The organism is Wenjunlia vitaminophila DSM 41686, from assembly GCF_000380165.1.
GTDB classification, from domain to species: domain Bacteria; phylum Actinomycetota; class Actinomycetes; order Streptomycetales; family Streptomycetaceae; genus Wenjunlia; species Wenjunlia vitaminophila.
In genome coordinates this window covers 1-57,671 of the sequence record NZ_KB904661.1, presented here as the reverse complement: position 1 = coordinate 57,671, position 57,671 = coordinate 1, and the positions used below count along the sequence as shown (strand labels likewise).

The 57,671-nt window shown below is 70.5% G+C and carries 38 protein-coding genes and 1 tRNA gene (1 of these 39 running past the window's edge); 20 read left to right on the top strand and 19 right to left on the bottom strand.

Features of this window, described 5'->3' with window-relative positions:
- On the top strand, nucleotides 1-772 hold the 3' portion of the coding sequence (locus tag A3IG_RS0110605) for an MFS transporter (protein WP_018383541.1). Its footprint begins 458 nt before the window's first position; only the last 772 of its 1,230 coding nucleotides appear in the window; its start codon lies beyond the left edge, outside the window; its stop codon occupies nucleotides 770-772.
- Between the two features lie 162 nt (nucleotides 773-934).
- Here A3IG_RS0110605 and A3IG_RS0110600 read toward each other — a convergent pair whose 3' ends face one another.
- Complete coding sequence (locus A3IG_RS0110600) at nucleotides 935-1,411, bottom strand: nitroreductase family deazaflavin-dependent oxidoreductase (protein WP_018383540.1); 477 nt, start codon at nucleotides 1,409-1,411, stop codon at nucleotides 935-937.
- Between the two features lie 1,697 nt (nucleotides 1,412-3,108).
- Here A3IG_RS0110600 and A3IG_RS0110590 point away from each other — a divergent pair.
- Nucleotides 3,109-4,764, top strand: coding sequence for an HsdM family class I SAM-dependent methyltransferase (locus A3IG_RS0110590; protein WP_026220119.1), 1,656 nt, complete (start codon nucleotides 3,109-3,111; stop codon nucleotides 4,762-4,764).
- A gap of 70 nt (nucleotides 4,765-4,834) precedes the next feature.
- Here the strand turns inward: A3IG_RS0110590 and A3IG_RS0110585 are convergent, their stop codons facing one another.
- The 3 genes from A3IG_RS0110585 to A3IG_RS0110575 are packed head-to-tail and all read right to left on the bottom strand — an operon-like array spanning nucleotide 4,835 to nucleotide 10,089.
- The gene (locus tag A3IG_RS0110585; protein WP_018383537.1) at nucleotides 4,835-6,970 is read right to left on the bottom strand and encodes a UvrD-helicase domain-containing protein; all 2,136 of its coding nucleotides are present in this window, start codon (nucleotides 6,968-6,970) and stop codon (nucleotides 4,835-4,837) included.
- Nucleotides 6,971-7,006: 36 nt separating this feature from the next.
- On the bottom strand, nucleotides 7,007-8,266 hold the full coding sequence (locus tag A3IG_RS0110580; RefSeq protein WP_018383536.1) for an McrC family protein: 1,260 nt from the start codon (nucleotides 8,264-8,266) through the stop codon (nucleotides 7,007-7,009).
- Nucleotides 8,263-10,089, bottom strand: a complete 1,827-nt coding sequence (locus A3IG_RS0110575; RefSeq protein ID WP_018383535.1) for a DUF4357 domain-containing protein — start codon at nucleotides 10,087-10,089, stop codon at nucleotides 8,263-8,265. Before A3IG_RS0110575 ends, A3IG_RS0110580 begins: the two co-directional genes overlap by 4 nt.
- 564 nt (nucleotides 10,090-10,653) lie before the next feature.
- Between A3IG_RS0110575 and A3IG_RS29280 the strand changes: the two genes are divergently transcribed.
- The 4 genes from A3IG_RS29280 to A3IG_RS0110555 all read left to right on the top strand — a co-directional run bounded on the left by A3IG_RS29280 (nucleotide 10,654) and on the right by A3IG_RS0110555 (nucleotide 18,066).
- Nucleotides 10,654-11,841 carry a sigma-70 family RNA polymerase sigma factor gene (locus A3IG_RS29280; RefSeq protein ID WP_018383534.1) on the top strand — a complete coding sequence of 396 codons (1,188 nt, stop codon included), beginning with the start codon at nucleotides 10,654-10,656 and terminating at the stop codon, nucleotides 11,839-11,841.
- Between the two features lie 74 nt (nucleotides 11,842-11,915).
- A complete protein-coding gene (locus A3IG_RS0110565; protein ID WP_018383533.1) occupies nucleotides 11,916-15,068 on the top strand; it encodes a helicase-related protein in 3,153 nt (1,050 codons plus the stop codon).
- Nucleotides 15,065-16,948, top strand: a complete 1,884-nt coding sequence (gene drmB, locus A3IG_RS0110560) for a DUF1998 domain-containing protein (RefSeq protein WP_018383532.1) — start codon at nucleotides 15,065-15,067, stop codon at nucleotides 16,946-16,948. The genes A3IG_RS0110565 and drmB overlap by 4 nt, the downstream gene beginning before the upstream one ends.
- Complete coding sequence (locus A3IG_RS0110555) at nucleotides 16,945-18,066, top strand: AAA family ATPase (protein ID WP_236719064.1); 1,122 nt, start codon at nucleotides 16,945-16,947, stop codon at nucleotides 18,064-18,066. Before drmB ends, A3IG_RS0110555 begins: the two co-directional genes overlap by 4 nt.
- A gap of 94 nt (nucleotides 18,067-18,160) precedes the next feature.
- On the opposite strand, the gene A3IG_RS35120 is transcribed toward A3IG_RS0110555, so the two are convergent.
- Nucleotides 18,161-18,610 carry a DUF7848 domain-containing protein gene (locus A3IG_RS35120; RefSeq protein WP_018383530.1) on the bottom strand — a complete coding sequence of 150 codons (450 nt, stop codon included), beginning with the start codon at nucleotides 18,608-18,610 and terminating at the stop codon, nucleotides 18,161-18,163.
- Nucleotides 18,611-18,867: 257 nt separating this feature from the next.
- Between A3IG_RS35120 and A3IG_RS0110535 the strand changes: the two genes are divergently transcribed.
- Nucleotides 18,868-19,716, top strand: coding sequence for a helix-turn-helix domain-containing protein (locus tag A3IG_RS0110535; RefSeq protein ID WP_018383528.1), 849 nt, complete (start codon nucleotides 18,868-18,870; stop codon nucleotides 19,714-19,716).
- Nucleotides 19,691-19,903, top strand: a complete 213-nt coding sequence (locus A3IG_RS0110530; protein ID WP_018383527.1) for a DUF397 domain-containing protein — start codon at nucleotides 19,691-19,693, stop codon at nucleotides 19,901-19,903. Before A3IG_RS0110535 ends, A3IG_RS0110530 begins: the two co-directional genes overlap by 26 nt.
- Nucleotides 19,904-19,970: 67 nt before the next feature.
- On the opposite strand, the gene A3IG_RS35690 is transcribed toward A3IG_RS0110530, so the two are convergent.
- The 4 genes from A3IG_RS35690 to A3IG_RS0110510 all read right to left on the bottom strand — a co-directional run bounded on the left by A3IG_RS35690 (nucleotide 19,971) and on the right by A3IG_RS0110510 (nucleotide 34,593).
- Nucleotides 19,971-21,065 carry a PASTA domain-containing protein gene (locus A3IG_RS35690; RefSeq protein ID WP_018383526.1) on the bottom strand — a complete coding sequence of 365 codons (1,095 nt, stop codon included), beginning with the start codon at nucleotides 21,063-21,065 and terminating at the stop codon, nucleotides 19,971-19,973.
- Nucleotides 21,066-21,142: 77 nt separating this feature from the next.
- Nucleotides 21,143-25,264 (bottom strand): Eco57I restriction-modification methylase domain-containing protein, encoded by a 4,122-nt coding sequence (locus A3IG_RS0110520; protein WP_018383525.1) that lies wholly within the window; start codon nucleotides 25,262-25,264, stop codon nucleotides 21,143-21,145.
- Nucleotides 25,264-28,203 (bottom strand): DEAD/DEAH box helicase, encoded by a 2,940-nt coding sequence (locus tag A3IG_RS0110515; RefSeq protein WP_018383524.1) that lies wholly within the window; start codon nucleotides 28,201-28,203, stop codon nucleotides 25,264-25,266. Before A3IG_RS0110515 ends, A3IG_RS0110520 begins: the two co-directional genes overlap by 1 nt.
- A 42-nt stretch (nucleotides 28,204-28,245) precedes the next feature.
- Nucleotides 28,246-34,593, bottom strand: a complete 6,348-nt coding sequence (locus A3IG_RS0110510) for a protein kinase domain-containing protein (RefSeq protein ID WP_018383523.1) — start codon at nucleotides 34,591-34,593, stop codon at nucleotides 28,246-28,248.
- Between the two features lie 611 nt (nucleotides 34,594-35,204).
- On the opposite strand from A3IG_RS0110510, the gene A3IG_RS34790 reads away from it, so the two are divergent.
- A complete protein-coding gene (locus A3IG_RS34790; RefSeq protein ID WP_018383522.1) occupies nucleotides 35,205-35,498 on the top strand; it encodes a recombinase family protein in 294 nt (97 codons plus the stop codon).
- 158 nt (nucleotides 35,499-35,656) lie between these two features.
- Here A3IG_RS34790 and A3IG_RS0110500 read toward each other — a convergent pair.
- A tRNA-Leu gene (locus tag A3IG_RS0110500) sits at nucleotides 35,657-35,741 on the bottom strand.
- A gap of 254 nt (nucleotides 35,742-35,995) precedes the next feature.
- Between A3IG_RS0110500 and A3IG_RS0110495 the strand changes: the two genes are divergently transcribed.
- The 3 genes from A3IG_RS0110495 to A3IG_RS0110485 all read left to right on the top strand — a co-directional run bounded on the left by A3IG_RS0110495 (nucleotide 35,996) and on the right by A3IG_RS0110485 (nucleotide 38,833).
- Entirely contained in the window at nucleotides 35,996-37,321 is a 1,326-nt protein-coding gene (locus tag A3IG_RS0110495) for a M20/M25/M40 family metallo-hydrolase (RefSeq protein ID WP_018383521.1), read from the top strand.
- A 145-nt stretch (nucleotides 37,322-37,466) separates the two neighbouring features.
- A complete protein-coding gene (locus tag A3IG_RS0110490) occupies nucleotides 37,467-37,700 on the top strand; it encodes a chaplin (protein ID WP_018383520.1) in 234 nt (77 codons plus the stop codon).
- A 521-nt stretch (nucleotides 37,701-38,221) separates the two neighbouring features.
- Complete coding sequence (locus tag A3IG_RS0110485) at nucleotides 38,222-38,833, top strand: chaplin (RefSeq protein ID WP_018383519.1); 612 nt, start codon at nucleotides 38,222-38,224, stop codon at nucleotides 38,831-38,833.
- Nucleotides 38,834-38,947: 114 nt separating this feature from the next.
- Here A3IG_RS0110485 and A3IG_RS0110480 read toward each other — a convergent pair whose 3' ends face one another.
- Nucleotides 38,948-39,133: a DUF5703 family protein gene (locus A3IG_RS0110480; RefSeq protein ID WP_026220118.1), complete on the bottom strand. Its 186-nt coding sequence runs from the start codon at nucleotides 39,131-39,133 to the stop codon at nucleotides 38,948-38,950.
- Between the two features lie 47 nt (nucleotides 39,134-39,180).
- Here A3IG_RS0110480 and A3IG_RS0110475 point away from each other — a divergent pair, with 47 nt between their 5' ends.
- Nucleotides 39,181-39,807, top strand: coding sequence for a hypothetical protein (locus A3IG_RS0110475; protein WP_026220117.1), 627 nt, complete (start codon nucleotides 39,181-39,183; stop codon nucleotides 39,805-39,807).
- 70 nt (nucleotides 39,808-39,877) lie between these two features.
- Here the strand turns inward: A3IG_RS0110475 and A3IG_RS0110470 are convergent, their stop codons facing one another.
- Nucleotides 39,878-41,788, bottom strand: coding sequence for a helix-hairpin-helix domain-containing protein (locus tag A3IG_RS0110470; protein WP_018383516.1), 1,911 nt, complete (start codon nucleotides 41,786-41,788; stop codon nucleotides 39,878-39,880).
- Nucleotides 41,785-42,765 carry an aldo/keto reductase gene (locus A3IG_RS0110465; RefSeq protein WP_018383515.1) on the bottom strand — a complete coding sequence of 327 codons (981 nt, stop codon included), beginning with the start codon at nucleotides 42,763-42,765 and terminating at the stop codon, nucleotides 41,785-41,787. The genes A3IG_RS0110470 and A3IG_RS0110465 overlap by 4 nt, the downstream gene beginning before the upstream one ends.
- Nucleotides 42,766-42,967: 202 nt before the next feature.
- Here A3IG_RS0110465 and A3IG_RS0110460 point away from each other — a divergent pair, with 202 nt between their 5' ends.
- Nucleotides 42,968-44,041, top strand: a complete 1,074-nt coding sequence (locus tag A3IG_RS0110460; protein ID WP_018383514.1) for a Gfo/Idh/MocA family protein — start codon at nucleotides 42,968-42,970, stop codon at nucleotides 44,039-44,041.
- Nucleotides 44,042-44,123: 82 nt separating this feature from the next.
- Nucleotides 44,124-45,176, top strand: coding sequence for an LLM class F420-dependent oxidoreductase (locus A3IG_RS0110455; protein ID WP_018383513.1), 1,053 nt, complete (start codon nucleotides 44,124-44,126; stop codon nucleotides 45,174-45,176).
- Nucleotides 45,177-45,244: 68 nt separating this feature from the next.
- On the opposite strand, the gene A3IG_RS0110450 is transcribed toward A3IG_RS0110455, so the two are convergent.
- Entirely contained in the window at nucleotides 45,245-45,856 is a 612-nt protein-coding gene (locus A3IG_RS0110450; RefSeq protein WP_051087452.1) for a hypothetical protein, read from the bottom strand.
- A 489-nt stretch (nucleotides 45,857-46,345) separates the two neighbouring features.
- Between A3IG_RS0110450 and A3IG_RS0110445 the strand changes: the two genes are divergently transcribed.
- A complete protein-coding gene (locus A3IG_RS0110445) occupies nucleotides 46,346-47,131 on the top strand; it encodes a ferritin-like domain-containing protein (protein ID WP_018383511.1) in 786 nt (261 codons plus the stop codon).
- Nucleotides 47,132-47,145: 14 nt separating this feature from the next.
- On the opposite strand, the gene A3IG_RS0110440 is transcribed toward A3IG_RS0110445, so the two are convergent.
- On the bottom strand, nucleotides 47,146-48,141 hold the full coding sequence (locus tag A3IG_RS0110440; protein ID WP_086019926.1) for a magnesium and cobalt transport protein CorA: 996 nt from the start codon (nucleotides 48,139-48,141) through the stop codon (nucleotides 47,146-47,148).
- Between the two features lie 179 nt (nucleotides 48,142-48,320).
- Between A3IG_RS0110440 and A3IG_RS0110435 the strand changes: the two genes are divergently transcribed.
- The 4 genes from A3IG_RS0110435 to mshC all read left to right on the top strand — a co-directional run bounded on the left by A3IG_RS0110435 (nucleotide 48,321) and on the right by mshC (nucleotide 51,893).
- Nucleotides 48,321-49,028: a histidine phosphatase family protein gene (locus A3IG_RS0110435; RefSeq protein ID WP_026220115.1), complete on the top strand. Its 708-nt coding sequence runs from the start codon at nucleotides 48,321-48,323 to the stop codon at nucleotides 49,026-49,028.
- 140 nt (nucleotides 49,029-49,168) lie between these two features.
- The gene (locus A3IG_RS0110430; protein WP_078500275.1) at nucleotides 49,169-49,768 is read left to right on the top strand and encodes a DUF3090 domain-containing protein; all 600 of its coding nucleotides are present in this window, start codon (nucleotides 49,169-49,171) and stop codon (nucleotides 49,766-49,768) included.
- The gene (locus tag A3IG_RS0110425) at nucleotides 49,726-50,580 is read left to right on the top strand and encodes an SCO1664 family protein (RefSeq protein ID WP_018383507.1); all 855 of its coding nucleotides are present in this window, start codon (nucleotides 49,726-49,728) and stop codon (nucleotides 50,578-50,580) included. The genes A3IG_RS0110430 and A3IG_RS0110425 overlap by 43 nt, the downstream gene beginning before the upstream one ends.
- Before the next feature lie 83 nt (nucleotides 50,581-50,663).
- A complete protein-coding gene (gene mshC, locus A3IG_RS0110420) occupies nucleotides 50,664-51,893 on the top strand; it encodes a cysteine--1-D-myo-inosityl 2-amino-2-deoxy-alpha-D-glucopyranoside ligase (RefSeq protein WP_026220114.1) in 1,230 nt (409 codons plus the stop codon).
- Between the two features lie 156 nt (nucleotides 51,894-52,049).
- On the opposite strand, the gene A3IG_RS0110415 is transcribed toward mshC, so the two are convergent.
- From A3IG_RS0110415 to A3IG_RS0110400, 4 genes are all read right to left on the bottom strand, one after another.
- Nucleotides 52,050-53,033 carry a PAC2 family protein gene (locus A3IG_RS0110415; RefSeq protein WP_018383505.1) on the bottom strand — a complete coding sequence of 328 codons (984 nt, stop codon included), beginning with the start codon at nucleotides 53,031-53,033 and terminating at the stop codon, nucleotides 52,050-52,052.
- 276 nt (nucleotides 53,034-53,309) lie between these two features.
- The gene (locus A3IG_RS0110410; protein WP_018383504.1) at nucleotides 53,310-54,911 is read right to left on the bottom strand and encodes a glycerol-3-phosphate dehydrogenase/oxidase; all 1,602 of its coding nucleotides are present in this window, start codon (nucleotides 54,909-54,911) and stop codon (nucleotides 53,310-53,312) included.
- The gene (glpK, locus tag A3IG_RS0110405; protein WP_018383503.1) at nucleotides 54,908-56,455 is read right to left on the bottom strand and encodes a glycerol kinase GlpK; all 1,548 of its coding nucleotides are present in this window, start codon (nucleotides 56,453-56,455) and stop codon (nucleotides 54,908-54,910) included. The genes A3IG_RS0110410 and glpK overlap by 4 nt, the downstream gene beginning before the upstream one ends.
- A gap of 120 nt (nucleotides 56,456-56,575) precedes the next feature.
- Complete coding sequence (locus A3IG_RS0110400; protein ID WP_018383502.1) at nucleotides 56,576-57,370, bottom strand: MIP/aquaporin family protein; 795 nt, start codon at nucleotides 57,368-57,370, stop codon at nucleotides 56,576-56,578.
- Between the last annotated feature and the right edge of the window lie 301 nt (nucleotides 57,371-57,671).

Here is a 57,671-nt window from a genome sequence, read left to right as displayed (position 1 = left end):
AATCCTCGCGGGCAGAATCGTCGGCGGATGGCTTGCCGACGAGATCGGCTGGCGCGGCATGCTCCTGGTGTTCGCCGCCGCCTGCGCCGTCGTCGCGGTCTGCTCGTCGGCGGTGCTCCCCGCCGCCGTAGGCGCGGCCGAGCGTGGCTCCCTTGCGACGTTGCGGTCACTCCCCGGACTGTTCGTCCGACACGCAGCGCTCCGGCTCGCGGCAGTCTGCGGCGCCCTGTGGTTCTTCGCGTTCTGCGCGGTGTGGGCGGGCTTGGCGGCCGCCCTGTCCGAACCCCCGTATTCCTACTCGTCGGAGCGGATCGGCTTGTACGCGCTCGCCGGTCTGTCGGGAATCGTGGCGACCCAGGTCTCGGGAACCTGGACCGACCGTGTGGGTGCCAGGCGGGTCATCCTGGTGGGCCTCGCCCTGGCCGCCGTTTCGGCGGGCGTCCTCAGTTCCTCCCTCTCGAACACCCTCGTCACCGTCACCTGCCTCGTGCTCTTCGACGCCGGCCTCTTCGCCGCCCAGGTCGCCAACCAAAGCACCGTTCTCGGGATCGACCCGGCCGCCCCGGCCCGCTTCAACAGCGGTTACATGCTCGTCTACTTCGTGGGAGGGAGCCTGGGAACCGCCTTCGGCGCTGCCGCAGTCGAATGGATCGGCTGGTCCGTCACGGCCGGGGCCGCGGCTCTGGCCATAGGCGCCGCCGGCACGATCACTGTGCTCCACCGCCACCGCATGGCCGCGACGGTGCCGACGAGCCCGCAGGAAGTGGCGTGACGGCGCGTCGGCACCGGATCGAGGACGAAGGGCTCGCGATGTGACGTGCGCACGCAGAACTGACCGATGGAGCAGGTGAGCGTCCCCGGGCTTGACGGAACGTGAGGCCCCTGTCCCCAGCCGCGCGGCGCCCCGCCGGACCGAGCACACGGGGTCCGAAGCTCACTTCCTCGTCGGCGCCTTCGCCGGCCCGGCCGGGTGCCCGGGTTCCAGCAGGAAGACCGGGATCTCGCGGTGGGTCTTCTCCTGGTACTCGGCGTACGGCGGATACGCGGCGACCGCGCGCTGCCACCACCGGGCCTTCTCCTCCCCGGTGAGCTCGCGGGCGATCATGCTCTGACGTTCGGGGCCGTCTTGAAGATCCACGTGCGGGTCGGCCTTGAGGTTGAAGTACCAGACCGGGTGCCGCGGGAAGCCGGCCTTCGAGGCCACCGCCGCATACCGCCCCTCGTGCTCCACGCGCATCAGCGGAATCTTGCGGAGCCTGCCGCTCTTCGCGCCGCGCATCGTGACAATGACGACCGGCAGGCCCGTGTCCCAGAGCGTTGTGCCCCGTGTGCCACCCGAACTCTCATACAACTCGACCTGTTCACGCACCCACTGCGCCGGACTCGGCTCGTACTCGCCCTCAAGAGGCATCGCATTCGCCCCACTGTCGTGTACGGATGATGTCGGGACAGTCCACCACAAGCCTCGCACGAAGGGAGGCCGCCGTTCCCGCTCTGCCGACAACCTCGAGCGAGACGGCAAGATCCGGTGTAGCACCCGGCCTGATGTCTCCGCAGGTCAGAGCATCCCCCGGCAGCAAGGTCGAATGAGACAGGACAGTCGCGGTCGGTGTCTGGTCAGATGCTGGATGCGGCGAGGTGGAGCTGGCAGGCGCGGTCGAGTGCTTCTGCGGCGGTGCCGGTGGGACCGCCCGTGGGCAGCAAGCATTGAACGTGCTCTGCTCGGCCCTCCAGGACCCGGACAAGGTCACAGCTCGGTGGCGGACCCTGCGAACCCGACTCGGATTGCCGGACAACTTCCGGCTGCATGACCTATGGGCAAGCAAGATCACGAACCGGAGGCGGGGCACAGCCCCGTGGAGGTCTCGGCCAACGCCCGGCACAGGGGCCGGGCTTCACCATGGAGAAGTGCGGACGGAGCCGGACCGAGGCAGCCAAGCGGATGGCTGCTGACTCCGCCGCCCGGCTGGGGCTCTCGACTGTCGTGCCGAGCCTCGGCGCGTTGGTCACGGTCGCCTGACAAGCAAGATCGTTTCCGTTGGCAACGCGGTTGGCAACGTGGCGTCTCTGAGTGCCCCACCAGAACAGAAAACCCCAGGTCAACTGGGGTTTGTGTGAGTGTCCGAGGGGGACTTGCCCCATACGCACATGCCGGTGATGCGGGGAAGTTGCAGCTGCCATAGGGCGTTGCTGGACACACCGACTTGATGCTGCTCACATGGGCACCGTCGTAACGATGCCCTGAGGCCGTGTACTACGTGGTGAGGCGGGTGAGTCGTTTGTAGCAGCACAGGGTGTCGAGGCCAATGAAGGCCAGGTAGTTGCGGGAGGCGGCGTTCGTAGCGGGCGAGAGTCAGCGGGAGCCGGACAGCCAGAACTTGGTCCGTTCGATCACACTGATGTCGGCCCGATCGCCGGTAGGCCTCGACCCCCTTGTGGGCGACGCGGACGGCGATGCACTCGCCACTCAGTCATTGTCGCAGATCAGGGCGGTCGTGAGTTTTGTCGGCGTGGATCTTGCCAGGCCGGTGGTGCCGACGGTGGTCGGGGTCATGTCTCGGTTGGAGGCCAGCGAGCAGACGCCTCAAGCCCTCGCTGTCGTGGACGTTGCCACCTGAGACAGCGGACAGGCCGTCCCGGCTGGTCGGACAGCATGTGCAGCTTGGAGCCCGGCTTACTTGGTCGTTCGGACCTGCGTGTTCGCCCCCTTTCAGCCTGCACGTGAGCGGAGTCAAAGATGACGCGGGTCAGGTCGGGAAGATTTCTGGTGGCGAGTTCGTCGAGCACGGCACGGTGCAGCCGGTCCCAGACACACCGTGGACCTTGGTGTGGTCCATCCCGCAGGTGATGTACACGGCCGAAACCCCGAGCACCTCAGGGAAGGCGGATCGGCACCGAGCCCATCCAGCAGTTCGGCGCAAAGAGCCTTGAGCATGACCATCGGGCCGTGGCTGGACGGGAAGGGATGGGGGCAGCTGAGTCGAGGGTGGGCCGATGCGCACTTACCTCAGGAGAACAAAGTATACACACTATGCCGATCCTAGCGCGTGTATCATGTCAACGCATTTTTCTATCGCTCAAGGTCGACGGTCCGTGTACGCTGAGACAATGACGGACAATGCCGCTTCATCGGTCGGACCACTTGTCACCGGTTCCGAGATCGCTCGGCTGGCCGGAGTCACTCGGGCCGCCGTCTCCAACTGGCGTCGGCGCTACGACGACTTCCCCGTGCCGGCGGGAGGTGCAGCTAACAGTCCGCTCTATGCGCTTGCCGAGGTCCAGGAATGGCTGGACAAGCAGCGCAAAGGGCAGGAGGTGTCACCCGAGGTCGAGCTGTGGCAGGCCATGCGGGCAGCGTACGGGGAACAGATGATCGCGGGCCTGGCAGAGGTGGCCGCGGTGCTGGCCGGAGAACACGGGCCCGGACTGCCGGATGACGTTGCCACCCGTGCACAGGCGCTCGTTCGAACCGAAGCGCCCGTCGACCTCGTGAATGGGCTGACTGAACGGTTCCTGGATTCCGCTCGGCGTGCGGGATCAGACCAGGTGACTCCCGAGCGCGTGGTGCGGGCCGTGTGCCACTTCGCTCCCGAGCTGCCGGCCGACACCACAGTCTTCGACCCAGCCTGCGGAATCGGGAGGCTGCTCCTGTCGGTCGCCTCCGAAGCCGGGACGCGCTGCTGTGGCCAGGAGATTGATGCCGACAGTGCCCGTTTCTCACAGCTCCGTGCCGACCTCCTGGGCCGATCAGGCGTGCGCATTGTGGCAGGTGATTCCCTTCGCACGGACGAGTGGCCGAACCTCAAGGCGGATCTGGTGGTCTGCGACCCGCCGGCCGGCGTTACCGAGTGGGGGCGGGAGGAGCTGCTGCTCGACTCCCGCTGGGAATTCGGTACCCCGTCCAAGGCCGAAGGGGAGCTCGCGTGGCTCCAGCATGCCTATGCGCACACCGGGCCCGGCGGCCAGGTCCTCATGGTCATGCCGGCCTCGGTCGCCTACCGCAAGGCAGGCCGTCGCATCCGATCAGAACTCGTACGCCGGGGCATCGTGCGCCAAGTGGTCGCCCTGCCGCCCGGGACCGCGACCTCTCACGCCCTGCCCGTCCACCTGTGGTGCCTGCGGCGTCCCGAGAACACCGCAGGTGCGGAGACGAACCACACCGTGCGCATGGTCGACCTGACCGGCAACAGCCCCGACGGCAGCCTGGAACCACGCCCCCACCAGGTCGCCGACGTGCCCCTGATCGAACTCCTCGATGACATCGTCGATCTGACCCCCGGCAGCCACATCCGATCCCGGCACCGCGACTATCCCGGCGAGTACGCCGCTCTGCGCAAGGAGCTCGAAGACCAGCTCCGCCGACTTGCCGCACTGCTACCCGAACTTGCGGCGGACGGCGGACCGGACTCACTGCACAGCGCTACCACCAGCGTCGCGGATCTCGCCCGCGCCGGACTCGTCACGTACGACGGTCCGGAACCAGTGTCGGCCAGCGAACAGCTGGACACGGAATATCTGCGGGGATTCCTGCGCAGCTCTGTGAACACCCGCCGGTCCACAAGTACCAGCGGGACCTACCGTCTTGACGGCAGGGGTTCGCGCATCCCCCGCATGAGCATCGACGAACAGCGTCGGTACGGCTCTGCCTTCCGGGCCCTGTCCGCATTCGAGGAAGGGATGCGCAAGGTCGACGAGTTGAGCCGGCAGCTCGCCGAAGTCGCCCGTGACGGCCTTGCCACGGGCGCCCTGGCCCCGGAGGAGTGAGGACGCTGCGGGGTACTCCGGGATGGGCGCCCCGCACCGGCCCGTGCCAGCCGGCTGGTCAGATGCCTCCTTAGGCTGAGCGTGGTAGGAACGGGCTCGGAGTTCCGCTCCATGTCACACTCAGTGCTTCGCGAGCGCGAGTACAGGCGACGAAGAACAGGCACCGCTCCCGGAGCAGGTCGGCGTCGTGCTGCAGCGGGTCCACTTCGCGTGGGGTGATTTCACGGGCGAACGGGACGGTGCCCTCGTTGACACCGAGGACGGACACCGCGCGGAACTCTAGACCTTTCATCGCGTGCATCGTTGCCAGCCGCACTCCTTCCGTCCCGTGCGTGACCTGCCCTCTGACACGTAGCACCGGGACGCCCGCGGCCGACAGTTTCTCCTCGGCCATGTCCAGGGAAAGATTGAAACGTGCGCACACGCCGATCTCGTGCGGCGCGAGGCCCTCGGCGAGCAACGCCTGGACCCGGTCCACCAGGGCCTCACTCTCCTCCCGTCGGGACGCGTACCCCTGAGCCTGGGGGCGGCGCCCGTGGAGCAGGGAACGGTACCCGGCCAGTGAGTCCGTTCCCTCGCCCTCGAGCGCGTCGACGGTGACGGGCGCGAGGAGCCGCGCAGACCATGCGAGGATCTCTTCGGTGGAGCGGTAGTTGACCCGCAGTCGGAAACTGCGGCCGGCGGTGGTGATGCCCAGGGAGCCGAGCGAGACCCGGGAGTCGTAGATCCGCTGATGTGGGTCGCCGGTGACGAACAGGTCGTCGGGGCCAGGAGACACAGCCGCACGCAGCACACGCCACTGCGCGGGGTGCAGGTCCTGTGCCTCGTCGACGACGACGTGGGCGTACGGAGGCGGCCCGTCTGCGAGGAGTTCCGCCGCACGGACGCAGATCCGCAGGTGGGTGGTCTCGTCGCGGTCGCGAAGGAATTGTTCGAACCGCTCCGTGGCGTTCCAGACCTCTCGGCGGCGCGCGGGTCCGAGGCCGATGCCGCGGCCGCGGCGGCTTGCGCCGAGGTAGGCATCGAGATCGCGGAGGTTCTGGCCGAGAACGACGTGCCGGTACTCCTGGGCCAGGAACTGAGCGGTGAACGGCAGATCGAGCTGCTTGACAGCCCTCTCCCACAACTGCTGCTGTTCCCGGTCCCCGATCGGTCTGGGTGCGGCCGCGGACTTCGTGCGCACGACGCCGTTCGCGTAGGCGTCGACCGTCGTCACGTCGACCCGGGCCAACAGCTTCTCGTCCTCGTCGAGGAGCAGCCCGAGCATCTCACGCAGTCCGGCTGCCAGCGCGTTCGTGAACGTGGTGAGCAGGACCCGGCTGTCCTCGGAACGGCCGAGCAGGTGCTTGACCCGATGCAGGGCCGCCACCGTCTTACCCGTTCCGGGTCCGCCGGTGAGCTGGACGGGCCCCCCGTACGAGGTGCGGTAGGCGACGCGCCGCTGGGAGGGGTGGAGGAAGACCCGCCAGGCCTCGAACGGCTTCTGAAGCATCTCCTCCAGCTCCTGCGGCCCGGTGACCAGGTGGACGCGTGTGGGAGTGTTGGCGATCACCGTGGCCAGGTCCTCAACCGGCTCGGCGGGCGCATCGGCGGGCCTACGGACGGCCACGACGTCCCGGTAGATCTCTTCCGGGCTGAACCCCTCGGCGAGGTACTGCAGCACCTCCAGTTGGTCCTCCGGCAGGAGCGTGGAAAACGCTTCCAGTTGAGCCTTGTCCACCAGTGAACGTGCCGCGCGCAGCACTTGGTCGTCGATGCCGAGTTCGCGCAGTGTGCCGTCGGAGATGTCCGCGAACATCAGCCGTGGAGCCGAGCGTGCGGCCGTCTCGTACAGCGGTGTCAGCTCGTCCAGGGCGACCGCGTTACGTACTTCCAGGGCCCGGGTCGCGGAGTTCGCGCTATATAAGCGCTTCGCCGCCCAGGTGTAGGCATCGTCGTGCGGCAGGACATTGACCAGGAGGAACATGTCGCTGCCGTCGTCAGGGGCGAGGACGACGCCCCGCCAGAAGTCGGTGATGCGAATGGTGCGCATGCGCGGGTCACGGGCGTTCTCCACGGACTCCAGGTGCAGTCCCTTGTCCGCGTTGAGTTCGGCGATGCTCATGGCCTGGAACTTCGCCATGGCCTTGCGTACTCCGGCTCGAACCGGCTTCTGCAGGGTGTCGTAGCCGTCCCAGAAGCTCTGGGAGAAGGCGAGCCGGGGCATTAAGTCCCTTCCTTTCGGCCTGACGGCGCTTCCTGGTCACGGATGTGGGGTGGCTCCGGCCAGCCGTCCTGCGATCTCCTTCAGAGCCGACAGGAGCTGTCCGGGTTCGCGGGAGAGGTCGAGGCTGTGCTGGTACAGCCGCACTCCCCGTCCGCCCGGCCCTGCCGTCGTTCCGCGCACCTCATGGAAGCGCTCAGGCTGCCGTCCGGCCGCGTACACCAGGTGTGCCTCGGGCAGACCGAGCACGGTGGCGTACGCCAGCGCCTGGTACAGGTCGGCGTTGAGGAGTCCGACGGCCTTCGCGACCTTGTACTTGGCGTCGACGACGGCGAGTGGCGTGCGGCCGTCACCGGTGCGGACGACGAGATCGGGCCGTATCCGTACGAGACCAGCGGTGTCGAGGTGATGGGGGTCCTGGAGGTGCGCGGTCCGGCCGTGTTCCTGGAGGGCCTCACGCAGGGCGACCGTGACGAAGTCCTCGAACAACTGGTTCATGTCGAGCAGGAAACCGTCGACGGTGAGCGGTTTGGACCCGGCCGGCCGGTGTTCCGGTGAGGTGCCGCGCAGGACGGCCTCGGCGAGCCGCAGCGCGGGCTGGTAGCGGGAGTTCAGGCGTGACGGCTGCCAACGCGGCAGTTCCTGCCCCCATACCAGCGGCAGTGCGTCGGCGAGACGTACGCGTTGATGGGCGAGGCGCCGTCGGACAGGACCGGGAACTCCCGGCAGCCGCAGCAATCGCTCAGTGGCGGCGCGCAGAATGCGGTTCTCGGCGGTGTCGGCGGTGTACGCGTCGTAGGCGATCTCCACGGGCGGCGTACGGCCGAAGTGCCGCCGAATCTGCTCGGCCTCGCGCAGCCGCCCGCGCATGACCAGCGCGGACTCCTCCACCTCCCGGTAGCCCTGGAGAACCCCCAGCCTTAGCGCCGCGTCGATCTGCCGCTCCACGGCGTGCGCAAGCGCGGGCACGACATCGTCGTACGTCCCGGTGTCGACGGCGCCCTCCCGGTTGTCACGCCAGGCGCGTGCCGGGTCGAGACTGAACCCGAGAAGGAAGAACAGGCGGCTCACGGGGGTCTTGGGCGTGATCCGTACGACTGGGCCGTTGGGCGTCCGTACGGCGCCGACCTTGCTGCCCGCACGGAGCAGCCAGTGCCCGTCCCGGCCGGGGTCCGGGGTCGCACTCCGCAGGATGCCGGAGGCGGCGAGGGCCCGCCCGGCCGCAGGCCCCAGAGGGACGGAGACGGCAGGCCCGTGCTCGCGTAGCGTCACCTCGGGCACGGGCACGGGCACGGTCACGGACGCTGCTCGCGCAACGAATCGAGGCCGTAGCGGTTGGTGATGTCGATGCCCTCGCCGTAGTGGTGCTCCTCCAGCAGCGGCAGGATCTTCGTGCGCCAGGTCCGTTCGAGACCGCCGTCGCGGTACACACCCGGCTTCATCAGGTACGAGGGACCGATGGCAAAGTCCGCGTCGTCGATACGGGCGTTGAGGGCGTCGAGGAGATGGGCTGGCCCCGGAGCCTTGCCCTCGCGCTGCAGCCAGCGTGCCAGCAGCCCGGCGGTCGGCTCGGCGCGCGGTGACAGCTCCACGAACGCGAAACGGCGCCGCATCGCCGCGTCGACCAGGGCGATCGACCGGTCGGCAGTGTTCATGGTGCCGATCACGAACAGATTCGGCGGCAGTGCGAAGTCGTCTCCGGAGTAGGTGAGGCGCACGGACTTCTTCCGGTACTCCAGGAGGAAGTACAGCTCGCCGAAGACCTTCGCCAGATTAGCGCGATTGATCTCGTCGATGATCAGAAAGTGCGGGATGTGCCGGTTGCCCTCGCGGGAGGCGAGATCGGCGAGTTCCCTCAGTGGGCCCGCGGTGAGCCGAAAGGCAACCTCCCTCGTCTCGGGATCCTCCACGGGGCGGAACCCCTCGAAGAAGTCCTCGTAGGCGTACGAAGGGTGGAACTGCACGATCTTGACCTGTGCTGGGCCGCCGCCGAAGAACTCGGCCAGCCTCATCGCCAGATACGTCTTGCCTGTGCCCGGCGGCCCGTAGAACACCATCTGTCGGTCATCGAGAAGCAGTCCACGTATCTCCTCCAGCCAGGCGCGGTCGTGGACCAGAAGGTCCGCGGCCAGCACGTCGGTGATGTCCGGCAGATACAGCTCCCGCGGTGTTGGCCGTTCGAGGGTGGGGTACTCGCCGATGTCGTTGGCCGCCGCCGAGCCCGAACGCTCCGAGGGTCCCTTGAGCCCGTCCAGCGTGTCCAGGACACCAGTCAGGTCGACGACGTCATGCTGAACAGACAGCTTCTGCTGTATCTCGTCCGGCAGCTCCTCGTAGGCATGGCTCTGCGGCAGCCAGCCGACGGTCCTTCGCAGATTGGACAGCCCGCCTGCTGAGGACGTCTGCAGAGCTTCCCCCGTGATCCGCCCGATGTGCAGTCGGCTGTTGTCGAAGGTAACCACGGTGTCGCCCACACGCATCTGTGTCAGGAATGCGTGTAACTCGTCGACGAGGCCCCGCTTCTGGTTGTACGAGGCTGCCCCCTCGTACCCCTCCTCCACGTAGCGGCGCAGCACGCTCTTGGTCGGATCGGTCTCCTCAAGCAGTGGGAGGTGCTCGCCCGAGAGCGAGATGAACCCCTCTTTCAGCCACAACAGCCGCACCAGGTTGTGCCCAGAGACATTGGAGCCGCGCACCAGCCACGCCTTGCGCGGGGCTCGCCAGCCAGTGGAGAGGTAGTCGGCGAGTGGGTGGCCCTCGGCGGTTCGCCAGGCTTCCGGTCCGTTTGCGTTGTAGCCATACACCAGGGCGGCGGCGGCTGAGGAGGAATTACACACGACGTCTCGGGTCGTCACCCAACGCGGCGGTGTCTCCGGCCGGTCGGGATCGGGAGGCGTGTCGACCAGCCCGCCGGTTGCGCGCAGATCTGCGCGCAACCGGCGGGCGTGGTCGCCAAGCCCGGGCCGTGCCTCGGCGACTACCAACGAACCCTCTTGCAGGAGGAACATGTGCGTTCCGTTGCCGCCGAATTCCGCGAGCAGATACCCGCGCGCCTCACCACCGTCCTTGGGAAGCCTGATGCGGAACTCGGGGGAACCGGGGAGGCGGTCGGGGTGCGGCATGGGTGACCTTCCGAGATTGGACGGGACCTGTGCGAACACCGCACACTCTACCTGTTGACACTGTCAAGTCGCTTAGTTTCTCTATGTGCAGCTTTCGTGTACCACGTTGACGATGCAAACGGACTGATCCTAGAGTGTGGATCTGTCCGGCCGACTCTGTCGGGTGGATCTGGCGCGCGGTTGCCGGAGTGAGGGCGTAATGGGTGGGGGGCCGTGGCCGAACAAGGTGACATCGAGGCAGAGTTACCGTCCGTTATCGAAAGGCTGAAGAGCTGCGCGACCCGTGCAGGCGTGATCAGTCAGCGGGACTTCTCCCTGGAGGCTGACCGCCTCGGACTGAGGACCGACGAACAGCAGCGAAGGTTTCGTAATGGGCTCGCTACTATCGGTATCCACGTGGAGCCGGTGACCCGAGGACGAGCGAACCACCGCTCCGTACCTGCCGCCGACCTTGAAACGTGGGCCGCGCCCCCGCCGACGAAGGCGTCCGCCCCACCGACCCCCGCCTCTGAACCCGGGCTCACCGGGGCCGGGACGGCCAGCCGCCTGGCCCAGGTCCGCCGCATGCTCGCCCGCTACGTCGACGCCGACGGCACCGTCAGTAGGCTCGCCCACGACGGCGTGGTACGGCTCCACCGGCTCAGCCCGGCCGAGGCGCGTGAGCTGATCGCCGACTTCCCCGTCACCGGCCCCGGAACGCCCCACGTGCCCACCACCGGACCAGTGGAGCCTGGTGAGGCCCACTCTGCTGCGCCCGTGCCTGCTCCAACGTCCCAGGCCGCGCCCCAGAGACGGCCGATCGGCGGGAAGCGTGCCCGAGTCCCGCCCACCGCCCAGGACGCAGGACTGGCCGACGCCGTGCGCGCGGCTCGGGCCGTGCTGGAGGAGGATCGGTGGCGGCGGGAGCCGGCCAAGGTGGTGCTCAAGGCGGATGAGGAAGTCGGGCTCGCCGTGCTGCTGCGGGGCGGCACGGACCGCCTCAGCCGCGACGTCCCCCCGGAGGAGATAATCGCCCTGTCCCGCGACGGCGAACGGTGGCGCGCTTACGAGTGCCTGGTCCGCCACAACAAGCGGCTCGTCTGGAAGATTGCGCAGGGCTACCAGGGACAGGGACTGGACATCGAGGACCTCGTCCAGCACGGAACCATCGGACTGATGCGCGCGGTGCGCAAGTTCGACTCCACCAGGGGCTACAAGTTCTCTACCTACGCGACGTGGTGGATCAAACAGGCCATCACCCGTGCGGTCGCTGACGAGGGAACGCTGATCCGGCTGCCGGTGCACGTGCACGAGAAGGTCGGCAAGGTGGCCGCGGCCGAGCGCAGGCTGCTGAGCGAGGGCCGAGCCAGAACCGTTGCCAACGTGGCCTACACCACCGGCCTCACCTTCGCCGAAGTGGAGCAGGTGCGCAGGGTCAGCCGGCCCACCGACTCTCTGGACCGGATCATCGGCGACGACACCGCCCTCGGTGACCTCCTCATGGGGCCGAGCCGACTGCCCGGACCCGCTGTGGTGTTGATCCGCAAGGAGCTTCAGGCGAGCCTGCGGCACGTGCTGGAGCACTTCTCCGAGCGTGAGCGGCACGTCCTGGTCCGGCGGACCGGTCTCGACGGTGACGAGCCGGACACGCTGGAGGTCATCGGGGCCGTCTTCGGTGTCTCGCGTGAGCGCATCCGCCAGATCGAATCGAAGATCAAGCCGGGGTTTCGTGACCAGTTGATCCGGCACGGGGTGATCCCGCCGCACCTGTGAACCGCCCGCGTTTCACGGCGGACCCACCACTGTTCCCGCTCAACGCCACACCACCCGATCGAAGGAAGCCGCACATGGATCCGCGCCAGGAGCTGGTCGACTACCTCACCCGCCAGCTCGTCGGCCCCGCGGGGGAGGACAGCGAGGTGCTCGACGCACCGCCGGACCAGCAGTACCTGATGGGCACGCTCTACCCGCAACAGGCGGACCGTCAGCGCCAGCTCGACCTCGCCGCCGACGATCCGGAGGCACCTGGTGCCGAGCAGGACGCCCCCGACGCGGACCCGGCCACCGACCCGGTGCCCGAGACCAACAGTTGGCTGCCCGCGTCCCTCGGCCTCAGCTTCTACACGGATGCCGTGTACATCGAGGTGAGCTGTGCCGCCGCCCGCTACGAGACGCGGCGGAACGAACCTGGGCGCGGGCGGCGCTGGCAGCGCGTCCCCCTCACACCAGAGACGCACACCATCGGCCCCGACCGGAAGGAGGTGCCCGTCCTCGACGGCCGCGCGAAGATCCAGTTGACCCGCCGCTCCTACGGTGCGGGCACCCTCATCACCGTGGCCCTGGTCAACGGGAAACATCACGGCGGGGCCGACGACAGGACGCCGAACTGGGACGACATGCTGTTCCAGTGCCAACTCAGCGTCCGCCCCGCCGCTGGCGCCGCGGTGCTGCCGTACCCCAGTGTGCGGCTCGCCAGCCGTGACCCGGAGGAGCGCGAACTGCGCCTTCAGTACCGGCACGTTGTCACCCACGCCGTCGGCCACGGCTGCGCCGTCCGGGCGGACCGCGGCGAGGACGGCGGTGTCGAACTCCTCGTCTGCGAGGCCTTACCCCGCGCGGAGGTACCCGCTATCCGGGCCGGCGGCCCGCTCGACGCCCCCGCGCTCACGATCTCCCACCTCGCCGATCCGGCCGTCGACAGGGACCAACTCCGCGAGGAACTAGCTGAGTTCGCCGCCTCTTACCACGCCTGGTACGTGGGCCAGCGAGCCGTCGAGGTGCCGCCCTGGGGCCGGGAAGCCGCGGAACGGATCCTCGACCGCGTCCGCCAGGCGGTCACCCGCATCGAGGCCGGCGTGCGTACCCTGTGCGACCCCGAGCGGCCCGAACTCCTCGATGCCTTCCGCATCGCCCAGCGCGCCATGCTGCTGCAGATGCGGCACTCTGCCCCCGACCAGGCCGGTCAGCGGCGGCACCGCGCGGACGCCGTGGCCCTCGACCCGCCCGTCGACCCCAAGGCCACCTGGCGCCCATTCCAGCTCGCCTTCTTCCTCCTCGCCCTCGACGGTGTCGCCGACCCCGGACACCGCGACCGCGAGACCACCGACCTGATCTGGTTCCCCACCGGTGGTGGCAAGACGGAGGCGTACCTGCTCCTGGCCGCCTTCGCCATCGCCCTGCGCCGGATCCGCGGCGAAGGCGGCGGGACCACCGTGCTCAGCCGCTACACCCTCAGTCTGCTCACCACCCAGCAGTTCCAGCGCGCCGCCACCACGATCTGCGCCCTGGAGCACCTTCGCCGCACCGCACCCGAACTGGGCCTCGGTGGCGAACCCATCACCATCGGCCTGTGGGTCGGCGACGCCACCACCCCGAACAAGTTCCAGGCGGCCAAGGACGCCTTCGGCGAACAGCGCGAGGCCAGCCACCCCGAGGACGTCTTCATTCTCGACCGCTGCCCGTGGTGCGGCACCCGCATCCTTCCGGAGACGCGGTCCCGTGACCGCTCCGAATACGGGGTCCGGGCCGAGACGGACGAGTTCGCCTTCTCCTGCACCCGTGACGAGTGCTCCTTCCACGACGTCCTGCCGGTCGCCGTCGTCGACCAGCACCTCTACGAGCATCCGCCCACCTTCGTGCTGGGCACCGTCGACAAGTTCGCCCGGCTCGCCTGGGAGCCGGACTCCGGCAGCCTCTTCGGCGCGGGCACCGGCAACCGGCCCCCGTCCCTGATCATCCAGGACGAGCTACACCTGCTCACCGGGCCGCTCGGCACCACGGTCGGCCTCTACGAGGCGGCCATCCTGGAGCTGTGCACCGACTCTGACGGTCGCCCGCCCAAGATCATCGCTGCCACGGCCACCATCCGGCGCTCCGCCGAACAGGTCCGCGCCCTGCACTTCCAGGACGTCCAACTGTTCCCGCCGCCCGGACTCGACGCCCGCGACAGCTTCTTCGCCGTCCCCGACACCGGCCGCCCCGGCCGCCTCTACCTCGGCGTCATGGCGCAGGGCCACACCGCGGGCCGCGGCGCCGTCGCCACCACGGCGGCCATGCTCCAGGGTGTCCACCAGCTCCCCGAGGAACACCGCGACGCTTACTGGACGCTCGTCGCCTACCATCACAGCCTGCGCGAACTCGGCCGTACCGGCACCGCGGCCGGCGATGACATCCCCGCCCAGCTCCGCGGCCTCGACGAGGGCGCGGGCACCCGCGAGCTGGTCGGCGAGCAGGTACAACAACTCGACAGCAGCGTGCCGCGCGCCGATCAGCCCATCCTCCTCGACCGCCTCGAGAAGCCCTGGAGGGACCCCCGGTCGGTGTCGTTCCTGCCGTGCACCAACATGCTCTCCGTCGGCGTCGACGTGAAGCGGCTCGCGTACCTGCTCATGCAGGGCCAGCCCAAGACCACCGCCGAGTACATCCAGGCCACCAGCCGCGTCGGCCGCCACCACGTGCCCGGGCTCGTCGTCACCTACTTCCACGCCACGCGCCCGCGCGACCGGTCCCACTACGAGACCTTCATCGACTACCACCGGGCGCTCTACCGGTACGTCGAACCCGCCAGCGTCACCCCCTGGTCTCTGCCCGCGCGCCGCCGCGCCCTGCACGCCGCGCTCGTCATCCTGGTCCGCCACCGACTCGGCCTGGCCGCCGAGAACCGGGCCGGACGGATCACCGACCACAAGGAAGAGGCAGGGCGGATCGCCGACGCCCTGGCTGAGCGCGCCGCGACCGCCGAGCGCGGCGCCACGGGAGCCGACGCAGACGCCGTACGCGCCGACGTACGGGCGGACCTCGGCTACCTCCTGGACGACTGGTACCGGCAGGCGGACGCCGCCGCCGCTGAGGGCAAGGCCCTCCACTACCGCAGCCAGGGCAAGGGCCAGCACCACCTGCTCAAGACCTTCGAACAGCGTTACGGCCTGTGGGAGACCCTGAACTCCATGCGCAGCGTCGACCGCGAGTGCCAGATCACTGTGACGGGAGCGGGAAAGTGAAGCGCACACTCCGGGTCCGCCAGGCGCAGACCGTGCTGCCGTTCGGCGTCGGCGCCGTCCTCGACGTCCAGGGCGAGTCCTTCGTCGCCGCCGGCATCGAGAACTGGCCGAGGCTGAAGACCCCCGTCCCCGCCGAACGACTCGCCGCCCGGCTCGGCGTGACCGGCTTCTTCGCCGCGCCCCACACCCTCAACGACCGCTACGACATGCCCGACCGCCCCGGCGTCCCCTATGTGCGCTTCCCCGGCTGGCTGTTCTGCGGCTCCTGCCGGGCCATGGTCCGCTTCATGCGGGAGAACGAGAAGCCGGGCGAGCCACCCGTCTGCAGGTCCTGCGCCGCCGGACCCCGCCTCGCCCCGATGCGGTTCGTCCGCATCTGCCCGGACGGCCACCTCGACGACGTCGACTGGTGGTACTGGGCGCACTCCAAGCTCACCCCAGAACTACGGGACTCCTGCACCGAGTCACAGCATGCCTGGAAGGCACGCCGGCTCAGCTTCCGCGTCGCCGACCGCGCCTCAGGACTACAGGCCCTCTCGGTGAGCTGCGGAGCGACCAGGGAGGGCGGCAAACCCTGCCGCGCAGAACGCGACCTGCTCAACGTTCTCGGCCCTCAGGGCGGACGCTGCTCGGGCCGCAACCCCTGGCAGCACTGGCAGGCGAGGGCTTCCTGCGGCCAGCAGGCGCACATCGTGCAGCGCACCGCCGGCAACGTCTACTTCCCGGTCGTCTACTCGGCCCTCGACATCCCGCAGACCACCGAGGCCCCGCGGGCGGAGCACACCATGGCGGAGGCCGTCCTTGGGCACGGGTACTGGCCGATTCTTCTCGACGCCCTCGGCACGCCGCGGGCCGACGTCTTCCGCGGCATGATCGAGGAGGACACCGGCGCACCCGACAGCCTCATCGACCAGCTCGTCGCGGAGGCCACCGGCGCCCCCACGCCGTCGCCCACCGCACCGTCGGAGCCCGGAAGTTCCGGCAGGATCGACCTGAGCCGCGACGAGTGGTACGCCTTCGACGCGACCCGGTTCCCGGAGCCCACGAAGGAGTTCGCGATCCGCCGCAGCGGCCTCGGCCTCGACGGCGAGCAGGAGGAGCCCTGGGCTGTCCTGGACGCGCACATCGGCGGAGTCGTCCTCGCGGACCGGCTCCGCGAGGTGCGGGCGCTGACCGGCTTCCGTCGCCACTCCCCGGACGGGACCGTCGTACCCGCCGACACCAGCGGCCGTCTGCGCTGGCTGCCCGCGACCGAGGTGTACGGCGAGGGCATCGTCCTCACCCTCGACGAGCAGCGCCTGACCACCTGGGAGAACGACCCCCAGGTCCAGGCCCATGTACGCGGTGTCCGCGCCGACCTTGACGCCTCGTTCCGCGCGGAACAGCTCACCGAGGCCGTGGGCGACGAACTCTCCCCCCGCTTCCTGCTGCTGCACACCGTCGCCCACCTCCTCATCCGCCAGCTCTCCTTCGACTCCGGGTACACCACCGCCAGCCTCCGTGAGCGCGTCTACGGCCGCCCCGAGTACGGCCAGCACGGACTGTTGATCTACACGGCCGCCGGGGACGCGGAGGGCACCCTCGGCGGCCTGGTACGGCAGGGCGAGGCCCCGCACTTCGCCGAGACGCTCATCCGGATGCTGGAGGTGGCCGCCTGGTGCTCCGCCGACCCGCTGTGCGCCGAACACACCGGCCAGGGCTTCGGCAACCTCAACCGGGCCGCCTGCCACGCCTGCACCCTGCTGCCCGAGACGAGCTGCGAGACCGGCAACACCCTGCTCGACCGGGCCCTGGTCGTCGGCTCGGCCCGGGTCCCCGGCTACTTCACCGACGTCCTCACCGCGAGCCGCGAGTGCGCGGCTGCCACCGCCCTGGGATGACACCCGTGACCCCTGCGAACGCCCCCGTCCTCCACCCCGACCTCACCGCCGCGCAGCGCGACTGCCTGGACGCCCTGCCGCTGACCGGCAACCACGTCGTGAGCGGCCCGCCCGGCAGCGGCAAGAGCCTGCTCGCCGCCCACCGCGCAGTGCACCTCGCCCTCACCGGCCACCCCACCCTGCTGCTGTCCCGCTCCAACCTCCTGCGCCAGCTCCTGCACGACACCCTCCAGGGCCTCACGGTCCCCGGCGCACCCGTCGAGGCCGCTACCGTGCACGGCTGGGTCCTGCGCCACTTCGGGTACGGCGCGCCGCGCACCCAGGATGGCTGGTTCGACTGGACGACCCTCACCCACCAGGCCGCCGCCACCGTGGGCGAGAACGAGGCAACCGCCCCCCACCTCGTCGTCGACGAGGGCCAGGACCTGTCCCCGGGCTTCTACCGGCTCGTCCGCCTCGTCGCCGCCTCCGTCACGGTCTTCGCCGACGAGTGCCAGCGCCTCACCGAGACCAACTCCACCCTCACCGAGATCACCGAGGCCCTCGGCCGCTCCACCGGACGCGTCGAGATCGCCGGCAACCACCGCAACACCCGCGAGATCGCCTCCCTCGCCGAACACTTCCGCACTGGCGGCGGCAACCCCGACATCCCCGTCCGCTGTGGACAGCTACCCGCGGTCCGGCACTACTCCGGCACCAGGCACCTCGCCGACGACATCGCCACCATGGCGGCGCGGCACCCGGCAGACCGCGTCGGCGTCATCGTCAAATCCCTGCGCACCGCCGCCGAACTCATGCGCCGCCTGGAACGCGCCGGCCTCGCCCACGAACCCCAGCTCTACAACTCGACGGCCACCGCGGGCCGCTACCGCGACCTCGACCTGGACCGCCCCGGCGTGGTCGTCGTCCACCGCGCCAGCGCCAAGGGCCTCGACTTCGACACCGTCGTCATCGCGGACGCGGAGTCCGACTCCGGCACCGACCCCACGGCGGCGGCCCTCCGGATGGCCTACTACGTGATGATCACCCGCGCCCGCCAGCGGCTGGTGCTGGGCTGGCAGGGCACCCGACTGCCGCGACACCTGGAGGGGCTGCGGGGGTGGGTGGACGAGCGGTGATGGCGCGGCTGCGGCTGCGAGTCTGCGATAACGCCTGTCCCGAGCCGCCCCGCACCGATTCGGCCGCCGCGACCGCCACGCGAACACAGCCCGGTCACGGCCTCCGCACGGCGCGGCTGTTCGCTGCCTTCACTCCGGCGCTCAGCCGCTCCGCCTGCGTGGCAGGCCGAATCCGCCCCGGGTCGGCCTCCCACTCGCGGCCTCCGCCCACGGGGCGCAGCAGTGCGTACGGCCCCACCGTGGCCTGGTACTCCCCGACCCTGCGCGTCCCCGGGTCGTAGACAAGTGCCCCTCGCTCCGGGGGTCGTTCCTCCGCCGGCCGCATCACGGCGTAGTCACCGAAGTTCCGGCGGTAGCGCCGGTGTCCGGTGTCCTGGGTGTGCTTGCGCTGCCACTCCTCGACACCCTCCGGGCGACCGTGGGTGCCGGACCGCGCCCCGCACTCGGCATCGTCGCCGGACACGCAGCGCGCTTCGTACTCGGGCTCTGCCGTCTGGTCCTGCTCGATGGTGAACGGGACGTAGCGGAACACGCGCCGGGTCATGCGCTCGCCTCCTGCCGCCGGATGCTCCCACCGGTCTGGAGAGCGACGGCGAGCGCGCATGCCGTCTCGGCGTCGCTGACCCTGCCCGTAGCCTTCCGCCGCCTGTCTGTCGTCGCCATGCCTGCTACTCCGTGCGTCATTGGTCACTCGTTCGCTTGCTCTGCGTGACTACTGACTCACACGATGACCTCGCAGTGCGTACGCTCAACAGGTCCGAAGCCATTCCAACGCAGGCGGAATGCCGGGAAGTTGAACAGATGGACGAGGGAGCCGACCAGGCGCGCGAGCCCGCGAACGGTGCCGCGTACTTCGGGCGGGAGACGAAGGCGTTGCGGGATGCTCTGGGGCTCTCCCAGCAGAGGTTCGCGGATCAGGTGCACTATCAGCAGGCACAGATCAGCAAGGTGGAGAACGGCACCGTGCTCGCGTCCGAAGCCTTCGCGGAGGCCATGGACCGTGTGGCTGGTACGCCGGGCGTGTACGCCCGGCTGCGGGCCAAGCTGAGCAAGCAGGGCCACCCTGAGTGGTTCATCCCCTACGTCGAGCTGGAGAAGGCCGCGGCGAAGATCGAGGACTACTCGAACGCGTTCATCATGGGGGTGCTACAGACCGAGGACTACGCCGAAGCTGTCTTCCGAGCAGCACACCCGCGCGAGACCGAGGCGCAGCTCAAGTACCGGGTTGAAGTCCGACTGCGCCGTCGCGAGATCCTTGAGCGTGAGGCTCCGCCGCTGCTGTGGGTGATCCTTCACGAATCGGTCCTGCGGACGGTGGTCGGCAGCCCTGCCGTGATGGCCGGACAGCTTGGGCACCTGCTGGCGATGGCCGCGAGCCCTCATGTCTCCCTGCAAGTCCTGCGGTTCACAGCGGGCGCCCCCGCAGCGGGGCTCCCGTTTATCCTGCTTACGCAAGCCGACGGGACAACGGTCCTGTACTCGGAGACGACGGGGCAGGGGCAGGTGAACGACTCCACAACGGCCGTACAGTACTGGTCGGCCACGTATGAGCGCATGCGCGCTTCGGCCGAGTCCGAGGCCCGGTCACTGCGCCTTATCCACTCGATCATGAAGGAACACACGAATGATCAGCACGCCGAACCCGCGTGACATACGTTGGATCAGCAGCACGTACAGCGATGGTCAGGGCGGCAACTGCGTGCAATGGGCGCCCGACCACGCGCGCGCGACGGGTGAGTTCCTGGTCCGTGACAGCAAGGACCCGAACGGCCCGCACCTGACCCTGACCCGTGAGGGATTCGCCGGTCTCGTGGAGTTCGCCAAGCGCCACGGGTGAGCCACGCCCCTGATCCCCGCAACACCCTGTTCGGGGAGTTGCGGGGATCCTGGTGTGTGGGGGCAGGTCAGGCGCTGTGCCAGCGGTTACGGCCGTCGGAGCCGGGGCCGCAGACCATGGCGGTTCCGGCTTCGGTGACGCCGGTCGCTCCGCTCGGAGAGCAGAACGAGCCGGGGTGGACAGTGCCGGCGCTGCTGCCTCCGGTGGAACCGCCCGAGGAGGACGAGGAGCCACCGTCGGTGGTACCGCCGCCTGGGGTGGTGGGCCTCTCGTCACTGCCGTAGTCGGGGTCGTTGGCTGGGATCTTGTAGGTCGTGCCCTTCGCCGACGGACAGCGCTGGACGAGGTCCATGTCGCTCCACCGGCCCAGGTCGAGGTGGACGTTGGTGGTGGCGGTGACCTTGGCCTCCTCGTCCGGAGACTGGAAGCACACCCGCCACTCGTCGCCTTCCTCTGCGGCTTCCTCGGCGGTCGGAGTGTCGATGTCGAGGTAGACGTCGTCGAGCGTGACGCGGTCGGGGTTGACACCAGCCCGCTTCAGATCCGCGATGGCCGTGTTGTAGGTCGCGCCGATGACGTCTGGCATCTTCGGCCATGGGAGTGTGCCCCCGTCCTTCTCGGGACACGGCTCGTTGCTCTTGACGGCGGCGAAGTCGATCGTCTTCGCTGCGGCGTCGGCCTTCTGGAAACACACCGTCCACCCGGAGCGGAGGACGATCGTGCGATCTTCGTCAGCCGCGTCATGGTGGGCAGCGGCGTAGCCTGCGGAGCGCGCCTGCTTCTCGGCCTCGTCCAGCGGGTGTCCGACGTAGTCAGCGGTTCTGGCGGGCTTGGACACGGTCGGGGATGCGGAGACGGCTTCGGGGCTTGCCCTGCCCGCATCCGCGGACTTGGCGTCGGACTTGCCCGTCTCGTCCTCGTCGAGCTGTCCGCCTAAGCCCGCGCCGACCGTCAGGAGCACCAAGGCTCCTAATGTCGCGCTGAGCCTGGAGAGCCGCCGCCATGGCGGCAGCACCCACACGGCCACCATGGCGGCGATCATCACGAGGAAACCCAGGGCGAAACTGAACGCGCCGAGCAGGGCGACCAGCGCGAGGACGCCGAACGCGGCCGGTGTGGTCCTCCACCAGGGGCGGGGTGGAACTGGGGGGTTGGGATTCATGTGACGCCTAACTCCTCAAGTGCGGGCCCAGGCACGGTGGGCCCGCGCAGGCCCTCGAACTGGCCGGGATCGGACTGTCAGACGGAGTGCCTGGGGCCGTCACCCGGGGGCGGGGTGAGCGTGGAGCGGTAGGCGCCGGCTTCGCCCTCGGTGAGCGGGGTGTCGAGGGTGAGGCCGGCGGCGGCCATGCGGTCGTACTCGGCGAGGATCAGGTTCTTGGTGCGGTACTCGCCGTGCGCCTTGATGTCGTTGTCGCGGGTGACGTTGAAGGTGTCGAGGATGTAGGCGGTGTCGTCGCGGGTGACGCCGTAGAGGTGGAAGAAGAGGGCGTCGAGTTCGGCGCGGATGACGGCGCGGCGGTTCTCGTCCCAGATGAAGGGGGCGTCGGTGTCGCCTTGGTCGCGGGCGAATGGACGCATGTCGGTTGCGGTGTAAGTGAGTTCGAGGACGCGTGGGGTGATGAGGTCAGCGTGAGGAAGGACTTGTTTGGGTGCGATTACTGCGAGTTGGTTGGTAGTGAAGAATTTAAGATGGGTACCTCCAACCTTCTGGCGTGCGACGAAGTCGAGAACAAACGAAGAAAGGCACGCCAGGAGCCCGGCGACTGGATCCGCGTGAGGCAGCATGAGCAGGGTGCCATCGGGTGCGGCCACACGAGGAAAGGCGAAATTGATCATCGTCCGCTCGTCGCTCGCCCGGCAGATGTCACGCCAGCCCATCACCCAGTTCCGGTGCCACCCCTTCGCTGCAAGGCGGCTGCGGACGCCGGGGGCCATAACCGGCTTGCCTTTCTTGTCGACCTCGCCGGTGGGAACGTCTTGTTCCGGCACCCAGTAGCGCGGCATCGGAACAGCCGAGGCGTCCTTGTGTTGATCCGCAGTGAAGCGGGGAAGAGCGCCCACTGCGAGCTGCTTCTCCGTGGCGCCCTCGTAAGTGGAGAAGCGGTGGTCGTAATGGTGAAGCATCTTGGCTTCGTACAGTGGGAGTAGGCGCTCCTTGCCCCGGACGAGCACGTTGCCGTCAAGAGTCCAGCCTGCCTTCAGGAGATCGTCGAGGGTCTCTTCGTTCTGAGCGGTCGGCCGGAAGAGGTGGGAGTCGTTTGCCATGTCGAACATGCGCATAAACGAGACACCCCAGGGGTTTCCGTCCACTTTATCCGTCTCGTTGACGAGGACCGGTACTCGGCGATAGATGCCGAGGGTGATCTCGGCGTCACGACGGCTGCGGAAGACGGGACACGTCCCGGTGTTGGGATTGAGAAGCTGGAAGTCGTGGCCGGTGAGAGTGTAGGAACGGTCGAGGATCTGTGCGACCTGCCGGACCCGGAACGCGATGGGGATCGGGGTGTCAGGAGAACCTGAGCCCGCCATGCTGAACAGGCAGAACGTGACGCTGTGGTGGACACCTGGGAAGATCTTTTCCTCGTTCTCGAAGCCGTACAAGGCTGCTAGGTGCCCTTTTGTTATGAGGTCCTTGAAGAATTCCTGTGTCGTTGCGTCCGTGGCGATACCCGTGGGGACGATGACGCCCGTGCGGCCGCGCGGGCTGGTGAGTGCGCGGTCGGTCTCGGTGAAGACAGCGTAGGTGTTGATATCGCCGCGCCCAGTGAAGGGAAAACGGTTACCGACGCGCAGGAAATGGCTTTCGCCTTCCGCTCGGCGCTTTGCCTCCTCGAATTCGGTCATGAGATGCGCGCGGTCGGCGTCGTTGCGTAGGGCCGCGATCAGCACCTTGCGGGCCGCCGCGTTCTTCGCGAGGGCGATCTCCGGGGAACGCTGCGCGAAGAACTCCTGTTCCTGGAGCTTCACCCGTTCCCACGGCGGGTTCCCCACCACCGCGTCGAACCCCCCGGCCCAGCCCGTCCCCTGCTGAACCCCTGCCCCCGACTCCGGGACAGAGAACACCTCCGGGAACTCCAGGTGCCAGTGGAAGAACCGGTACTCGTCCCGCAGCCGCAGGATCTCGGCGTGCGTGGCCTCCGGAACAGCGGACTGGTCGCGGCCACGCAGCGCCCGGAACACCTGGTCGGTGGGGGCCTCCGGGGCGCCTTTCCGTTTGGGCCACACAAAGGCCGCACACCAGGTGTCGGCGGCGTGTAAATCCTGGACAAAAGAGGGGGACTCGGTGTAGGCGCGGTACGCCGCCTCCTGCGCTCGCACCTGCATCAGAATGTCGGCCGGCGCGGCCGTGATGCGGGCGAGTTCGGCCGCGTAGCGGTCGTTGCCGGGCAACACGTCCGTGTCGAACAGCAGCTCGTCCTGGCCCGCGCGCTGGGCCTTGTTCCGCTTGACTAGGGCCGCGGCGAACTTCCTGTCGTCGCCCTCGATCGGCTTGAAGGCGTCGTCCGGTATGCCCTCCGCCAGGAGCTTCGGTGTCGCGCCGATCAGCCCGTTGCCGTGCTTGATATGGGCATCGAGGAAGGTGAGGGCCTTGCCCTTCTCCATGGCCTCCAGCCACAGGGAGACTTTGGCCAGTTCCACGGCCATCGGGTTGAGGTCCACGCCGTAGATGCAGTGGGCGACTACCTCGCGCAGGGCGTGGCTCATGGCATCTTCTGTCGGCTCGGGGTTGCGCTCGCGCACCGACGCCACGCGCTTGGCGATGCGGCGGGCCGACGCCACGAGGAAGTGGCCGGAGCCGCAGGCGGGGTCGCAGACCGTCAGGGCGAGCAGTTCGTTGGCGATGTCGTCGGTCGGGTCGGGATGGCCGGCCTCCGTGGCTCGCTGCTCTCCCCGCTTGACCGCGTCGTCGATGACCGGGTCGAGCGTCGTGTCCAGCAGACATTCGATGAGCGAGGAGGGCGTGTAGTAGCTGCCCGTCGTCTTACGGCTGTTGCCGGCGACCTCGATCAGCTCGAAGGAGCGGTCCGTCGCGGAGTGCTTGGGTTCCAGCTCCAGCAGGGATTCGTAGACCGAGCCGAGTTCCTCGGAGTCCAGGTGGCGGTAGTCGACGGCGCGCCAGCGGCGGGCGCCCTGGTCGCGGACCTGGGCGAGGTGGCGGACGGCGGTGAGTAGCGACTCGTTGGACAGCTTCAGGCCGTCGAGCGGTGCGTCGGCCTCCGTGTGGGAGAACAGGCCGCCGAGGCCGGGCAGGCCCAGTTCGGGGCGGCCACCCTCGGCGCCGAGGGCGTCAAGGACGATGCGTAGTGCCTCGTACTGGTCCCCGTGTGCGGTGCCCTGACGCCGGCGGGCGCGCTCACGCAGCCGGGCGGAGGAGAAGTACCGCTCGTAGGCCTCGCGCTGCCGCTCGCCGGCCTCCGGGTCGAGCAGCGCTTCCCGGTCCTCGGCGACGAAGACGAAGAGCAGACGGTACACCAGGCGCAGCAGGGCGTCCCGGAGAGCCTTGGGGTCGGTGTTCTCGCGTAGGCGGGCGTTGGCCGGGTGGCGTAGGAAACCGGTACCGAGGACGGTCAGCGCGTTCTGTACGCCCAGCCGGAGCTGGTCCAGGGCGCGAGCGCCGGAGGTGACTGCCTCGGCGCGCCACTTCTCCAACCAGCACCCCGAAGCCGCCGTCCCCTCCGCCACCGTGAACCGGGACGCGTGCAGCACGGAGTACAGCAGCGTGAACTCGCTGAAGAGCTCGCCGTCGAAGATGGCTTCCAGGTCGAACTCGACGTAGGCCGCGGTGGCGAAGGACGACGAGTCGCGCAGCAGGCGCAGGCGGCGGCCGTTGGTGAGTACCGCCCACAGGTGGGCGTCGGTGCGGTTGAGGCAGTCCTGGAGCATGGACTGGGCGGGGACCTGGCCGGGGGCCGGGCGCTTGTCGAGTTCCTGGTTCCAGGGGAGCAGGTGGAGCAGGGCCGGGCCGTGGTGGTGGGAGACCGGGAAGTGCTTGTCCGGGTCGGAGTCGGCCGCGATGCCCGCCGCGCCGACCTCCGTCAGCGCGCCGAAGTCCAGCTTGCGGAAGAGTTGGGCGAGCCAGTCGGTGTCGGCCCGGCCGGTGGGGTCGGCGGCGGGTGCGCCGGTGATGGGGTCGGCGGGCAGGGCGGCGCGTAGGTCGCGCCAGAGCGGCTTGAGGTACTCCCAGGCGCGTTCGGCCTCGTCGCGGACGGGTACCGAGGAGGGCAGGCCGTAGTCGGCGGGCTTGGTGCCCGGGAGGTTCCGCGCCTCGGCGATACGCAGCAACATGTCGGCGGGGAGCAGGCCGCCGACCGTGGTGACGGCAGTTAGAGCCAGGGTGGTGCGGGTGGCGGCGGACATCAGGCTTCGGCTCCCGACGAGATGGAAACGGACTGCAGCGGCAGGTAGACGTACACGCCGAGGACGTCGGCAGGGTCCTGCGGGACGACCTTCAGACCGCGGACGATCTCCTCATTGGCCCTGCGGACGCGGCGGTGGGAGGCATCGAGTTCGGCGGCCAGGCTCTTGCCGTAGTCGGTGAGGTATCCGGTGAGGCCCGGCAGACCGTCCAGGGCGCGAGTGATCTGGTTGCGGGCGCGTTGTTCGTGGGTGTTGATGGCGGCGCGGGCCGTGAGGAGGGCGTGGGCACCGTCGGTGTCCAGCCAGCGGGCGCGTGACGGCAGGCCCTCGTAGGCGAGCAGGCGGGCGTCCTCGGCGACCAACTGCCGCTCGCCAGTGCGGGACGGCAGGGTGAGGTGGAAGCGGTAGCGGACCAGGAGGAGCGTGGTGAGGGTGTTGACCGCGTCCGTGGTGACCACACCGCAGCGGCGGGCCGGGCGGGGGCCGAGGGCGTTCACGTCCAGCGCCGAGTCCAGGACGTACGAGGCGAGGGCCCCGATCGCCGGGTCGGTACGGACCAGCGCGGCTTCGCCACGGGCGATTGCCGGAGTGCTGCGGAACTGGATCTCGCGGTCCTCTTCGACGAGTCGGCCGCCGAGAGTGGCGGCGAGCGCATCGCGCAGGCCGGCCGGGGTGCCGCCGACCTGGGCGGTGAAGTCACCGGTGCCGTCGCGCGGCTCGCGGACCAGGGCGTCCAGGTCGCGCAGCGCAGCCAGGGCGAAGCCGCGAACCTCCTCGGAGCCACCGAGCGCGGCCCGAACGGCGGCGACCTCGCGGGCCACCTCTTCCGGGTGGATGGCACGCTGGGCGTACTTGGAGCGGGAGGTCTTCTCCCGCTCGGCGGCCGAGTTCCACTCGCGCTCGACGCGGTCGAAGGACTCCTGGTGGCCGTCCAGGTCGAACAGGCTCTCCTGGCTGCCCCGCCGTCCGTGCAGCAGCAGCCACTCCACGACGGCGTCGGTGACGCCGGAGGCGGTCTCGTCGGGGACGGAGACGGAGATGCCCAGGTCCTTCTTGATCTGCCGGTGCTTCTTGAACAGCACCTCCAGAACCTTGCCGTCAATGCCGTTGTCCTCGCCGTACATGGTGATGACACGGACCTGGTCGCGCTTCTGTCCGTAGCGGTCGACGCGGCCCTCACGCTGGTCGTGGCGGGTCGGGTTCCAGGCCAGGTCGTAGTGGACGACGGCATCGAAGTGGTGCTGGAGGTTGACGCCCTCGGAGAGGCAGTCCGTGGCGATCAGCACGCGGTGGCCGGCCGGAGTGTCCCCCTCCTCGAGGGAATCGGCGGCTAGCTGCTCGATGCGCTCCAAGCGCTGCTGAGGGGAGAGGATGCCGGTAACAGCGGCGATCTTCGTCTTCTTGCCGAGCTTGCCCTCGAGCTGCTCGGCGAGGTAGTGGGCGGTGGGTATGTAGCGGCAGAAGACGATCGGGTGGTAGCCGTCGGCAATCAGCTTCTTCAGGTGCCGGGTGAGCGCCTTCACCTTCGCGTCCTCGGCCGGGCCCACGAGCCGCCCGGCCCGCTCAGCCAGTTCCAGCAGCCGGGCTCCCGCTTCCTCCGTCTCGGCGGCGCCGGGCGCGACGTCCATTCCTTCGAGTCGGTCGTTGTCGGCGGAATCGGCTGCCACCGGGGCGCCCAGCACGTCCGCTTCGTGCGCGGTGCGGGCGGCGGCGGACTCGGAGCGGGTCTTCAGGGTCTGCGCGGCGGCGGCTGGCGAGGAACGCAGCAACGCGATCACCGACCACCAGGCGACACGGGCCTCCCGCCTGCCCTGCTCGCCTGCCGCCTCGACGCGGTCCCTGGCGTAAGCGATGGCGTCGTCGAGCAGCGCCCGGTAGGCCGGGGTCAGCTTGTACGGCTCGTCTTTCGTCCAGCGGTCGGAGGGGAAGGCGGTTCGCTCAGCCAGGGAGTCGTCGGCGAGGCCGTCCTCCCTGGTGAGGTAGTCGCGGACGTCGGCGCGCTTGCGGGCCACGAAGTGCTCGGCGAGCTTCGCCCGCCCTGCCGGGGATTCCAGGTCCACCGTTGCCAGTTCGGGCCGCACCAGACCGAGCAGGCTGCGGAACGCGGACTCCTTGCCGGAGTGCGGGGTAGCGGTCAACAGCAGCAGGTGGCGGTCCGTGTCGGTGGAGATCCTCCGCAGCAGCTCGTAGCGGAGTTGGTTCGAGGAAGACGACGAGGCCCCCTGCGCGGTGTCGTCGGCGGCCACACAGGTGTGTGCCTCGTCGACGATCACCAGGTCGGGGCAGTGCCGTACGAAGTCCTCGCGGTGGCGGGTCGACTTGATGAAGTCCGTCGAGATGACCGTGAACGGATACTTGTCGAACAGGGACTGACCGAGCTCCAGACCGCGCTCCAGACGCGGCACCGTTGAGGCCAGCACCAGCTCGGCGTCGATACCGAACTTCTCCCGCAGCTCACCCTGCCACTGCTCGGCCAGCGCCGGGGAGCACAGCACGGCCAGCCGAGTTGCCTCGCCCTGTGCGAGGAGCTCCTTGGCGATCAGACCCGCCTCGACGGTCTTGCCGATGCCGACGTCGTCCGATATCAGCAACCGCACGTTGCGCTGTCGTAACGCCATGAGCAGCGGGACCAGTTGGTAGGCGCGGGGTTCCACGGCGATCGCCGCCAGGGAGCGGAACGGGCCAGCACCCGAGCGGAACCCGATGCGCAGTGCCGTGCGCAGCAGTCCGGCGGCGCGTTGGTCGCCCAGGTCGGCCGGGCTCGGCGCCGCGAACTCGGCGGGCCGCACATCTTCGAACGCGGGGAAGACGGCCGCGATGTCGTCCTCGCTCCCGCCCAGCGGGCGTAGTACCAGCATGTCGGGCGCGCTCTCGGGCAGGACCACCCATTCCCGGCCGCGGGCGGCGACCAGGGAGCCGGCTGTGTACGTGAGGCTCATGAGATGTCTTAGGTTCCTAGAGGTCAGGGGCTGGTGAGGCGATCAACGGATCTGGAAGTAGGCGGCGTTGTTTTCCGTGATGCCGTCCCAGTCCGCGTCTGTCGGGAAGCGCAGGACGTCCCACCCGGCTTCCTCCAGGCGATAGCCGGCCTCGACATCGCGGGTGGAGTCGGCCGGGTGGCCGGGGATGTCGACGAACACGGCGACGTTGGCGCCGTCCAGGTGGAACACCAGATCGGGGCACGCCGCCGCTTCCGGTATGAGGACCTTGACCGCGTCCGGCAGCCGGTAGCCCTTCGCTCGCAGCCAGCCGAGCAGATCGCCTTGCGCGACGAGGGTCGCCAGATTCGCTTCCACCGGGGTCAGAGAGATGTGCTCGGAGGTGGCGTTTCCGCTGCTGACTGCAGGAGCGAGCCTGCGGAAGCGTTCGCTGCGGGATTCGCCGCGCTCCTCCCGCTCGGTGCGGGCGCCGGCGAGGCGCACCAGCAGCGGGTGGGCGGCGTGCCGGCTCAGCCGGCGGTGGTGCGCCTGGTTGGCGTAGGTCAGCAGGCAGGCGTAGCAGCCGCGGGCGCACCTCTCGTCGTCCGCCGGCCCGCCCTGGTCCTCGCCGGTGTCCGGGTTGAAGTGGCATATCTCCAGGGCGGTGCGGGCGGCCTTGGCGAGGGCGTCCTTGTCGTGCTGGATCCGGCGCAGGACACCGGCGCCGCCCTCGGCGGCCTCGGTGAACAGCATGCGGCGGCGCGGGCCGTCATCCGGCGGTAGCAGCTCCGCGGTCAGCTCGGAGTCCTCCAGTTCGAACGCCGCCTCGATGCCCCGCTCCAGCGCGTAGAGGAACGACCACGCCACCGCCTCGGGCTGCGGCTCGTTCAGGGTGACCACGAGGATGTTACGGCGATCCTCCACATAGGGCAGGACCCGCATCTTGCGGCGCTTCTCGTTGCCGTCATCGTCGACCACCGGCATGCCGGTGCCCTCGATGGCGTCCGCGGCGGCCCGGTCGTTGAGCCAGCGGCCGTCGCCCAGGTCCAGCCAGTAGCCGTCCGGCTCGCCTTCCTTGTCGCGGACACGACCGAGGTTGGTGATCCGGACGGTCGCCGAGTCGCCGTAGTCCAGGTCGAGGACGGGCGCACCGTCGATGTCGCTGACGTGCGAGGTGAGGCGTCCCTTGCGGGCGCCGTGGTCCTGGAACGCGTACGAGGTCTCGAGGCGGAAACCGGCCCGGCGGCGCTCTTCCTCGTCGGAGGAGATCCGCTCGCGCGACGTGGTGTAGACGGTGTGCAGGTGGAGGAGGCCGGTGCGCTTGTTCCTCAGTTCCTCCCCGCACATCGTGCACCTGTCGATGCCGGGCTTGACGGCGTGGTGGTAGCCGCAGCCGTCGCAGCGCCTGGCCTCCGCCGTCGCCAGGTCGCCCGAGGCGTCCGGCGGCAGCTGCACGCGGGTGACCTGGTAGCGGGCGCCCTCGTGGTAGATGAGCGCACCGGGGCCGAACTCGCGGATCGCGAGGAACCGGGGACGCTGCAGGTAGTCGCCGTCGGCGTTGCGACGGTTGCCCGAGCGCGGGATGTACGCGGCCAGCGGGAGCCGCGGGAAGCTGTAGCCGGGCAGAAACCCCTCGGACGCCAGATAGCGGTACGGATTGAAGTCGCTCATCACGGACTTGCTGTCGACGGAGCGGTTAAGCAGCAGGTTCGTCTGCGTCTCGGCCTCCCGGCGGCGGGTACGCGCCCGGCTCTGTTCGCCAGAGGAAAGGGTGTGGTCGACGACGCGCTTGTTCTGCTCGTACTGGTCGATGACGGCCGCCCGGAACAGCTGCCGCCACCGCTCGAAGGATTCGTTGAACTTGTCGGGGGCCCGCTCGATCCGGTCCTCGATCCACTCGTCGTACCACCAGGTGGTGGCCTCGAAGTCCGTGATCAGCGGCGCGAGGACTGTACGGGCGGCTGCGACCGCGCGTCGGCGGGCGCCCTCGTCCAGGGACAGGTCGCGGATGTGCTGGAGGAGCGGCAGCGGCATCTGCGGATCCGGGCGGTCGTCGCCGTCGGGGTCGTAGGCGACATCGATGACGTCCGGGATCGCGGTGCCGAGCTTCATGCCGGTCTCCGCCAGCCAGATGCCCTGCAGATGGGAGCGGACCAGATCCTCGTTGGCAAGGTCCAGACGTGGCGGGGCCACCTGCCCCGACACCATGTCCTGGGAGCGGCGGAAATAGTACTGGTCGTGGCTGTTGCCCGTCGCACAGTACGTGGTCACCAGCGCGGGCTGGCCGGAGCGGCCCGCCCGGCCGGAACGCTGGGCGTAGTTCGCCGGGGTCGGCGGCACATTGCGCATCAGCACCGCGTTGAGCGAGGAGATGTCCACGCCCAGCTCCATCGTCGGCGAGCAGTACAACAGGGGCAGTTCGGCGTCACGGAACAACTTCTCACGCTCCAGCCGCTCCTCCGGCGTGACCTGCGCGGTGTGCTCCCGCGAGTACAGGCCAGCCAACTCGGCGGCCGCAGTCCGGTACAGGTCGCGGAAGAACGGATTGACGCGCGGACCCTCGCCGCTGCTGTATGTGCGCGCCAGAGGGTCGACCGCGCCCCGCTCGCCGTTCCCGGCCCGCCAGACCAGGGCAGCGGCCGACACCCGGTAACCAGTGCGCCTCTCGGCCGCACGGCGGCGGTAAGTTGGGCCGGAGCGTTCAGGGGTGGCCTCCACCTCGCGCACCAGGTCCGCGTCCCGCAGCACCTTCAACAAGTCTTCGATGACGCACTGGACGTCGTCCAGGGGAAGGTCGCGCAGTTCAGGCATGTTCCGCCGGAGGTACTTGCCGAACTTGCCGCGAGCCGACAGGAACAGCGCGGAGCGCTCCATGCCCGGCCGTGAGCCGTACGGGTAGGCAGTTCCGACGGTCGGCCGGTCGCTGTCGCCCAGCACCCACGGACCGGTGAGGCGTCCCTCGCTGGCCCGCTGCAGGGTGTCGAAGTCGTCACGGAAGTACTGCACGTCGATGGCGAGGGCACGCCGCATGAAGTCGAGCAGCGTACGGCTGATCTCCTCGCGCAGCGCCGGGTCGGCGTCGCGCAGCACGGCGTGGGAGGACTGCCAACGCTCGGGTCGGGTGGCGAGCCAGTCCAGATCCTCGTAGTCGATCCGCAGCAGCCCCGTCTGCTCCAGGTTCGGCATCGTGATACGCCAGCCGCGCTCCAGGTCGCGGTAGAGGCGGTACCCGACGACGTCCCCGAAAGTCTTCACCGCCCGGCGCTCCATGGACGGGGGCAGGTCCGTGCCCGCCGCATACTCGCGCACCGACACTCCCATCACTCCGGTCACGGCCTCGGCAAGGTCGTCGTGGCGCAGCCCCTCCTCACCGGCCTGCAGCGCCGCCTGGTACAGGGCGCCGCGCAACTGGGTCACCTGGGCGAAGTCGTTGAAGTGCCCGGCCTGCAGCGAGGCATCCTGGCGGTTGTCGACGAAGGTGAGGAGTTTGCGCGCCTCCTTGCCCAGGCTCTCCTCGGGTACCGCCCGCAGGGATCTCATGATCGACGCAGAGATCAGCGAGGTTGCCGAAGAACGCCCCTCCTGATCCAGGGTGGCCAGTTTGGCGAAGTCCCGGCCACGGGTCTGCTCGTAGGAGACCTGGCAGTGCACACAGAACAGGAACGGCGCCGGGACGAATGCCGCCACCAGCCCCTCGCCTGACTCGTTCCCGTGGGCATCCACGACGATGCGCTTGGGCACCCGAGGCCGGTAGGACTTCCTGACGACCGTTACGCCCTGCGCGTCCGGCTCGAGCCACGACTCCGGCAACCGCCTGTCGTCCACGGCCCTCTGTGGATCGGTCGGCCACTCGTAGTCCTCCCCGGGTGTGCCCAGGTACAGGTACCCCTCGCCCTCGCGGCCCCCGGACGCAGAGGTGTCCCGACGCGGCTCGTACCGGAACGCGCCGCCCTCCTCGGTGCGCCAGACGGTCAGATACTCCTGGCCGCACTCACGGCAGAAGGCCAGAGGGAACAGCGGCTTGCCGTCGCTGTCGGGCTGCTCCAGCTGGTAGGTGCGGGTCAGCGGCCGGGTGAGCGGATCCTCCAGCGTCGTGTAGACGGTGTCGCCCTTGGAGAGGAACTGGTGCAGCCGGAACGCGAACAGCGGCCGCTCCGTTACCGGATGCTTGGCCTGCGCACCTGCCTCCAGGGTCGTCCGGATCGCCTCGCGCACGCTCTCCTCGGCCACCCCGGACTGGTCGGCCAGCTCAGCTGCGGCCTCCTCGACCGTGCCCGGGGCACAGCGGTGCAGCCGCCCCGTACCCTTCTCACGCTCCAGCCCGAACCGGGACTCCACCCAGCGGGCCAAAAGGTCCTTCGTCAGCGCCTCGTACGAGCGGGGCGCCGCTGGCACCCGCAGCCGCTCAGCGGGTACGGTCGCGGGGGGCTCCTCGGTCGCCCGGACCAGGGTCTCGCCGATGACCCGCTTCGGCAGCACGGTCGTACCGAACAGCCGGCTGGCGACCCTGGCCACCGCACGCTGCTGGTCCTCCCAGGAGCCCTCGCTGGACATGGTCGCCGAGGTGCCGATGCACTGCAGGGTCGCGGAGGCCCGGCAGGCCTCACGGACCCGGCGGATCAGGAACGCCACGTCCGCGCCCTGCCGGCCCCGGTAGGTGTGCAACTCGTCGAACACGAGGAACTGCAGCCCGTCGGCCATGCGGATCAGGCTGGACCGGTCGTCCGGCCGGGTCAGCATCAGCTCCAGCATCACGTAGTTGGTCAGCAGGATGTCCGGCGGGTTCCTGCGCAACTCGCGGCGTTGCTCGTCGGACTCCTGGCCGGTGTAGCGGGCGAAGGTGACCGGCTCGCGGCCCGTTCCGAAGCCGTGGCGCAGGTACTTCTTCAGCTCCTCCATCTGCGAGTTGGCCAGCGCGTTCATCGGATAGACGATGATCGCGCGCACCCGGCCCCCGGCGTCCGCTCCAGCCGTTTGACGCTCCCTCAGTACATGGTCCACGATCGGGACGATGTACGACAGAGACTTGCCGGAACCGGTGCCCGTGGTGAGCACGTAGGAGTCGCCCGCCTGCGCGGCCTCGATCGCCTGCCGCTGGTGGAGGTGGAAGGTCAGCGGCCGGCCGTCCGGGCGAAGTGAGGCCTCCTTCTTGCCGGTTTGGAAGATCCCCGCGCACCTGGGATGCAGCACTCCGTCCCGCACGAGGTCGGTGACCTGGCCGCCGTCGGCGAAGAACGGGTTCAGCGACAGCCACGGGTCGGGCCACTGTGACTTGGCCGCCAGATCGTCCTCGACGAAGCCGGCGATCCGGGCGTCGCGGATCACCGTCGCACTCTTGGTGAAGCTCTCGTACTCGCTGATGAGGTCGGCGTGGATACCGAAGACGTCCATGGCCTCGGGCAGGCGCGGCTGCCTGCGCGGCACGGGTGCGGGTGCGGCCGGGGCAGGCTCGGGGAGCAGGGCACGCAGCCGCGCCACCGGGTCCATCACCTGCCAGTGAGGAGCCAGCAGGGCGGCCGTGTCGTCCGGCGCGAGTGCGAGCGGAACCAGTGCCTCACGAACCAGGGCGGCGTTCTCGGGCCGCAGTTCGGCGTCCTTCTCTAAGAGGCGGTCCACCAGTCGGACCAGCTCGGCGGGCAGCTTCGGGCGCACGAGGCTCAGCTCCGGCGGCCGCTCGTGCTGGTGCTGCTCGGAAAGCTCGTACGGGGTCCTGGCTGAGAACGGCGGCCGTCCGATCAGCAGCTCGTACAGGATGCAGCCGAGCGCGTAGAGGTCGGCCGATGCGGAGACCCGCTCGGCACGGAACTGCTCGGGCGCCATGTAGCGGGCCGTGCCGACGCTGACGCCTGTGCTGGTCAGCCGCGTTTGGTCGGGGTCGTCGACGACCGAGCCCATGCCGAAGTCCAGGACCTTGACGGTGCCGTCACGGGTCAGCATCACATTGGCCGGCTTCAGATCGCGGTGGACGACCCCGGCAGTGTGCGCGGCAGCGAGACCGGCGGCGAGCTGCGCGCCGACGGCAGCGACCCAGGAGAGCGGGAGCTGGGGCTCCTCGTCGATGAGGTCCGCGAGCGGATGACCGTCCAGCAGCTCCATGGCCAGGTAAGGCAGGCCGCTGCCGCCCGGTGTTCCGTCCACGCCGCCGTCGATCAGCAGGGTGAGGTTCGGGTGGCCCTGGGAGAGCATGCGCATGATCCGCACTTCGCGGCGGAAGCGGTCGATCTCCTTGCCGGACCCGGACGCGTCAAGCGCGACTCCGGTCCGGCTGCGCAACACGGTCTTGACCGCGACCTCCCGGTGCGGGGAGTCCAGGGTGGCCTGAAGGTCCTCAGCCCGGTGCACCTCGCCCATGTTCCCGCGCCCTACGATCCCCGTGATCCGGAATCGTCCGTCGACCGTCACCAGGTCCACTGCCCTTCCTCGTTTCACCCGTCGCGTACAAGGTAGTTACACCCCGCAGGGAGCGTACACTTTCACTTGCCGCCGAGGGTTGCATACACACGTTGACATCGTCAACGGACTCTCTTGCTTGACGCGTCGTCGAGTGATCAACGCGCGGGCGGCGAGCCGCTGCACCAGGCCCTCGGCGGGAACCGCCTGCGTGTCGCAGGCGACACCGAGTTCGCGGCGAGTTCCGCGATTGCTTCGTGGATCCACCGGCGCTCGTCTCGAGGGCCCGGCCTTTCGCCGAGCTTGAGCAGCTCGTCCGCCGGTACCGGTCGCGCGGATCCGCCAGGGCGAACGGCGGGAGCGCGACTGGTAAGAGTTGCGCGGCAAACTCGTCAGGCGTCCATCTCGTGCTCGTGCCGGGCGGGGAGTAGTCAAGAAGAGTCACGCTGGCTCCGGGCCTGCAATTGAGGGCCCGAGGTATACGGCTGATTCCCGTAAGCGGGCGTGGACCAGGGCTTACCCCGATACCTCCCCGGTCGTCCAGCGCGTCTTCGCCGAATACCCGCGGGGCCACGGCTGGTACGCCATCGCCGAAGGCCTTACCCGCGACGATACTCCCTGCCCTTCCGCCCATGACCGTGCCCGCACCCCCCCGCGACGGCCTCGCCTGGTCCAAGGGCGCCGTCCGCGCCATCCTGACCAACTCGCGCTACACCGGCCACCAGATCTGGAACCGGCAACGCAAGGAGGAAGTCCTCCTCGACGTCGAAGACGTCACCCTCCGCCACCGCACTAAACTCGTCTGGAACAACCCCGACGAGTGGGTCTGGTCCACCCACCCCGTCCACGAGCCACTGATCCCCTCGCAGCGTCGCCGAACCAGCACCACTACCAAGCCCTCACCACCGAACAGATCGAGCGCCTGATCGTCCAACTCGGCTCACTGACCGACCGGCTCCTGGCGGCTGAACCCGAGCGCAAACGGCCGCTCTACGAGGCGTTCGGCCTCTCCCTGACCTACGACACAATAAAGCGGGTTGTGATGGTCACATCACAACCCGCTCATTCATGTACGTATGGTACGTGTCCGAGGGGGGACTTGAACCCCCACGCCCGATAAAGGGCACTAGCACCTCAAGCTAGCGCGTCTGCCATTCCGCCACCCGGACCGGATGACCCGCGGGCCTAGGTCCCCGCGCGACGGGGACAACCATAGCAAAGAAATGCGAGCCGCCGATCACCGTGGACGGCCGCCGGTGGGCCCGCCTCGCGGGGACCTCGCCGGGGCGCTTCGAGGACCTGTCCTTGCGGGGGCGAGGTCGGGGCGGGAGTGGGACAACGGCTGGTGGGAGGGGTGGTCTTGGGTGCGGGGGACGGTCGGGGGAGGATGGCGGGAACGGTGAGCGGGACATGAGGAGGCAGCGTGAGCGAGTCGAGAACGGCGCCCGGGGTCACGGGTGAGGACGAGGTCGTTGACCTCTGCCGGGAACTGATCAGGATCGACACCAGCAACTACGGGGACGGGTCCGGGACGGGGGAGCGGGCCGCCGCCGAGTACGTGGCCGAGAAGCTCGCGGAGGTCGGGCTCGAGCCGCAGGTGATCGAGTCGGAACGGGGGCGGGCCTCGACCGTGGCCAGGATCGCCGGGGAGGACCCCTCGCGTCCGGCGCTGCTGATCCACGGGCACACCGACGTCGTTCCGGCCAACGCGGAGGACTGGACGCACCATCCGTTCGGCGGGGAGGTGGCGGACGGCTGTGTCTGGGGCCGGGGCGCGGTGGACATGAAGGACATGGACGCGATGACCCTTGCCGTGGTCCGCGACCGGTTGCGCAGTGGGCGTAGGCCACCGCGGGACGTGGTGTTGGCGTTCGTCGCGGACGAGGAGGCCGGTGGTCTCTTCGGCGCACGCTACCTGGTGGACCGGCACCCGGAGCTGTTCGAGGGGGTGACGGAGGCCATCGGTGAGGTCGGCGGCTTCTCGTTCACGGTCAACGACGACCTGCGGCTGTACCTGGTGGAGACCGCCGAGAAGGGCATCCACTGGATGCGGCTCAGCGTGCAGGGCACCGCCGGTCACGGTTCGATGACCAACGACGACAACGCGGTCACCGAGCTCTGTGAGGCGGTCGCGCGGCTCGGCCGGCACAAGTTCCCCATCCGGGTCACCAAGACGGTTCGGGCGTTCCTGGACGAGCTGTCCGAGGCGCTCGGGGTGGAACTGGACCCGGAGAACATGGACGAGACGCTGGCTAGGCTGGGCGGCATCGCCAGGATCATCGGGGCGACGCTGCGGAACACCGCGACGCCCACCATGCTCGGTGCCGGCTACAAGGTCAATGTGATCCCCGGTGAGGCGACCGCGCACGTGGACGCCCGGTTCCTGCCCGGGTACGAGGAGGAGTTCCTGGCCGAGCTCGACCAGGTCCTCGGCCCCCGGGTGCGGCGCACCGACGTGCACGCGGACAAGGCGCTGGAGACGGGCTTCGACGGCGCGCTGGTGGAGGCGATGCAGTCGGCGTTGCGTGCCGAGGACCCGATCGCGCGGGCGGTCCCGTACTGCCTGTCCGGGGGCACCGACGCCAAGCACTTCACCGATCTGGGTATCCGCTGCTTCGGGTTCGCCCCGCTGAAGCTGCCGCCCGAGCTGGACTTCGCCGGGATGTTCCACGGCGTGGACGAGCGGGTGCCGGTGGACGGACTGCGGTTCGGGGTGCGGGTGCTCGACCGGTTCCTCGACGCCTGTTGAGCCGCTTTTCAGTGACCACAAATCGTGCACTCGTGCTGATTTAGCTGAAATGAGTGAAGCAGTCTGTAGGTTCGTAGCTCTATTACTCCCTCCTCGTTGACTCGTGTGGCGGTCGTTGAGATCGCATGGTCTACAAGGAGGAACAGTGATTAAGAAGGTTGTCGCCGCCACGGCGCTCACCGGCAGTCTGGTCATGGCGGGCGCGGGCGTTGCCGCGGCCCACTCGAGTGCGGGTGGTTCCGCGATCGGCAACCCGGGTGTGGTCTCTGGAAACGTCGTTGAGGTGCCGGTGCACGTTCCGGTGAACGCCTGCGGGAACACCGTGAACGTCATCGCGCTGCTCAACCCCGCGTTCGGCGCCGACTGCGTCAACCGCTGAACGGTGACGGGCTGAACGAGTAGCCAGACCCCGCACAACCCCGGAGCGCGAGCCATGCGCCCCGGGGTTGTCGTCTGTATACCGTGCACGGGGGGGGTCGGATATGCCTCGATCGCGTGAGAGGCGTCCTGCTGCGGTGGCAGGAGGTCGTGCGGTGTGAACGTGGCGGGGCCCACGGGTGACCGACCGGGCGGGTGGTTCGAGGTTGGGGCACGGTGGCGGGGGGAACCGGTGGGGGAAGCGCCGAGCATCGAGTACCGCCGACGGTGTCTAGTGCACTGACTGCACATGGTGCACTGACTGCATATATGCACTGACTATATCTAGCGACTGTATCTAGCGATATGTCCGGTTTGTTAATTCATGAGGATATCAACTGTTGGCGGCTGGGTGGAGCCGAAAGATTGATAATTCACGCGATCGGATGAAAGCTGATAGGGCCATAACCATGAGGAGGGCAATCGCGTTGTTTTCCACGCGGGCACACGTTCCGTGAGTATTCCGGAAGGCAGGGAAAACACATGCGACAGATCGCCAAGCGAAGCCTGGTCACGGCAGTGGCCGCCGGCGGCATGCTGGCAGCCGTGTCGGGCTACGCCTACGCTGAGAGCGGAGCGGACGCGGCGGTCTCGGGGTCTCCGGGGGTGGCGTCGGGCAATTCCATCCAGGTCCCGGTCCATGCCCCGGTCAATGTCTGTGGGAACACCGTCAACGTCATCGCCGCGCTGAACCCCTCGTTCGGCGAGACCTGCGCCAACAACCCGGGGGGCCAGCCCTCCCAGCCCTCCCAGCCCCCCCAGGAGCCGGGCGGGAGCCACGCTCCCGAGGTGCCCGGTGAGCAGGAGCCGGAGCAGCCGCAGGAGCCGGGCCCAGGGGAGGAGGAGCCGTCGGGCCAGACGCCGGGGGACTCGGGCGTCCACATGCCCCCGGTGTCGCACTCCGGTCCCCGGACGAACGATGAGGGCGGGGCCAAGGGGCAGCAGGCCCCGGCCGCCCACGAAGTGGCCTCCGAACCCACCGCCGAGCTCGCCGAGACCGGCTCCTCCCTCGGCCTGACCATCCCGTTGAGCGCGGGGGCGCTGCTCGGCGGCGCCATCCTGTACCGCAAGAGCCGGCGGCTGGCCCGCGACTGAGTCGCACCGCTCGCCGACCTTTGACACGCGGGGGATGAGGGTGGTCGGCAGGGACAGGTCCACCGTCCCTGCCCACCGCTCCCCGGTGGCCCGTACGGCGGGCCACCGGGGTACTCACCAGGTGCGCACCGCACGAATGATGCGTCGGCGCAGCCGAACCCGGCGGCTGCCGTCCGCGTACAACCGCAGTCGGTCCAGCTCCCAGTGCCCGTACTCGGCGTGGTCGGTCAGCAACTGCCGCGCGGCGTTACGTGAAACCCCACGAGGCACGTACAACTCTTGAAATTCATACTCCGGCATCGAATCCATTGTGCGGGCATCGCCCGAGTACGGATAGCGTCTGCACCATGTCTGATGCCGCGCGGCCCACCGTTGCTGAGGTACGCACCGCCGCTGAGGCGGTGAAAGCTGCCCTGGACCGTCATCTTGCCGCGGTGGAGAAGAGCGCCGCCGTTGGTCGGGGAGGGCAGGACCCCGAGGTGTTCGCCGCTTATGACGCCCTCGCTGCCGCCGCCGTCGCCTATGACGAGATCCTCGACGTGGTCTACGACGAGGTGACTCCCTTCGAGGTGCCGGGCAGCGCCTCCTCCACCTACCGCGGGCCGCAGGAACCCGAGGCGATCAGCGTGCTGATCAGGCGCGACTACACCGTGGCCGAGCCGGAGCGGCTGATCGCCCAGGCCACGCGGGTCGTCAGGGTCGACGACTCGGGCGCGGCGCCCGGCTTCCGGCTGAACGCCGCGGTCGCCGTGCTCTTCGGCGAGTACGAGCCCGATGAGATCGCGTCCCGCTACGAGGAGTTCGGCCTGGAAGAGGGCGACTCCACGCTGTGGGTCTCCGCCGCCGAACTGGCCGAGCCGGGTGAGTGGCTGGCCGCCCCCTTTGACGACGCCGACCCACAGACCCTGATCTGCCGGTTCGACGTCAGCGCGGTCTACGACGACGAACCGCGCACTCCCGAGTCGGAGGGATAGCCGCCCCGCCGGTCCGGGCAGGGGTGAGCGCCGGGCCTCGCCGGGTGCGGGCCAGCCCGTTCCGCCGCGCTCAGGCCTCGGACGGGACCTGCTCGCGCAGGATCGTGCGCAGCCTGGTGGTGCGTGGCCTGGCCGGAACCTCGGCCACGGCTCGTGGCAGTGCCTGCTCCACCCCCTGGACCACCGACAGGTGCCGCTCGGCGCGCCCGAAGGCCGTGTACACCCACTGCCGGGTGAGCCCGGGGCCGGCGTCGCCGGGAAGCACCGCGACCACGGCCGGCCAGCGCGTCGCCACCGCCTGGTGCGCGGTCAACGCCCAGCCGTGGCGCACCTCGGCGATCCGGTCCTGCGGCACCGTGATCCGGCCACGGGGACCGTCGAGGTGAAGTCCCTGCTCGTCACCGGCGGCCACCGTGCACGGCACGGCTCGGCCGGGCGCCGGCACGTGTACCACCCGGTCCCCCGGGTCGAACCCCCCGAACCGTCCGGGGCCGGGGTTGAGCCGGGCCTTCAGCGCCGCGTTCAGTGCCCGGGTGCCCACCGCCCCCGCATGGCCAGGCGTGATCACCTGTGTCTGCTCGGCCGGCACCCCCAGGGCGCGCGGCACCGCGTCGGCGACGAGCTGGACGGTGCGGTGCACCGCCTCGCCGGCGTCCCGAGCGGGGACGATCACGACTTCCTTCTCCGGGGCCGGGACGGCGGCCAGTTCCCCGATGCCGATCCCGGAGACCAGCTCTCCGATCGGCCCCGGGTCCGGGGTGCGTGAGGAGACGTGTGGACACACCCGGGCGGCCAACAGGTCGGCGAAGACCCGCCCGGGCGCGGCCGACCACAGCAGCCCCGGGTCGCCGCTGAGGACCAGCCGCGCGCCGTCGGGCAGGGACTCGACCAGGGTGGCGGCCCTCTCCACGTCGAGCTGGGGGCCGTCACACACGACCAGCAGATCCACGGCGAGGGAACCGTCCGCTTCCCGTGCGGGGCCCTCCCGCCCGGCGAGCAACCCGTCCAGGGTGACCACGGCGGTGTCCTGTCCACCCGGCGCGTCCGGGTGCGCGGACGCGCCGTCGGGGCCCGCGGGGGTGGAGTCCGTGGGCGGGGATTCCGTGCGGCCGGGGCCAAGCAGGGTCCCCAGTCGGCGGCGGCTGTCCTCAGAGTCGGTCACCGCCCACGCCCGCAGCCCCAGCCTGCGTGCGGAGGCGGTCAGGGCGGCCGGCTCCGCACGGGCCGCCTCACCGCCGGTGTGCAGCACCACACCGCTGCTGGCCGTGGCACGCAGCAGGTCGGCGGCAGAGCCGGTCGGGGCCTGGTCGGCCGCGTCCCCCCAGGCGGACACGGGCGGGCCGGCGTCCGGATCGAGGGTGGACAGCAGCCGCACCAACCCGTCGGCGAGGCTCTCCTCGGCCAGCGCGTAACGGTCCAGGGCCAGCAGCACCCGCACCGGGGGCTCGGCGTCCTCGTCCGCCTGGGGACCCCCGCGACCCGGGGCCGCGTCCTCGTCGTCGTCGCGGAACACCAGGACCCGGCCGTCCGTGACGGCCTCCCGCAACGCCTCGTCGGGGTCCGGGACGGCGTGCCGCTCAAGGGCCGCCCGCAGACCGGCCGCATCGATGGCGGTGTGGCCCTCCACCGCGGCCCGCTCCAGCAGCCACACCACCAGGGCCCGTGCCCGCCGCGGGTCGCCCGGACCGCACTCGGCGCCGAGCAACGCCCTGGCGAACGCGTCGGCCTGCTCGATCCGTACCCCCGCCAGCGACAGCACCTGCCAGGGGTCCTCCCGCAGCACCCCCGCCGCGCCCGCCCCGAGGGACGCCACGGCGGGCCCGGCCAGCGCCGCCGGGGCGCCGCCCTCCGCCAACACCGCGCCGACCTCGGCGACCGCGGCGTCCGGGGGAGCCCCGCGTGGGGCGCGGGCCGGCCGGGCCTGCTCCGGCTGGGGCGGGACCGAAGGGGACGGGCCCGCGGCCACGGGGTCGCTCGTCACAGCGTGCTCCAGTCCTGGTCGGGGTAGCGGTGCAGCGGCGCCGAGACGTCGTCCAGCGCCGCGCAGATCTCCCCCGGAAGGGTAAGGGCCTCCACCGACAGCGCCGCGGAGAGCTGCTTGGCGTTCCGCGCCCCCACGATCGGCGCCACCACGCCCGGTCGGTCCCGCACCCAGGCCAGTGCCACGTGCAGCGCCGTGACCGCCAGTCCGTCGGCGGCGGTGGTCACGGCGTCCACGATGCCCCTGGCCTCGGCGTCCAGGTACGGCTCGACGAACGCGGCGAGGTGCTCCGACGCGCCGCGCGAGTCCTGGGGGACGCCGTGCCGGTACTTGCCGGTCAGCACCCCCCGGCCCAGCGGCGAGGACGGCAGCAGGCCGACGCCCAGGTCAAGCGCGGCGGGCAGCACCTCACGTTCGATCCCGCGTTGCAGCAGGGAGTACTCCATCTGGATGCTGGCCAGGGGGGTGCGGCCGGCAGCGGCCAACTGCCAGGCCGCCGCCTTGGCCAGTTGCCAGCCGCAGAAGTTGGACACCCCGACGTAGCGGGTCCGCCCCGACGCCACCGCGATGTCCAGGGCCTGGAGGGTCTCCTCGAGCGGGGTGGCGTGGTCGAACGCATGGACCTGCCACACGTCGACGTAGTCGGTGCCGAGCCGCCGGAGCGAGGCGTCGAGCGCGGACAACAGGTGTCCCCGGGAGGCGTCGAAGCGCCGGTCGGGGTCGGGGACGCTGCCCGCCTTGGTGGCGATGACGAGCTCCTCGCGGGGCACCACCCCGTCCAGCAGGCGTCCCAGCAGGTACTCGGCACCCCCGTCTGCGTAGACGTCGGCGGTGTCGACCAAGTTCCCGCCGGCCTCCAGGTACACCTTCACCATGTCGGCGGCGTCGTGCTCGCCGGTGTCCCGACCCCAGGTCAGCGTGCCCAGACCCAGTCGGGACACGCGCAGCCCGGTGCGGCCGAGGTGCCTTCGCTCCATGTCCGCGAAGATTACTGGTCACGGCGCCCGCGTACACGGCGCGGGGCGCCATTGGCCGTGTCCCGCGGGCCGGTGGGGAGGCGGGGCGGCGGCCACGCCTGGGGAGTGACGTTCCTGCGTTCCGCACCGGGCTCGGTCCGGGGTGGGGGAGCAGCGCGGGAGCGCGTTTTGCGGAGGCGACCGCGAGGGGCAGGATGCAGGGATGCGCATGGGGGTGATCGGCCTGCGGAGGGGACTCCACATGGCCACCTGGGGTCGTCGGCTGGGCATGGACGTGGTGGCGGCCTGCGACCGCGATCCCGGGTGCCTGCAGGACGCGGGGCGGCTGCTGCCCGGCGCGGAGCTGACCGGGGACTGGCGGGACCTGTTGGCGCAGCGCCTCGACGGCGTGCTGGTCGCCAACGACTTCGACGCCCACGCCCCCGTGGCCGTGGAGTTCCTGCGACGGGGCGTGCACGTGCTCTCGGAGACCGCGGCCTGTGCCGACGAGGAGCAGGGACGGCGGCTGGTCGCGGCGGTGGAGCGGTCCTCGGCGACCTACTCGTTCGCCGAGAACTACGTCGCGCACCCGCACGTGCGACTGGTCCGCCAGGCCGTGGACGCCGGCGAGCTGGGCCGGATCAGCCTGGTCGAAGCCGACTACCTGCACGGCCTCTCGCCAGGACAGGTCGCCGCCCTCATCGGTGACCCCGCCCACTGGCGGGGGCGGATCGCCGCGACCGCCTACTGCACCCACACCGTCTCGCCCGTGCTGGCGCTGACCGACGCGTGGCCCGTGGAGGTGTCTGCCTTCTCCGTCGACGTCGCCGATCCCCGGGCCGCGGTGGTGCTGACGGTACGGCTGTCCAGCGGCGCGCTGGCCGTCACCCGGCACGGCTTCCTCCAGGGCGAGCCCGACAGCCACTGGAGCTGGATCTGTGCGCGCGGCACCCGGGGGCTCGCCGAGTCGGTGCGCGCCCCTGGTGAACGTGCCTGGTCGGTCCGGGTGAGGGCGGAGGCCTGGGCCACCGCGGACGGTCGGGTCCGGGAAGAAGAACGTGTCCCGCCGCCGCTGAGCCACGCCGGGACGGCGGTGGAGCGGGGGGAGGAGGGGACGGTCCTGGTGCTCCGGGCGTTCCGGGCGACGGTGGAGCGGGGGGAGCCGCCGCTGGTTCCGGTGCGCCCCGCCGTGGCCGCGTCGCTGGTCGGGGTGGCCGGGGCGGAGTCCCTGCGCAACGGCGGGCGCCCGGTGCCGGTGCCCGACGTCTCCCCGGCCGCCGTCCGCCGAGGCCAGTGAGCTGTTCCGCTTCCCGGGTGCGTCGCGTTAGGGTCCCGGGGACAGGACGTTACTGGCGAGTAAGACATGTGAGGGGAACCGCATGCGGCTCGGAATCAACCTCGGCTACTGGGGCGCCGGGATGGACGCGGACAACCTCGCCGTGGCCCAGGAGGCGGACCGGCTCGGCTACGCCGTGTGCTGGGCCGCTGAGGCGTACGGATCTGACGCGGCCACGGTGCTGGCCTGGGTCGCGGCCAGGACCGAGCGCATCGACGTGGGCTCGGCCATCTTCCAGATCCCGGCGCGCACCCCCACCATGACGGCGATGACCGCGGCGACCCTGGACGCCCTGTCCGGTGGCCGGTTCCGCCTGGGCCTCGGGGTCTCCGGCCCCCAGGTGTCCGAGGGCTGGCACGGGGTCAGGTTCGACCGTCCGCTGGCCCGCACCCGGGAGTACGTCGAGATCATCCGCAAGGCCATGTCCAGGGAACGCGTCGTCCACCAGGGCGAGACGTGGACCCTTCCGCTGCCGGACGGCCCGGGCAAGCCGCTGAAGCTGATCGTGCACCCGGAGCGCCCGCACATCCCGCTCTACATCGCGGCCATCGGCCCGAAGAACCTCGAGCTGACCGGGGAGATCGCTGACGGGGCGCTGCTGGTCTTCTTCGCCCCGGAACACGCCGAGGAGACCACCCTGGCCGCGGTGCGGGCCGGCCGGGCCAAGGCGGGCATGTCCCTGGACGGGTTCGACCTGGTGCCCACCGTGCCGCTGGCGGTGGGCGAGGACATCCCGGCCCTCGCTGACCAGTTCCGCCCGTACACGGCGCTCTACGTGGGCGGCATGGGCAGCCGCAAGCAGAACTTCTACAACCGGCTCGCCGTGCGGATGGGGTACGCGGAGCAGGCCGCGGAGATCCAGGACCGGTACCTGTCGGGGGACAAGACGGGCGCCGCGGCGGCCGTCCCGCACGAGCTGATCGACTCCACCACGCTGCTCGGCCCGGTGGAGCGGATCGCGGACCGGATGCAGGCGTACGCCGCAGCAGGGGTCACCACGCTCACCCTCAGCCCCGCCGGGTTCACCCTGGACGAGCGGATCGCCGGCCTGCGCGCCGGCGTCCAGGCGCTGGAACGGGCGGGGCTGGCCGAGTGAGGCCCGGCGCGGTGTGCGGGGTGGCCGCGCGGTCCCGCACACCGCACCGGCGGTGGCCCCGGGGTCGGCTACCGGGGCACCAGCCGACCGAGTAGCCGACCGAACTCCACCAGGCGGGCCATCTGGCCCGGCCCCCCGTCCTCCAGCGACTTGCTGAACCGGAACGCCTCGGGCCGGAAGCGGGCCGTCGCGGTGGGCACCGACTGTTCGGGTTCCGGCTGGAACGCGGTCAGCTCGTGCGGCGTGCCGGTCGCCACCACCAGGTGCACCCCCCGCTCCACCCGTCGGCCCTGCTCGTCCCGACCCACCAGGGTGCGCATCCCCACGTGCACCACCGCGTCCAGCGGGAGCACCTGCACCGAGGAGTCGAGCACCGTGCCGCCAGGGGCGTCCCCGTCGGCGACCTCCTCGCTGTGCCACAGCACCAGGCGGCGCCCGTCGCACACCGCTGCCTCCTGCCACACCGAGGCGCCCGCCTCGGTCAGGTCCACCACCCGTTCCAGGGTGAATCCGCGCACCCTGCGGCGGCCCAGTACCCCCCGCATCGCCTCCAGGGCGATGTCCGCGTGCAGGAAGTAGGCGTGCGCGGCGTCCTGCAGACGCGTGTATGACGACCAGTCGGAACCCGGCGGGCCCAGCGGCCGGGCTGCCGGACGGCTCCTCGTCGCCCTGCTGAACATGTCCACCTGCTTCGCGTCCCCGTACCGTGGCGTCGCGCCGGAGGGCGCTCGTCGACCACCTGGCACCCTATCCAGCGGCGGGCGGACCCAGGGGGCCGAGGGGTGGGAAGGGAGGGGCTGGGGCCGGGGTGCGCGGTCACCCGGACGTGCTCACGGCCGTGGTGGGGGCTCGGGGTCCACCCCGCCACGGCCGTCACTGCGCACAACGGCCGGGTCGAGCCGGGGGTTACGGGGCGTGAGGGGCGAGATGCCCTGCTTCCCGTACGGCCGGCGCACGCCCGCGCGGGCGCGGTGCCGGCCGTGGCGCCGGCACCGCGTCTTCCGGCCGGCGGACCCCTGGACGAGCGAGCCGTCAGGTCTAACGGGCGAAGCCAGGCGAGCCGCTGTTGCTCTGGGGGCGCTGTCGCACTTCACTTTGTTGGGGAAGGTGTTGTTTGATGCCCTTTCGGCTCTCCTGTCCGAACCTCTCCGTCCCCGGAAGGTGATTGCATGCTCTCCGCCCGCACCCTGTTCCAGGAGATCCACGACAACGACGAGTCGTTCCGCCTGTTCTGCAGCATCGCGGCGAAGGGCGAGGACCAGGGGGGCTGGGAGAACGGCAGGATCGCCAGCCTGGTCACGGATGCCGAGCTCGCCCCCAAGGTCGCCCGGCACGGCGCCGACGAGGACAAGCACGGGCGCATCTTCACCGCTCTGCTGCGCAAGCGCGGACTGGAACCCGGCGAGGTCCCGGACGCCACCGACTACACGATGGCGCTGGAGCGCTCCGGCATCGGGCTGGCCCACGACAAGCTGCGCCGGGACGAGCCGCTGAGCGAGCAGGACGTCATCGTCTACCTGGCGCACAGCCGGGTCACCGAGCAACGGGCCGCCGAACAGATGCGACTGCTGAAGAAGATCTTCGGAGACCACCCCGAGATCGGCCGCGCGGTGAAGATGATCTCCTCGGACGAGGACAACCACCTCGCCTACTGCCACGAGGAGCTGCTCCGACTGGCCGGGGCCGGCCACCGCCGGGCCATCCGACGGACCCTGCGTTCCACCGCCCTCGCCGAGATCCGCGTCTACCGGGACGTCAGCCTGGCGGTGATGGCCGAGATGGGGCGAATCCTGGGTTGGTCCAGGGCCCGTGCCGCGCTGCTGAGGCTCGGTATCCAGACGATGTACCTGCTGGAACGCTCGGGCTGGTGGCGGCGCATGGTGACGTTGCGGATGCCCCAACGGCGCAACGCGCTGGGCGGCCCGGCCCCGTCCCCCAACCCCGAGTTCGCCTGAGCGGACCGCCATGGTCACAGCCAGCCGCGGCGCTTGAAGAACCGGTGCAGCCCCAGACAGGCGACGGCCATGGCGGCGAGCGCCAGCGGGTAGCCCCACACCTGGTCCAGTTCGGGCATGTGCCGGAAGTTCATGCCGTAGATCCCGGCGATCATGGTGGGGATCGCGATCATGGCGGCCCAGGCGGAGATCTTCCGCATGTCGTCGTTCTGCTGCACGCCCATCTGCGCGAGGTTGGCGCCGAGGATGTCGGAGAGCAACCTGTCCAGACCGTCCACGTGGTCGTTCGCCCTGGTCAGGTGGTCACTGACATCGCGGAGGTAGGGTCGGGCCGCCGGGTCGATGAACGGGGTGACGCCGCCGGACAGGCGCTGCATCGGCTCCAGCAGGGGAGCGGTGGCCCGGCGGAACTCCAGCACCTGCCGCTTGAAGGCGTAGATGCGCGCGGCCACGCTTCCCACGTCGCTGTTGCCCCGGGGGGCGAACACCGCCGCCTCGAGCTCCTCGAGGTCCATCTGGAGCTGGTCGGCCACCAGGACGTACTGGTCCACCACCGCGTCGCTGACCGCGTACATCACCGCCCCCGGGCCGTGCCGCAGCACCTCGGGGTGCCCCTCGAGGCGGGAACGCACCTCGGTGAGCGGGTTCCCCTCGCCGTGCCGCACCGTGACCACGAACGCGTCGCCGAGGAAGACCATCAGCTCGCCGGAGGAGATACCGGCGGCCTCCTCGTCGTAGACGATCGTCTTGAGCACCAGGAACAGCGAGTCGTCGTACGCCTCGAGCTTGGGCCGCTGGTGCGCCTTCAGCGCGTCCTCCACCGACAGTGGGTGCAGTCCGAACTCGCTGGTGACCAGGTCGAACTCGGCTGCCGTGGGCTCGTAGAGGCCGATCCACAGGTACGCGTCGCCGGTCGCCCGCGCCTGGGCCAGGGCCTCCGAGAAGTCCTCGGGACCCGGCACCCGGCGTCCGCCGCGGTACATCGCACAGTCAACGATCACCCTGTGGATTCTGCCCCGAACCGACGAACCGGGCCACGTCGGGCACGTTCCCAACCGTCCGTTCCCCCGGGGAGGCGCCCCGCCCGACCTCCCGCCCCGGTTCCCGGTCCCCGCCCCGACCTGCCCGCGCCCCACCCGCACACCACGGCCCGGGCCGCGCCGAACGGCGCCCTGCTTAGAGTGGTGCCATGCCCACTGTCTTGCTCGTGCGCCACGGCCGTTCCACCGCCAACACCTCCGGAGCCCTCGCCGGGTGGAGTCCCGGCGTGACCCTGGACGAGCGCGGGCGTGAACAGGCCGTGGCCCTCGCCGCCCGGGTGGCCACCCTGCCGCTCGCCGCGGTGGTCAGCAGCCCCCTGCAACGGTGCCAGCAGACCCTGGAGCCGCTGCTGCGGGCGCGGCCCGAAGTGGAGCTGCACACCGACGAACGGGTCGGGGAGTGCCGCTACGGGGACTGGACCGGCCGCAAGATCAGCGAGCTGGTCGAGGAACCGCTGTGGGGGACGGTGCAGCAGTACCCCTCCCGCGCCGTCTTCCCCGGGCCCGAGGGGGAGTCGCTGCGGCAGATGCAGACGCGGGCGGTGGACGCGGTCCGCGAGTGGAACGACCGGGTGGAGCGGGACCACGGGGCGGACGCGCTGCTGGTGGTGTGCTCCCACGGGGACATCATCAAGTCGGTCGTCGCCGACGCGCTCGGGATGCACCTGGACCTGTTCCAGCGGATCGCCGTGGACCCCTGCTCCGTGACCGCGATCCGCTACACCGCGGCCCGTCCCTTCCTGCTCCGGCTGGGGGACACCGGGGACCTGAACGGCCTCGCCCCCCGGCCGGTGGAGCCGGACAGCGGACCGGCGGAGGGCGACGCGGTCGTCGGCGGGGGAGCGGGGGCGCCCTGAGACCGGGGGCGTCCCCGGCGTCGGGGGCCCCTGGCCTCCGCCCTCCTTCGCGCCGGCCGGCCCGCGTCAGTAGGGTGGATCCACCACAGATCAAGCTTTGGTCCCCATTGTGGAGTCGAGTCGAGTCATCGGAGCAGGACGTGCCCCGTCAGGTGTTCCTCTACGACCCGCCGGACCGCTTCGTCGCCGGGACGGTGGGGCAGCCGGGCGAGCGCGCCTTCTACCTCCAGGCGTCGAGCGCCGGCAGAATCACCAGCGTCGCGCTGGAAAAAGCCCAGGTGGCAGCGTTGGCCGAACGGGTTGACGAGCTGCTCGACGAAGTGGTGCGGCGCAGCGGCGGCAACGCCCAGGTGCCGGCCGTGGCGCCCGCCGAGGCGATCGACACCGAGCCGCTGCACAGCCCCGTCGAGCCCGTCGAGTTCCGCGTCGGGACCATGGCCCTGGCCTGGGACGGTGAGGGCCAGCGGGTGGTCGTCGAGGCGCAGGCGCTGGTCGAGGTGGAGGTGGACTCCGAGGAGGACCTCCAGGCCGCAGAGGAGATGCTGCTCCAGGACGACGAGAACGGGCCGCCTCTGCTGAGGGTGCGGCTGACCGGGGCGATGGCCCGCGGCTTCGCCAAGCGCGCCCTGGACGTGGTGGCCGCCGGCCGCCCGCCGTGCCCGTTCTGCAACCTCCCCCTGGACCCGGACGGCCATGTGTGCCCGCGGCAGAACGGCTACCTGCGGGGGGCCGCGTCCTGACCTCCGCGAGCACAGCGCCCCCACCGTCCGGCGAGGACGCCGTCGAGCTGCTGGAGCAGGGCGAGCTGACGGTGCGTGGGCGCATCGGTGACGCCTCGAACGTCGTGCTGTACTGCTCGGTCGAGCACGCCGGGCGGCGGGCGACGTGCGTGTACAAGCCGGTCGTCGGGGAGCGGCCCCTGTGGGACTTCCCGGACGGCACGCTCGCCGGGCGCGAGGTGGCCAGCTTCCTGGTCTCCGCGGCGACCGGCTGGGACCTGGTCCCGCCGACCGTGCTCCGCGAGGGACCGCACGGTCCCGGGATGTGCCAGCTCTGGATCGACGTCGAACAGGGGCCGGAGCTGCTGGCCGTGCAGCCGGGAACACGGCCGGAACCGGGGTGGCGGGTCGTCGCCCCGGTGCGGCTGGAGAACGGGGACACCGCACTGCTGGTGCACGCCGACGACGCCCGGCTGCGGCGGCTCGCGGTGCTGGACGCCGTGATCAACAACTCCGACCGCAAGGGCGGCCACCTGCTGCCGGGCCCTGGCGGCAGGCTCTACGGGATCGACCACGGCGTCACCTTCCACGCCGAGGACAAGCTGCGCACCCTGCTGTGGGGCTGGGCCGGCGAACCGCTGCCCGACGAGGCCGTCGAGGTCCTGGAGAAGCTGCGCGGCGAGCTGGCGGCCGGGCTCGGGGAGCGGCTGACCGCCCTGGTCACCCCCGCCGAGGTGGAGGCGGTGCGGCGGCGGGTGGCGCGCCTGCTCGCCGCGGGCCGGCACCCGGAGCCCAGCGACACCTGGCCGGCGGTGCCCTGGCCCCCGATCTGACGCGAGCGGCGGTCCGGTTGGGGCCGGCACGGCGGGGCAGAGGCCGCTCGTAAGATGTACGTGCATACAGTTACCCTCAAGATATGTATGCCTGGCCCGCTTCCGACGTACCCGCCCTGCCCGGTCACGGACCGGCCCCGCGGGTGCACGACACCGCGACCGGTGGTCCCCTCACCCTGAGCCCCGGCCCGGTGGCCCGGCTCTACGTCTGCGGCATCACCCCCTACGACGCCACCCACATGGGACACGCCGCCACCTACACGGCGTTCGACCTGCTGCAACGGGTCTGGCGAGACGCGGGGCACGACGTCCTCTACGTGCAGAACGTCACCGACATCGACGACCCGCTGCTGGAGCGCGCCGAACAGACCGGTGAGGACTGGGCGGCCCTCGCCGACCGCGAGACCACCCTGTACCGCGAGGACATGACGGCGTTGCGGATTCTGCCCCCGGACCACTACGTGGGCGCGGTGGAGGCCATCGGCCGAATCGTTCCTCTGGTCGAGCGCCTGCTGGCCGCGGGCGCGGCCTACGAGCTCGACGGCGACGTGTACTTCTGGGTGGCCAGCGACCCGCGGTTCGGTGAGGTGTCGGGCCTGGACCAGTCGACGATGCGACGACTGTCCGCGGAGCGCGGCGGCGACCCGGACCGGCCAGGCAAGAAGGACCCCCTGGATCCCCTGCTGTGGATGGCGGCCAGGCCGGGCGAGCCGAGCTGGGACGGCGGTTCGCTGGGGCCGGGCCGCCCCGGTTGGCACATCGAGTGCGTGGCCATCGCCCTGGAGTACCTCCGGATGGGCTTCGACGTCCAGGGCGGCGGCTGCGACCTGGCGTTCCCGCACCACGAGATGGGCGCGGCGCACGCCCAGGTGGTGACCGGCGAACACCCCTACGCCCAGGCGTACGTGCACTCCGGGATGGTCGCCCTGGACGGCGAGAAGATGTCCAAGTCCCGGGGGAACCTGGTCTTCGTCTCGACGCTGCGCCGGGCCGGGACCGACCCGATGGCGATCCGGCTGGCCCTGCTGTCCCACCACTACCGGTCGGACTGGGAGTGGACCGACGAGGTGCTCCAGCAGGCCGGGGCCCGGCTGGCGCGCTGGCGGTCCGCGGTCGCCAGGCCGGAGGGCCCGTCGGCACTGGAGGCACTCGAGCAGGTGAGGGCCGCGCTCGCCGACGACCTGGACGCGCCGGCCGCACTTGCTGCGGTGGACCGCTGGGTGGAACGTCAGGAGGATCGGGGCGGCACCGACACGGGGGCACCCGGACTGCTCTCGCGCACGGTGGACGCGCTGCTCGGGGTGGCGCTCTGACGGTCCACCAGGGACACCGGCGTGCACCCTCGAGCGGGAGGGACGCCGGCGTCCCCGGTGCGGAACCGCCCCCGAGCGGGCCGCGGCCGCGCGCCCAGGACCGGCCCGCACCACGGGGAAGGTGACCGGGCCGGCCGCGGCCCGGTCACCCGGCGGTCACCGGTCCTCGTCCGGCTCGCCCTCGGGTCCGGGGTCCTCGGCGCGCTGTGCCGGGCCCTGCGGGCCGGGGCCGCCCCGCCGGAACGACCCCAGGTCGCGCCCCTCGGCTGGGTCACCGCCCTCCCGGGCGTGCGAGCCGTGGCCGTCACGGCGGCGCAGGTACTTCTCGAACTCCCGGGCGATGGCCTCGCCGGACGCCTCGGGCAGCTCGGCGGTGTCCCTGGCCTCCTCCAACGACTGGACGTACTCGGCGACCTCGCTGTCCTCCGCCGCGAGCTGGTCCACCCCGAGCTGCCAGGCCCGTGCGTCCTCAGGGAGCTCGCCGAGCGGCATCCGCAGGTCGAGCAGGTCCTCGAGCCGGTTGAGCAGGGCGAGCGTGGCCTTGGGATTGGGTGGCTGGGACACGTAGTGCGGCACCGCGGCCCACAGGCTCACCGCCGGCACGCCCGCGTGGGTGCACGCTTCCTGCAGGATGCCGACGATCCCGGTGGGCCCCTCGTAGCGGCTCTCCTCCAGGTGCAGGGTCCTGGCCAGCTCCGGGTCGGAGGTGGTGCCGCTCACCGGGACCGGACGGGTGTGCGGGGTGTCCCCGAGCAGCGCGCCCAGCACCACGACCAGCTCGACGCCTAGCTCGTGGGCGAAACCGAGGAGCTCGTTGCAGAACGAACGCCAGCGCATGCTGGGTTCGATGCCGCGCACCAGCACCAGGTCGCGGGGTTTGGGCTCGGTGACCCGCACCACGGACAGACGCGTGGTCGGCCACGTGACCCGGCGGGCCCCGCCGTCCAGCCACACATGGGGCCGGTTGACCTGGAAGTCGTAGTAGTCCTCGGCGTCGAGTGCCGCGAAGACCTCGCCCTTCCACTCCCGATCCAGGTGCGCGACCGCGGTGGAGGCGGCGTCCCCGGCATCGTTCCAGCCCTCGAACGCGGCCACCATGACCGGGTCGATCAGCTCGGGCACACCCTCGAGCTCGATCACCCAGCGCCTCCTTTGCCGTTGCCAACGCCGCCGCGGGCCATCCGCGGGCAGCCGTACCTGCCAAGCCTAAGCTGTTCCCCGTGCGCTGCCGCAGCCCCCGGAGCCGGTGGATCCGGTCGGTGGGGCGCCGGGGACGCCCGGTCGCGCCCAGGTGCTCGGAAGGCCCCGGCCGTGCCGGCAAGTCCACTCGTTCCAGGGAGGACGCGCGGCCCCTCGTGCGGCTGCCGCACCGGGCTGGACGCGGCGGCCCGGCCCCACAGGGCCCGGCCCGTTCCCTCAGCCCTTCAGCATCTCCCCGACCCGGGCCCGCACCTCTTCGGTGTCCAGACCGCGGATGGTCAGCGTGGTGCGCCGGCGCAGCACGTCATCGACGTTGACCGCCCACTCGTGGTCCCGCGCGTAGAGGACCTGGGCCCAGATCTCCGGGCCGTCCTGGTGGATGCGCTGCCCCAGCGACGGGTCCTCGTTGACCAGGCGGGCGATCTCGAAGGACAGCGCCCCGTAATGGGTGGCCAGGTGACGGGCGGTGACCGGGTCGAGGCCGGCCCCGGCCTCCCGGTCCACCAGCAGCCGGTGGGCGACCGCGTTGGGGTTGGCCACACCCGGCAGGGGCACCCGGCGCGGCAGCCGGGACGGCGGCTCCATCTCCCGGGCCAGCGGCCCCCGGGGCTGGCGGGCGAGGGCCCGCAGGACGGTGCGGCCGATGTGCCGGTAGGTGGTCCACTTCCCCCCGGCCACGGAGAGCATCCCGCCGCGGCCCTCGGTGACCACGGTCTCCCGCTTCGCCGACGCGGTGTCCCCGGGACCGCCCGGCAGCACCCGCAGTCCGGCGAACGCGTAGGTCAGCAGTGACCGGTCCAGGTGCTCGTCGCGCAGCGAGAACGACGCCTCGTGCAGGATCTGCTCGATGTCCGCGTCCGTTGCCCGGACGTCGGCCGGGTCGCCCTCGTACGGTTCGTCCGTGGTGCCGAGCAGGAGCTGGTCCTCCCACGGCAGGGCGAAGGTGATCCGGTACTTGTCCACGGGGGTGGCCAGCGCGGCCCGCATCGGGGCCCGACGCCGCAGCACCAGGTGGGCCCCCTTGGACAGCCGCACGCTCGGGGCGGCGCCCGGGTCCTCCATCCGTCGCAGCCGGTCCACCCAGGGGCCCGTCGCGTTGAGCACCAGTCGGGCGTCCACGCCGAACTCGACGTCGTCTATCCGGTCCCGCAGGTCGGCTCCGGTGACCCGGCCCCCGGTGAAGCGCAGCCCGGTGACCTCGGCGTGGTTGAGCACCACGGCACCGGCCTCCACCGCGGCCCGCACCGTCATCAGGGCCATCCGGGAGTCGTTCATCTGGTGGTCGCCGTAGACGGCGACCGCCCGGAGGCTCTCCGTGCGCAGCCCGGGGACGTCCCGGGCGGCCTTGGACGGGCTGATGACCCGCCCCACCCCGTCACCGAACGCGGACAGCGCGGAGTAGGCGAACACCCCCGCGCCCAGCTTGGCGGCCCCGTGCGGGCCGCCCCGGTACACCGGCAGGTAGAAGGTGAGGGGGTTGACCAGGTGCGGGGCGACGTCCCTGCTGAGCACCCGCCGCTCGTGGTGGTTCTCCGCCACCAGCCGCACCGCCCCCGTCTGGAGGTACCGCAGCCCGCCGTGGACCAGCTTGGACGACGCCGACGAGGTGGCCCCGGCGAAGTCGCCCGCGTCCACCATGGCCACCGCCAGGCCGGACTGCGCGGCGTGCCAGGCCGCCGAGATGCCCAGGATGCCGCCGCCGACCACCAGCAGGTCGAAGGTGGCGCCGTCCAGCAGCGCCCTGGTCTCGGCGCGGCTCGCCTTGCGGTTGGTCGCCTGGTGGGTGCCCAGGCTCGGCAACCTCTGTGCGGTGCTCATCGGGTCTCCTCCTCGTCCAGCCAGCCCATGGTCCGGTCAACGGCCTTCAGCCAGTAGGTGTACTCGCGGTCGCGGATCACCGGGTCCATCCGTGGGACCCACTCGGCGTCCTTCTTCCAGTGGGCACGCAGCGCGTTGGTGTCCGGCCAGAAGCCGACGGCCAGGCCGGCCGCGTAGGCGGCGCCCAGGCTGGTGGTCTCGGTGACCACCGGGCGCACGACCGGCGCGTCGACGAAGTCGGCGATGATCTGGAGCAGCAGGTCGTTGGCCGTCATGCCGCCGTCCACCCGGAGCGTGGCCAGCCGAACCCCGGAGTCCTGGGTCATCGCGTCCACGATCTCCCTGGTCTGCCAGGCGGTGGCCTCGAGCACCGCGCGGGCCAGGTGCGCCCTGGTCACGTAGCGGGTCAGGCCGGCGATCACTCCACGGGCGTCGGAGCGCCAGTGCGGGGCGAACAGGCCGGAGAACGCCGGGACGAAGTAGGCGCCTCCGTTGTCCTCGACGGTCCTGGCCAGGGCCTCGATCTCGGACGCGTCGCTGATCACGCCCATCTGGTCGCGCATCCACTGCACCAGGGAGCCGGTCACCGCGATGGAACCCTCCAACGCGTAGACCGCGGGTTCGGCACCGATCCGGTACCCCACGGTGGTCACCAGGCCGCTGGTGGACCCCACGATGTCCTCGCCGGTGTTCAACAGCAGGAAGGTGCCGGTGCCGTAGGTGGACTTGGCCTCGCCGCGGGTGAAGCAGGTCTGACCAAACAGCGCCGCCTGCTGGTCGCCGAGGGCGGACGCCACCGGGACCCCGTCCAGGGTGCCGGTGGCGGTGCCGTACACCTCGGCCGACGAGCGGATCTCCGGCAACACGGACATGGGCACGCCCATGCTGGCGCAGATCTCCTCGTCCCACTGGAGGGTGCGCAGGTCCATCAGCAGGGTGCGGGAGGCGTTGGTGACGTCGGTGACGTGGATGCCGCCCTCCGTGCCACCGGTCAGGTTCCAGATGACCCACGAGTCCATGGTGCCGAAGAGCAACTCGCCGTTCTCGGCGCGCTCACGCAGCCCGGGCACGTTGTCCAGCAGCCAGCGGATCTTGGGGCCGGCGAAGTAGCTGGCCAGCGGCAGACCCGTGGCCCGGCGGTAGCGGTCCTGGCCGATGTCGCCGCCCAGCTCCCGGCAGAGCGCATCGGTACGGGTGTCCTGCCAGACGATGGCGTTGTGGGCGGGCTGACCGGTGGCCCGGTCCCACAGCAGGGTGGTCTCCCGCTGGTTGGTGATGCCCAACGCCCTGATCGCGCTGACCGGGACGTCGGCCTTCCGCAGCGCGCCGTCGACGACGCTCCGGACGTTCTCCCAGATCTCCGTGGCGTCGTGCTCCACCCAGCCGGGTCTGGGCAGGATCTGCGCGTGCTCCCGGCTGTCGATCGAGACGACCTCGCCGTCCCGGTCGAACACGATGCACCTGCTCGAGGTGGTGCCCTGGTCGATGGCGGCGACGAACTCGCGGCGGGCGGTGCCGCCGGTGGCGGGGGCTTGGGGGGTCACGGTGCCTCCTGTGGCTCCTGGCCGCGCGCTGCGGGTCGGACTCTCCGCTGCGGCGCCGCGGGGCGGGTCGTGGGACGGGTGCGGGCGCGGTCGGGCGAGGCGGACGGGTGCGGCCGGGGATCAGAAGGCCAGACGGAAGATCCCTCCCGCCGCGGCGCCCCCGGCCAGCGGGCCGAGCACGGGGACCCAGGCGTAGGACCAGTCCGAGCTGCCCTTGTTGGGCAGGGGAAGCAGGGCGTGCACGATCCGGGGGCCGAGGTCGCGCGCCGGGTTGATGGCGTAGCCGGTCGGACCGCCGAGGGAGAGGCCGATGCTGACCACCAGCAGCCCCACCACCAGCAGACTGATGCCCGAGCGGGTCAGCCCCGGGTTGAGCCCGAGGGTCAGGATGACCAGGACGAGCACCGTGGTGGCGATGGTCTCGGTGATCACGTTCTGGGCCGGGTTCCGGATCTCCGGGCCGGTGGCGAACACCCCGAGCACCGGCCCACCGGGCAACTTCGGCGCGTCCACCGGCCTGGTGACCGGACCGGCAGGATCGACGTCCGTGCCCCGCAGCACCTCGGGGTCGTGCAGGTGCGCCTGGAACTGCCCCAGGTAGGTGAGCCACACCAGGAACGCGCCCACCATCGCCCCGGCCATCTGCCCGCCCAGGTAGACCGGCACGTGGCTCCAGTCGCCGGACTTGATCGACAGCCCCAGGGTGACCGCGGGGTTCAGATGGGCCCCGGACAGCTCGTTCGCCGCGTACGCCCCCGACATCACCGCGAGACCCCATCCGAAGGCGACCACGATCCAGCCGCCGCTCCGTGCCTTGGAGTGCTTCAACACGACGGCCGCGCTGACGCCGCCGCCCAGCAGGATCAGGAGCGCGGTGCCGATCAGTTCCCCGGTGAAGATCTCTTCGCTGGACACCGTTGCTCCTTAGGACCGGCTGCTCCCCGTGTGCCGGCCTGGTGGTCCGGCCAGCGTCCTGCATGGGAGGGAAGTCAACGAACGTTGTCGGGGGCTGCCGACGTGCGTTCGACAATGTCGACTTCTGGGCGACAGTTTTCTACTCCCCACGTCGAACGTCAAGGGTTTGCCGCCGGCTGCCCTTTTGTGTTCGCTCGCCGCCGGCCGCTTTGGGGAGCCCCTGCCGGCGTTCCTCGACGCTGCGCTCCCTCGTGCCTCGGTCGCTTGGTCTCGTCTCTTCGGCAGGGGCGCGGCCTTTGGC

Bases quoted from the DNA above. Each gene is read 5' to 3' on its own strand.
- A3IG_RS0110600 (WP_018383540.1), bottom strand. From the start codon at position 1,411: ATGCCTCTTGAGGGCGAGTACGAGCCGAGTCCGGCGCAGTGGGTGCGT.
- A3IG_RS0110590 (WP_026220119.1), top strand. From the start codon at position 3,109: ATGACGGACAATGCCGCTTCATCGGTCGGACCACTTGTCACCGGTTCC.
- A3IG_RS0110585 (WP_018383537.1), bottom strand. From the start codon at position 6,970: ATGCCCCGGCTCGCCTTCTCCCAGAGCTTCTGGGACGGCTACGACACC.
- A3IG_RS0110575 (WP_018383535.1), bottom strand. From the start codon at position 10,089: ATGCCGCACCCCGACCGCCTCCCCGGTTCCCCCGAGTTCCGCATCAGG.
- A3IG_RS29280 (WP_018383534.1), top strand. From the start codon at position 10,654: ATGCTCGCCCGCTACGTCGACGCCGACGGCACCGTCAGTAGGCTCGCC.
- A3IG_RS0110565 (WP_018383533.1), top strand. From the start codon at position 11,916: ATGGATCCGCGCCAGGAGCTGGTCGACTACCTCACCCGCCAGCTCGTC.
- A3IG_RS0110555 (WP_236719064.1), top strand. From the start codon at position 16,945: ATGACACCCGTGACCCCTGCGAACGCCCCCGTCCTCCACCCCGACCTC.
- A3IG_RS35120 (WP_018383530.1), bottom strand. From the start codon at position 18,610: ATGACCCGGCGCGTGTTCCGCTACGTCCCGTTCACCATCGAGCAGGAC.
- A3IG_RS0110535 (WP_018383528.1), top strand. From the start codon at position 18,868: ATGGACGAGGGAGCCGACCAGGCGCGCGAGCCCGCGAACGGTGCCGCG.
- A3IG_RS0110530 (WP_018383527.1), top strand. From the start codon at position 19,691: ATGATCAGCACGCCGAACCCGCGTGACATACGTTGGATCAGCAGCACG.
- A3IG_RS35690 (WP_018383526.1), bottom strand. From the start codon at position 21,065: ATGAATCCCAACCCCCCAGTTCCACCCCGCCCCTGGTGGAGGACCACA.
- A3IG_RS0110520 (WP_018383525.1), bottom strand. From the start codon at position 25,264: ATGTCCGCCGCCACCCGCACCACCCTGGCTCTAACTGCCGTCACCACG.
- A3IG_RS0110515 (WP_018383524.1), bottom strand. From the start codon at position 28,203: ATGAGCCTCACGTACACAGCCGGCTCCCTGGTCGCCGCCCGCGGCCGG.
- A3IG_RS34790 (WP_018383522.1), top strand. From the start codon at position 35,205: ATGACCGTGCCCGCACCCCCCCGCGACGGCCTCGCCTGGTCCAAGGGC.
- A3IG_RS0110485 (WP_018383519.1), top strand. From the start codon at position 38,222: ATGCGACAGATCGCCAAGCGAAGCCTGGTCACGGCAGTGGCCGCCGGC.
- A3IG_RS0110480 (WP_026220118.1), bottom strand. From the start codon at position 39,133: ATGCCGGAGTATGAATTTCAAGAGTTGTACGTGCCTCGTGGGGTTTCA.
- A3IG_RS0110475 (WP_026220117.1), top strand. From the start codon at position 39,181: ATGTCTGATGCCGCGCGGCCCACCGTTGCTGAGGTACGCACCGCCGCT.
- A3IG_RS0110465 (WP_018383515.1), bottom strand. From the start codon at position 42,765: ATGGAGCGAAGGCACCTCGGCCGCACCGGGCTGCGCGTGTCCCGACTG.
- A3IG_RS0110460 (WP_018383514.1), top strand. From the start codon at position 42,968: ATGCGCATGGGGGTGATCGGCCTGCGGAGGGGACTCCACATGGCCACC.
- A3IG_RS0110455 (WP_018383513.1), top strand. From the start codon at position 44,124: ATGCGGCTCGGAATCAACCTCGGCTACTGGGGCGCCGGGATGGACGCG.
- A3IG_RS0110450 (WP_051087452.1), bottom strand. From the start codon at position 45,856: ATGTTCAGCAGGGCGACGAGGAGCCGTCCGGCAGCCCGGCCGCTGGGC.
- A3IG_RS0110445 (WP_018383511.1), top strand. From the start codon at position 46,346: ATGCTCTCCGCCCGCACCCTGTTCCAGGAGATCCACGACAACGACGAG.
- A3IG_RS0110435 (WP_026220115.1), top strand. From the start codon at position 48,321: ATGCCCACTGTCTTGCTCGTGCGCCACGGCCGTTCCACCGCCAACACC.
- mshC (WP_026220114.1), top strand. From the start codon at position 50,664: ATGTATGCCTGGCCCGCTTCCGACGTACCCGCCCTGCCCGGTCACGGA.
- A3IG_RS0110410 (WP_018383504.1), bottom strand. From the start codon at position 54,911: ATGAGCACCGCACAGAGGTTGCCGAGCCTGGGCACCCACCAGGCGACC.